This is a genomic window from Enterobacter cloacae complex sp. IR5401, from assembly GCF_049238425.1.
Classification (GTDB): domain Bacteria; phylum Pseudomonadota; class Gammaproteobacteria; order Enterobacterales; family Enterobacteriaceae; genus Enterobacter; species Enterobacter hormaechei_C.
The window spans coordinates 1-57,671 of sequence record NZ_JBMKHN010000001.1 but is presented as its reverse complement, the minus strand read 5'-3'; the positions used below and the strand labels follow the sequence as shown (position 1 = coordinate 57,671).

Genomic DNA, 57,671 nt, shown 5'->3' with positions numbered 1-57,671 from the left:
ACCACGCCGGAAGTAGAGAGCGTAACGCGGCGCTTGGACAGGCCAAAACCGAAATCGTCGAGCATAATTTCCATCGCCGGAACGACGTTGGTCAGGTTGAGCAGCGGTTCACCCATCCCCATCATCACCACGTTGGTGATTGGACGTGTACCGGTGACTTTCGCCGCGCCCACGATTTTCGCGGCACGCCAGACCTGGCCGATGATTTCCGACACGCGCAGGTTACGGTTAAAGCCCTGCTGCGCCGTAGAGCAGAATTTGCACTCCAGCGCACAGCCCACCTGAGAAGAGACGCACAGCGTGGCGCGATCGTCTTCCGGGATATACACGGTTTCAACGCGCTGATCGCCAACGGCAATGGCCCACTTGATGGTGCCATCTGAAGAGCGCTGCTCTTCCACCACTTCCGGTGCGCGGATTTCAGCCACTTCTTTAAGCTTATTGCGCAGCACTTTGTTGATGTCCGTCATGTCATCAAAGTTGTCGCTGCAATAGTGGTACATCCATTTCATGACCTGATCGGCACGAAACGGCTTCTCGCCCATCTCTTTAAAGAACTCGCGCATCTGCTGACGGTTCAGGTCCAGCAGGTTAATTTTTCCATTTTTATTAGGAACCGCAGGAATGGCGACTTCGGAGGTATTCACTAATTCAGACATAATTTTTTCCGGCCTCGTTGTTACACGTTGTGGCCCTTGGTGGGTTGAAAAGAAACGCCCCGGTAAGCAGTCTGCTCGTCCGGGGCGTTGCATTGTACAAAGTCTGGCGCAGGGATGCCACGTTTGCACGCGGCATTTACGAAATTATTAGCGAGTGCGCGGGCACACTTCGCCTTCAGCGAAGAAGAACGCGATTTCGCGCGCAGCAGATTCAACAGAGTCGGAACCGTGGGTGCCGTTCTCGGTGAAGCTGTCTGCGTAGTCGGCGCGCAGAGTACCTGCCAGTGCGTTGTCCGGGTTGGTTGCACCCAGCAGATCGCGGTGACGCTGTACCGCGTTTTCGCCTTCCAGTACGGATACCACGATTGGGCCAGAAGTCATGAACTCGACCAGACCGTCAAAGAATGGGCGACCTTCGTGCTCAGCGTAGAAGCCGCGAGCCTGCTCAACGGTCAGGTGCAGCATTTTGGTACCAACAATTTTGAACCCTGCAGATTCAAAGCGAGCGAAGATGCTGCCAATAACGTTTTTTGCCACCGCGTTTGGTTTGATGATGGAAAAAGTACGTTCAATAGCCATGATAACCTCTGTCAATGTTCTGTTGTTTTGCATACCTGAGTATGGTGTGGCGCGGATTATAAAGAGCTATAGCGCTATTGCCTATGGTTCTGCATAACATTTTTTTAAAATGAGACGAAGATTAGCAACAGTCCGGGTTTCGCATATCGTGTTGATGGTGAAAACAGAGCGGACACTGCTTTTCATCAGGCGTAAATGACCAGAAATGACGGTGGCACGTCAGGCAAACGGCTTCATATGCCAGTATGGCCACGTTTTTCGCTGTTCCTTCTGTTCGCGTCACTTTTATCGCCGCATGCTGGCATACCGCTTCGCAGCCACCGCAACCGGTACAACGTCCGGTTTCGACGACCAGTTCAGCGTTCTCAAACCGAATCGCGTTTTCCGTACAACTCCGCCAGCACGCGCCGCACAATACGCACGTTCCGGCGTCGAGAGCTATCTCTGCCTCACTAACCCCAGAAAACGCTCTGCGCAGCTCACGCTGACCGGGCACGACGCTACAGGTCCGGACATCCTCACGGGGAACGTGCATCAGCGCACGGCGGGCGATATTAACCTCGTTGACGGGTAAAAGTTTAAACGCCCATGCCGCTTCACCGCGTCGACGAAGCACAAGATTAAGCCGGGCAATCGCCAGCAGCCAGTCAGGATACTGCTCCACGTCGATACTGATAAAACGAACATGGTGCTGTGCATGCCAGAGCAGCAGTTCATTTACATCCGGCGCACGTTCAGTAAAAGGCCCGACAAGCGTATCGCCACACAAAAAGCGTTTTCGCGGCGTGATGCCGGTGATGGCCTCAGTGGGGCAAACAAACAGGCAGTCACCGCATTCAATACAGCGGTTCTCATCAACCGAGACGCCTGAGTCGGTAAAAGAAAAAGCCTGCACAGGACAGACGTCCGCGCAGGCGAGGCAGGAAGAGTGGCGAAAACGGCGACGGACGCACGCATGCGTCACGTCCATCGCCGGGGCAAAGGTCAATCCGCCCATCAGCCAATACTGAAGAAAACAAAGCGCAGCATCAGCTCACCGACAATCAGCAACGCGCCTCCCAGCAGTATGGGAGATCGCGCCGCTTTCAGACCGCCCGCAGCAAAGCACAGCATACCCGCAACGGATACGCACCAGCTCAGCAGATGAACGGTTCGCAGTTGCTCCAGCATCTGTAGCGGTGCATGAGGGAACGTCACCACGGTGTGGTCCATAGCCGTAATATCTGCCAGCCAGACGGGCTGCATCACCAGACGCACAAGCACCAGCAGCGTGATAATGACAATCGCCGCACGCACGGTTGACTGGGAACGCGTCCCAACGGCCATGCAGGCTGAGCCGATAATCCCCACCGAACCGATAAACAGCACCAGAGTGTTAACATGCTGCCATGTCACCACGGATGCGTGCATGTAGATCTGCGCCATGCAGAACACATCGACTAAACCAACCAGACCTGCCACAACCAACAGTGGCTTCCAGCCTGGCTTTTTGACAAACATCAGCAGCGTTGCGAAGCCAAGCGCCGCAAGATAAAGACTGGCAAAGATAATCTCACGGCTCAGCCAGGAGCTGGATACGTGGCGCAGCGCGTTAAAAGCATTAAGCGGATAGCCCATGTGCAGCGCGGAGGCGAGCAGCCCCAGGCTCGCCAGCACAAACGCTCCGGCAGCCGGCAGCAGCGCGCTACGTTGCGTGCTTCCGAACGCCAGCCACAGCGTAACGCCAACCGATCCTTGCAGGAACAGCGTAAAAATCAGTAGCGGTAACTCATGCATGACATTTCCCCTCTTTCTCTGCGCCCTGATGCGCTTTGATCACCAGGTTTGGTTTGGTGATGGAGGAATCAGGCAAGCCTTTCACATCACAGACCGCACCATACTTCGCCCGCAGTTCATCAATCGGCCCGAATTTAATCGCTTCGAGTGGACAGGTTGCCACACAGACGGGCTGCTCTCCCTTCGCCTGGAGATCCACGCAGAAATCACATTTGGACATCTGCCCGGTCTGCTCGTTGAGCTGTGGCGCGCCGTAAGGGCAAGACCACGCGCAGTAGCCGCAGCCGACGCACTTATCAGTATCAACGCGCACAATGCCGTCTCCCGGACGCTTGTGCATCGCCGTGGTCGGACAGTTTTTAGTGCAGATTGGGTCTGCACAGTGGTTACAGGAAATAGAGAGCGTGTAGGCAAACACATTGTTGCTGACGCCGCCCTGCCCGGTTGGGATGAAATTCCCGCCATTGACTTCATAAACGCGACGGAAACGACGTCCGACCTCAAGGTTGTTTTTATCTTTGCACGCCACCTGGCATGCCTTGCAGCCCGAGCAGCGAGAAGAGTCGATATAAAAACCCAGCTGTTTGTCGCTCACCGGTGCGTAATGTTTAAACTGACTCATGCTTTAGCTACCTCCACCAGCATGGTTTGATGGGAATTCCCTTTCGCAAGCGCGGTAATACGGGCGGAACTGAGCACGTTCGCGCAGCCGCCTTTATCGATACCCTGCTCGTCCGGCTGCCACCAGGCGCCTGCCTGCATGGCCACCACGCCTGGAATGATGCGCGGCGTGACCTCCGCCGGGATCTCGCAAATGCCGCGCGCGTTATGAATACGCACGGTATCCCCCTGCGCAATGCCGCGCTTTTGCGCATCCTGCGGGTTGATCCACAGCTTTTGCTGCTGCGCCTCAATTAACCACGGGTTGGCGTACTGGGTGGAGTTAGCGCGGTTTTTCCCTTTCCAGGTGATCAGCTGGAGCGGGAAGGTTTTCGCCAGCTCGTCTTCCGGCCCTTCATGGGCAGGCACGTAGTGCGACAGCGCCGGAATTTCCGGGTGATGCATGTCGTACAGACGCTTCGAGAAGATCTCAATTTTTCCGGACGGCGTCGGGAACGGATGATTCTGCGGATCGCGAATGTTGTCTTCAAAGGCAACGTACGGCGCGCTTTTGAAAAGATGCTGACGCGTCTTCTGTAGCGTCGCGAAGTCCGGCAGGTTTTCATCCGGCATGGACAGCCGCGTCTGCTCCCAGATGTGCTCAATCCACGCTTTTTCGTCACGGCCCTCGCTGAACGCTGGCTCGACGCCAAGCTTAGCAGCGACCTCCCGCAGCCAGTCGTAGTCTGAACGGCGTTCGAATTCAGGTTCAATGAGCTTTTCTGACAGGATCAGATAGCTTGCCGTGCCCCAGGTTTCGCCGATATTCCAGCGTTCCATAAAGCTGGTTTCCGGCAAAAGCAGGTCGGCGTATCTGGCGCTAGGCGTCATAAACAGATCGCTTGCGACGATAAACTCGATTTTCGACTCGTCTTCCAGGACACGGGTTGCCTGATGAAGATCCGGGTTCTGGTTAGCCAGATAATTGCCCGCCAGCGAGAACAGGATGCGGATATTGCTGTCCAGCTTCTCAGCATCCTTCAGGCCATCTTCCGCGGTTACCTTAGAAGCATCATCAGCAGCCTGCACCCAGGTCATGACCGAAATTTTGGCTTTGACCGGGTTGTCCGGCATCTCTGGCCCGGCCGCAAATTTGCGGTTTGCGCAGCCTCCATAGCCTGCTGCCCAGCCGCCTTTCACCCCAACGTTACCCGTCAGCGTGGCCAGTATCGTCGAGCCGCGCGCGGTGCGCTCGCCGCAGTTGTGACGCTGCGGTCCCCAGCCCTGGATCAGCGCGGCGGGTTTGGTGGTTGCGTAGTCGCGCGCCAGCTGACGAATAGTTTGTGCAGGCACGTGAGTGATTTTCTCTGCCCACTCGGGCGTTTTCGCCACGCCATCCTTTGCACCGCTCAGGTAAGCCATCAGGGATTCATTGGCCGGAACGCCTTCTGGCATGGCGTCTTCGTCAAAGCCCAGGGTGTAGCGTTGAATAAAGTCGCGATCGTGCAGATTCTCCGTGACGATCACATACATCATCGCGTCCATCAGGGCGTTGTCCGTGGCAGGAAGCAATGGGATCCACTGATCGGCAAGGGAGGAAACCGTATCGGAATAGCGTGGGTCAACAACGATAAAGCGCGTGCCGTTTTGCTTCATCTTCTGGTAGAAGTGGTTGCTGTGCCCGAAGATGGTTTCCGTCGGGTTATGCCCCCAGAGAATGACCAGTTTGGTGTCCAGCAGCGTGTCCAGAGAGCTGCCGCTGGCGGCGGTGCCATAGGTATACGGCGTTGCCGCCGCCGTGTTACCCATACTGACCGAGTGATAGCTTTCGAGATAGCCGCCGGTTAAGTTGAGCAGACGACGAACCATTTTATCGCCGGAAAAGGTCCCGCCGGACACCGCGGTGCCCACATGAACATAGCGTGACGCAGCACCGTATTTTTGCGTAATAGTTTTTAATTGATTCGCAATAAGGGTGGTGGCTTCATCCCAGGTAATACGTTCGAATTTTCCTTCGCCACGTTTACCCACGCGTTTCATTGGATATTTAAGCCGATCGGGATGATAAACAAATTTCCGATAAGCCCGACCACGAACGCAGGCGCGCATCACTGGCATCTGCGGATCCAGCGCGTTATCCGGTCGCGTTGAAATTCGGGTCACAACGCCATCACTGACGTGAGCACGAATATCACACTTGCCGCCGCAGTCAAACGTACTACAGGTTTGCACCACTTTTTCTTCAGGCGTAGCGTCTGAAACCGCCGCGTCCTGTGCCTGTACTTTGCCGGTTTTGACGACAAACGGCAGGGCGGCGAGCGCCGACCCTGCCTGAATAAAATGACGCCGGGATATGGCGGGAATAAGCCCTTCTCCCTGATGTTTATTTTTTTTCATTGCTCGTTCCTTCAAATAAAAACGCATTCTCGTTTTTTTTCAGGAACGAATATTGATAATTATCAAGCTAACTCTTGAGGAGTAACACTTAGCGATCTAATTCAAAATTCACCGTCACCGTTTGTCCTGTTTCATCTAATACAATTAATTGATATTTACCAGGCAAATATAATTGCAGTGAATAATTCTTCTGATGCCCGTCCAGCGGTTCGCCATTCAAAAACCACCATCGTTGCCCCTCCCCGCCGCTGGTTGAAACGTTGAGGGTAATATTTTTCTCACCTGGAAGACGTTTAATTACCGCCCCTTCTCTGACGCCTGACAACATCAGCGGCGCCGCATTATGGTTATCCAGCGGAGGGCAAATCGCTGAACGGGCGGGGAGACGAGCAGCCCGTTTTTCGGCAGCAGGCAGCCAGGGCTCCAGCGGCAGCGGCCAGACATCCAGCACTTTTTCTGTCGCATCAGGACAATCCGCCGCAACGCGTTTGCCTTCTTTATCCAGCCAGACCGGGAAACGGATCCCGCGAATACCTTCCTGTTCCGGCAGCAGCAGCGTAGGCGGTTCACTGCCTTCCAGCAGCCAGGTTGACAGCCGACGCCGACAGTTTTCGCTCCCTTCAGGCAGGGACTGGCCCCCCGGCCAGCAAATCACGCCCCGTCCTACGCTTGCGGGACGCGGATCGCGCGGCAGGCGCGCTTCATCCACCATCGAGCGGGACTGAAGCATGTTATTGACCTGATTCAGGAGCGGTACCGCGCTGGCGAAACCAAACTGCCCGGCAACGGGCGTGCCGTCCGGGCGTCCGGTCCAGATTCCGATGACATAGCGGGCATTCAGGCCGATGGCCCAGGCATCCCGGTAGCCATAGCTGGTGCCCGTTTTCCACGCCAGCGGCGCAACCTGGGGCAGCGCACTGTCCGGCAGGGGCTGTGCTTCATTAGCGAGAATGCGACGAATAATCCACGCCGCCCCCTGCGATAACAGCGGACGTTCGATCAGCGGATCGCCCGGCTGTAAACGCAGCCGGCCCGCCTTACCCTGACGCGCAAAGGCGCTATAGGCGGCAGCGATATCAGCCAGGCGTGCGCCTGCGCCCCCCAGGATCAGAGAGAGGTTGGGCTGTGCCCCCGCAGGCAGAATGAGCGGTAATCCCGCGTTGCTCAGCATTCCGGCAAAACGTTTTGGGCCGTACGCTTCCAGAACCTGCACCGCAGGCAGGTTGAGGGAACGCACCAGGGCTTCGCTCATACTGACCGGCCCATGGAAGCCGCTGTCAAAGTTGCCGGGACGATAATCCCCCGTTTTTCTTGGAACATCCTGTAATAACGAAGCGGGATGGATCAGACCATCGTCCAGCGCCATGCCATAGATGAATGGTTTGAGAACCGATCCCGGCGATCGGATCGCATTGACCATATCTACGTGGCTGAAACGGCTGTCATCATTGATATCTACCGAGCCTACCCAGCCACGCACTTTCATGGATGTATGATCCACGACGATCATCGCCAGCGAACTGCGGGCGGGCAGGCGTGATTTCCAGTTCATTGCCAGCTCTTCAAGCTGTCGTTGCAATGCTGCATCCAGCGTGGTGACTATTTTTGTGTCACGACTTTTACTCAGCATCATGCGGGAAAAGAGCGGCGCCAGCTGCGGCATCTGCCGGGGGGCCAGCCAGACCGGCTCTTCACGGGACTCTTTCACCTGCTTCTCAGACCAGACGCCCTGAGTCAGCATGCGGTCGAGTACTTTGTTCCGCGCCGCTTCGGCACGTTCCGGCCAGCGGTCCGGGCGCAGACGGCTGGGTGCTTGTGGTAGTACAGCCAGCAGCGCCGCGTCGGAATAGCTCAGCTGAGACGGCGGTTTGCCAAGGTAAGTCCAGCTTGCCGCGCCCACGCCCTGCAACGTGCCGCCAAACGGGGCACGGTTCAGATACAGCGTCAGGATTTCACGCTTGGAGAGATGCCACTCCAGCTGCATCGCCCGCCACAGCTGACGAATTTTACCGCCAAAGGTTCGCGAATGCGGATCCAGAAGGCGTGCCACCTGCATGGTAAGCGTGCTCCCGCCAGAAACCACTCTCCCGGAGGTGAGATCCTGCCAGGCGGCACGCACTACAGAAAGCGGATTGACGCCCGGGTGATCCCAGAACCAGCGATCTTCATACTGGATCAGCGCCTCGAGATAGCGTGGGGAAACCTCTTTAATGGTAACCGGATAGCGCCAGATGCCTTCGCTGTCGGCAAAACGCCACAACGGAACACCCTGCTCATCCACCACCACTCGCGCAGGGTTGACCTCTTTCAGGGGCAACGGCCACACGCGGTCAGCGACGACAATCAGCCCCCCTGAAACGAGAAGCGCTCCCGCCAGCCACAGCCAGCGGGAGCGAATCAGGCGTGCTATCCGCATCTTACGGAACAACGATCAGCGGGCCACTGGCCGCTCCCGTTGCCCGCCACTGCGGAACGTACATGGACTCGACCATCGGAACAGGCACCTGGTAGGTTCCCGGCGTAACGGCACGGGCCAGGTAAACCAGCGTGACCGGCTGACCTTCATTGACCGGCACCGCGGCCACAAAGCGATCGTCGCGGAATTCCATGTGCTGAATATCAGACTGTTGCATCTGATTCAGCAGGTTTTGCACTTCACTGCCGCTGTCTTGCAAGCTGGCGCTGCTGCTCGCCAGATTCTGGTTTTCCAGCTCCAGACCTGCCGGGAGCAGATCCACCACCAGCGCATCCGGCACGTTCTGGCTGGCCTTCACTTCCAGCCATACCAGAACCAGTTCACCGCTCTTCAGAGAAGAGAGCGACTTGCTGCTGCCATCTGTCGCCAGGATATGACGTTCAATCTGCAAGACATTCGAGGATGGCTGAGGCGCATACTCCGGATAGCCAGTAGTGTCCAGTCGTACCCACAGCGGCGTAGTGCCGGTATTCGTCATCTGCAACGCACCAATCTGATCGCCGTTCAGGTTTTCTACCTGCGCTTTATCACTGCTCTGGGTCTGTTCAGAGAGGGAGGTCGTTGCCTGCCACGCACCTGACAAGGTTTGCAGTGATCGTCCGGCCAGGAACAGCGCATTGCTCTCCTGGGTAGACAGCCAGCGCTGGCTGAACGCGTCTTCAGATAACGCGTTCAGCAGCCTGTTTTGCGCATCCGGCAGCAGCTTGTACTCTTCCAGCAGGGAGAGCATCAGGGCATTATCACGCAGCTGGCTGCCGTAATCCGCCATCCAGTTTCGGCTGTCGTTACGGGGTGTTTTGAGAGCCAGATCCAGCGCCTGCTGGCTGCGCGGTGCATCCCCCATCAGTTTGAGTGCCATGCCCAGCTGCATCAACGGAAGCCCGGAAGCAGCCTGACCGTGGCGCTCCCAGATTTCACGCAGCGCACCGAGCGGCGCTTTTTGCTGACGCGCCAGCACCAGCGAAGCATACGCCTGGACAGCAAATTTGCTGGCCTGGGTGTCGTCGCTGTAGCGGATGGACATCATGCCCGGATCCTGTAAATAGCGCAGCAGTCGGCTGTTGGCGTTATTCACCGCCTCGGCAGGCACGCTGTAACCCTGCTCCCCTGCCCGCACCAGGAAGTCCGTGACATAGGCGGTCAGCCAGTACTCTTCCGGGCCGTTTTTATCCCACAAGGCAAAACCGCCATCGTCACGCTGCATTTGCAGCAGACGGGAGATCCCGATATCAATGGCCGCACGGCGTTTATCGTCGGTATCGCCTTTAATGCCCAGTGCCTTCAGCTGTGCCGCGTTGGTGTAGAGGGACGGGAACAGGCCGCTGGTGGTCTGCTCAAGACATCCATACGGATAGGCCTGAAGTTCACGTATGTAGCGCGCCAGGTTCAAAGGTGGTTTACCGCTGAGCAACAGCTGCCCCTGTAGCGTGGCAGGCGAGAAACCGTCGATATGCTGTGCTGGCGCACTCCAGGATTCGCCAGGATTCAGCATCGTGCCCGTATTCACGGTTTGCGCCGGGAATGCGGGACGCACGCCAATTTTCCAGCTCTTCTGCTGCGGCGCAAACGTCTCACCTGGGAGCTGAAGGCCCGTCACCTGAACAGTCACTTCCCCATCGCCATAGCCCTCCAGGGCACGCACCGGTATAAACAGGGTGCTACGTGCGCCTGGCGGCAGCTTAACCGGCTCTGGCTGAGCACCTTCGAGCGACAACTTACCGGCTGCGGTTAACGCAATGCTCAGCGTTTGCGGCTGGTCAGTCAGGTTAGTCAGGTCCAGCGTCAGGCGGAAGGTATCGCCACTTGCGAGGAACCGCGGCGTGTTAAGCTCGGTGATAATCGGAGCCGCCACAATGATTTTGCTTTCGCTGCTGCCGAAATCGTCTTCCGTCCAGGCCTGCGCCATCAGACGCAGTTCACCGTTGAAATCGCCAATCGGCAGCGTGATGGTGCCTTCGCCGTTGGCATCAAGCGTAACCGGCTGCGCCTGCTGGGCAATAATGGTGACATGGTTCACCGGTGGCTTACCGCCGCGTTTCAGTTCATCGCCGTCTCCGCCAAAGCGCAGTGCGGCCAGACGTCCCTGACCTTCAATCACCTGGCCGTAAACATCATAGATGTCCGCGCCATAGCGCTTCTGACCGAAGAAAGCTTGCCACGGATCCGGCGTGACGTAGTCGGTAATGTTCAGCACGCCGCTATCGACAGCCGAGACCAGCACGTTCACCTTCTGTGGCACAGCCCCCTCTTTTACGCTGGCTTTCACTTTCACAGAAAGCGTCTGGTTCGGACGCATTTTTTGCGGGTCATCCAGTGCGATGTTCAGGCGACGATTTTCGTCCCCCATTGGCAGATGCAGCAGGCCAACCGCCCGTTTTGGCGTGGCGGATTTTGATTTATCGCCAGGACGAACCACCAGCGTGCTGAGATAGAGATCGTGACGTTTCCAGGCCTTGTCGACCGGGATAGCGAGATCCAGACCGTTAGCCGGTACGTCGATCTCTTTCCACCACAGCGGCCCTTCACTGGACTCGATCATCGCATAGCCCTTGCCTGCGGCCGGCGCGGCGATGTGCAGTTGGATGGTATCGCCTGGCTGATAGGATGGCTTATCCAGTTTCAGCGTCACGCGGTCAGGGCGCGCGGCCCCGGTGCCGTCGCTGTTATCCTGCCAGCTGTAGCCTGCCCAGAAGCGCACGCTGCTGACCATGTCATCAGGGGCTTTCACTTCCAGACGGTATGAGCCCCACTCCACCGGGAAGGTGACTTTACCGGTTTCATCGGCCTTGAGGTTTAGCTCCTGCTCGCCCTCAACCAGATCTTTTTGATCAAACTGAGACTGCCAGCCCTCACTCTCGGACCAGTTCCAGAAGTAGTCACGACGCTCGCGAATCAGTCGTACCTGTAATCCGGAAACGGCCTTTTTGGCTCCGCTGGCATCGGCATAGACGATGTCGAAGCTGGCGTTGCCGTTCTCGTCGACGATCGGCTGGTTGATGGTAGTATCGGTGCGGTAGTCGTAAACCGCCTTGCTGGCGAACTGAGGGCGAATACCCGGCAGCTCAGCCGCCGGCCAGATGGACTGCTCAGCACGACGCGTCACCGGACGCCCACCTGATTCCAGCAGGCTGGCCTGCAAAATCAGTTGCAGCGGCGAGTGCACCTCTTTCCACTGGCTTTCGGTGGTAACCTGTCCGCGCCCCTGTTCGTCCAGCGTAAGCTGTACTTCATCCAGGCTGCGGCTCAGGTTCTCCTCGGCAATATCACCGAACTGGAAGCCAGGCAGCCCAGGCACCGCGTCACGTAGCGGACGCAGGAAAAGCTGGCCTTGCAGAGAATTGCCGTTAGCTGGCGCGCCGTACAGGTAATAGCCCACAACGTTAAAGTCCACATCCTCCTGCGGGGAAACCGGCGTTTTTTGCCCGGTCAGATTCAGCGCCATACGCTCAGGCATAAAATCTTCGACGTGGAAATCCCACATGCGCTGTTGGTTATCCCCCGTATTCGCGCGAATATGCCACATGCCGGTCTGGGCGCCGCTATCAAGCGAATAGTTGAAGCGATAAAGGCCGTTCTCAGGTTGCACAACGACCGTACGCGCTACCTGGCCGTCCGGACGCAGCACGTCAAGTTTTACCGGCTGCTCGGGAAGCGGTTTGCCATCGCTGTCGCGAAGCAGGCCGTTCAGGATCACCGTTTCACCCGGACGATAGAGATCGCGCGGGCCAAACATAAAGAACTGTTTGCTGTAACCCGGGTTACCGGCGATATCAAACTCCGCCAGATCCAGCGCCGGAAGTTTGAGATCAAGAAGCGTGGTCTGGCCATCTTTACTGGCCAGGATCAGCGCGGCTTCTTTATCGGTTTCCAGTTTCGCATGACCATCGGCGTCGCTGTTCGCCTCGGCCAGAGTCTGCCCTTTATCGTTCAGAAGGGTAATGGTCACGCCTGACTGCGCCGCACCGTTTTCAAGACTCTGGGTGAAGATGTCCAGGCGGTTATGATAACGGTGAGCGGACAGCCCAATATCACTTAAGGTAAAGAGCGTCGCGGCGTTACTGTAGTTATAGTGACCAGCCTGATTCATCACGGCGATATAGACGCCAGACTGCTGGAGCGGCTTAATATCTTTGAGCGGCAGGAGCAGTTTTTCACGCGTGTTGCGCGCCGGGTTGAGGTCGAAACGGCCGGTGTAGACCAGTTCCGCCATCTTCAGCAGATTGTCAGATTCCCAGTTGGTCAGCGAGTTACGGTACTCCCACTGGCTGACAAACGAGGCCAGCGACTCCGGCTTAACGCGGTAGAAGTTCACGTCCACATTGTTGACGTTGAGCGCCATCACCGGCAACCCTTCCACCACTTTACCCGGCAGCAGCGATCCGCGGCTGGCGAATCCGACCGTCGGTTCAACATCCCGGGTGGTGATCGCTTTTTCATAGTCAATGCCGAATGTCGCTTTGTTCAGCGCCAGCAAATCACGTTCGACGGTGACAACCAGATTACGATTCGGCTCCAGATGGCGCAGGCGCAGCTCTTTCAGATTGGGGGCCAGTTCCCAGGCGCCGTCCACTTTGCCGCTTTTTTTATCCACCACATGTACCGTTTTCGCAAAATCCTGGCTGGGATCCAGCGGTACAGAGAAGGTCAGAACCAGCGTCGCGGCGCCGTCGAGTTGCACTTCAGAGGCATCCAGCAGCGTCAACGCCTTACCCTGACTCTGCGCGGCCAGCTTAGCCAGCTTTTCAGGATCCGGTGTTGCCGGGGTTTTCTTTTCTGATGCAGTAGACGCTGCGGGGGCAGCGGCCTGAGGTTTGTCGTCGCTGTTATCACAGCCGACAAGCGTAAAGGTGGTGAGCAGCGCGAGAGAGATCGCAGCTAAGCGAAACGGTTTCATCCTGTATCCCTGGCCTGAGGGGCCTGTTGGTCATCGTCCGGATAAGTATTATCCGCAAGTTTCGTTAATACAAAAAGTCCAATTTTATAATCTGGAAAGCACCTCGCAGAATGGCATCACGCCGCTACGCCGTGATGGAACCGCGATCACAGCGCATAACGTCACATGTTACCTTTCACGTCATTTGTTTTTAAAACAAGAAGATAGCTGGATAAGCTCGCATCAGGCCTGCTAGTTTTATGACCATGACGCACCCTGAGTGCGCGGTTCAATAAGAGAGAAAGCCATGAAACGAGCCGTGAACGCCCTACAAAATTTCGGAAAATCACTTTACGGACCTGTACTTATCTTACCCATCGTAGGCCTGTTTATCGCCTTTGGGAATGTGCTGGGTAACGGCAATCTGGCCGAGTACCTGCCGTTTCTTGGCCACCCGCTGATCCAGAGTGTCGGCCAGCTGATCGCCAAGTCTGCCGTGTCGGTGCTGGTCAACCTGGCGCTGGTGTTTGCCGTTGGTATCCCCATTGGACTGGCAACCCGAGACAAAGGCTACGCGGCGCTGATTGGGCTGGTAACTTTTATCGTGTTTATCAATGCCATGAACGTGACGTTACAGCTTCAGGGGGAACTGGCCCCTGCGGAACAGATGAAAGCCGCCGGACAAAGCATGGTGCTGGGCGTCCAGGTGCTGGAAATGGGCGTTTTCGCCGGGATCCTGACCGGGGCGCTCTCCGGTTATCTGTACAACAAATATTCCGGTGTCCAGTTTAACGGCGCGATGGCGATTTACTCCGGCCACTGCTTTGTCGCGATTGTAATGCTGCCTGTCTCTATGCTGCTTGGCGTGATCATGAGCGAACTCTGGCCGTACGCACAGCATGGAATAAGCGCCCTGGCGCTGGCGATCAAAGGGTCCGGTCCGTTTGGCGTGGCGATCTACGGTTTCCTTGAACGCATTCTGGTGCCGACGGGCCTGCATCATCTGGTCTATACGCCGTTCCTGTATACCGAACTGGGCGGTACGCAGGAGGTGTGCGGTACGGCTTACCAGGGCGCGCGCAATATCTACTTCGCCGAGATGGCCTGCCCGGACGTGAAGCAGCTCAGCAGTACCGTGGTGTGGGATGCGCGCGGCATCAGCAAAATGTTTGGCCTGCCTGCCGCGGCGCTGGCGATGTATATGACCGCCAGGCCAGAGCGTAAAGCGGCGGCGAAAGCGATTCTGATCCCGGCGGCGCTGACCTCGCTGCTGGTCGGCGTAACCGAGCCGATTGAGTTCTCCTTCCTGTTTGTCGCCCCGCTGCTGTTCGTGGTGCATGCGGTGCTGACCGGTATCGGCATGATGCTGTTCTCGCTGTTTGGCGTTCACGCCATCGGCGCCAACGGGATTATCGATTTCATCCTCTACAACCTGCCGCTCGGCACGGAGAAGTCCAACTGGCCCATGTACATCGTGGTCGGGCTGATCATGTTCACTCTTTATTTCGTGGTATTCCGCTTCCTGATCCTGCGCTTCAACATGAAAACGCCGGGGCGTGAAGATGAGGACCAGGAGACACGCCTTTACAGCAAGCAGGAGTACCAGGCGAAGGGCAATAACGACGGGCTGGGCGAATCGATCGTTGTGGGTCTGGGCGGTCGGGAAAACATAGAGGTGGTGGATAACTGCTACACCCGCTTACGCGTCACGGTGAAGGACGTCGCCATCATCGACGAACCGCGCCTGAAAGCGACCGGCGCGAAAGGGATTATCAAACAAGGTAACAACGTTCAGGTGGTCTACGGGCTGCATGTCAAAAAAATGCGAGAAGCCGTTGAGACGTTTCTCTGAAAGGAGCTAAAGATGTTTACACCCCCATTTATTCTGTCGATTGCCGGCGGCGGTAGCACTTACACGCCAGGTATTGTGAAAAGCCTCATGGTGCGTCTGCACGATTTCCCTCTGGCAGAGATCCGCCTGTATGACATTGACGAGGCGCGCCAGAACACCATCGCGCCCGTGGTGGAGAAGGTTATTCGCGACCACAGCCAGAGCATCAAATTTACCGTCACCAGTGACCCGGAAGTGGCCTTTAGCGGCGCGCATTTTGTCTTCGCCCAGATGCGCGTCGGCCAGTACAAAATGCGTGAGCAGGATGAGAAGATCCCGCTGCGTCACGGCGTGGTGGGCCAGGAGACCTGCGGGCCCGGCGGGCTGGCATATGGCCTGCGCACGATCCTGCCGATGGTGGAGCTTATCGATCTGGTCGATCGCTACGCGCACGAGAAAGCCTGGATCGTGAACTACTCCAACCCGGCGGCGATCGTCGCGGAAGGCGTGCGCCGCCTGCGTCCGAACGCGAGGGTGCTGAACATCTGCGATATGCCGGTTGCCGCGATGCGCAATATGGGCGCCATTCTGGGCGTGGATCGTCATAAACTGGAAGTGGACTACTTCGGCCTGAACCACTTCGGCTGGTTTACCCGCGTGCTGGTGGACGGCGAAGACAAGCTCCCGGAGTTGCGTAAGCATATCGCGAAGTTTGGCCTGCTGACGGAAGATGCGGCTAAAACCGATCCGCAGCATTCCGATCCGTCGTGGGTGAAAACCTGGCGCAATATCAAGCCGATTATGGATAACTTCCCGGAGTACCTGCCGAACCCGTATCTACAGTACTACCTGATGCCGAACCAGATTGTGGAGCATCAAAACCCGGACTATACCCGCGCCAACGAAGTGATGAACGGGCGCGAGAAAAAGCTGTTCGCCGCCGCCGAAGAATATCAACGCACCGGAATTTTACCGGATGCCTTCCACGTGGGCGTCCACGGTGAATTTATCGTTGACGTCGCCTGTTCGCTGGCGTTCAACCTGCGAAGCCGCCATCTGGTGATGGTGGAAAACCGCGGGGCGATTACCAACCTGCCGTACGATGCGGTGGTGGAAGTGCCTGCTTATATCACCTCCGAAGGGCCGGAGCCCGTCCGCGTGGGTCAGGTGCCGCTGTTCCACCAGACGCTCCTGCAACAGCAGCTGGCCTCTGAACAGCTGCTGGTTGAGGCAACCATCGAAGGCAGCTACGAGAAAGCGTTGCAGGCGTTCACTCTGAACCGCACCGTGCCGACCATGGAGCACGCGAAAGCGATTCTGGATGAGATGATCGAAGCCAACCGCGACTACTGGCCTGCGCTGCAAAAGGCCTGGCAGGACGGTGAAGCGGTGAAAAAATAGGGGCTTGCTCGCGAGTTGAACGTGGTGAGCTTGTCGGTGTCAGAAAAAACACCGACAATCCTTTTTTACGGAAAAGAATGGAGGCAACCATGTCCACCTCATATTTTGTCGCTGCCGACTGGCTGATTGAGCACGGCGACGACCCGGAAGTTCAGATTATCGACGCGCGCATGGCCCCTCCGGGCCAGGAGCATCGTGACGTTCCCGCTGAATACCGGGCAGGGCACCTGCCTGGCGCGGTATTTTTTGATATCGAAGCCCTCTCCGATCACACCTCTTCCCTGCCGCACATGCTACCTCGCCCGGAAGCGTTTTCCGTGGCGATGCGCGAGCTGGGCATCAGCAAAGATAAACATCTTGTTGTTTACGATGAAGGTAATCTGTTTTCCGCGCCGCGAGCGTGGTGGATGCTGAAAAACTTCGGCGTGGAAAAGGTATCGATTCTGGCGGGCGGACTTGCAGGCTGGAAGCGCGACGAACTACCGCTTCAGCAGGGTGACGTCACGCTGCCGGAAGGGGAATTTGATGCCACGTTTGACGCTAATGTGGTCAAGCGCCTGACCGACGTGCTGGTCGTGAGCCACGAAAACACGGCGCAAATCGTCGATGCGCGTCCCGCTCCACGTTTCAACGCAGAAGCGGACGAGCCGCGACCGGGACTGAAACGCGGCCATATCCCGGGGGCGCTGAACGTGCCGTGGGGCGATCTGGTGTTTGAAGGCGAGCTGAAAACCACCGATGAATTGCGTGCCATTTTTGAACGTCAGGGCGTGGATTTGCATCGTCCGGTTATTGCCAGCTGCGGCTCCGGCGTAACGGCCTGCGTGGTGATCCTGGCGCTGGCAACCCTTGACGCAAATGACGTGACCCTGTACGACGGCGCCTGGAGTGAATGGGGTGCACGAGACGATCTGCCGGTTGAACCGGCGAAATAATGGATAACCGCCTGGCAACGCTGTTAACGCGCGGGTCGTCGCTGACCCGCGCGGAGTATCGCGTCCTCGCCCACCTCACTGAGCATCCATTGCTGGTGGGCAACATCACGGTGCGCGAGCTGGCGCAGGCGACATTTGTCTCTACCGCGACGATTATGCGGCTGTGCCAGAAGCTGGGGTTTAGCGGCTTTAGCGAGTTTATCTGGCACTGCAAGCAGCTGCTTTCTGACACGCCGCATATCACCGTACAGCCTGAGCAACATGCGGAAATGCCCGCGCTTTTTACCCGGTTCGTTGCCAACTATCAGCAGACCTTCCAGTGGGTCACTCAGGACAAACGCCAGCAGTTTGCCAGCCTGCTGCGCCAGAAAGAGAGCTTCTTTCTCTACGGTGCCGGGTTTTCGTACCTTTTTGCCGAGTACCTGACCAAGAAGTTGCAGGTGCTGGGAAAAACGGCCTTCATCTCCGGGGCGGGAGACAGCCGGAATATTTTTCTCAGCAACGCCGCGCGCTATCAGGTGTTTATTGCCGTTTCACGCAGCGGCGAAACGGAGCAGGTACTGGATAAAGCGCGGATCGCCAAAAACGTCGGCATGACGATCGTCGCGTTTACCCGCGCGTCGGCCAATACGCTGGCGGGTATGGCGGACGTGCATTTTGCTCTCTATGACGAAGCGGTACATTTCGCCGCCGAAGCCGCAGGTGTGACGTCGTTTGAGTCGAATCTGGTGCTGCTGATGGATTTACTGCTGCTGGAAGCAACGGGGTGAAGATCACCCCGCCGTAATCAGATAATGCGGTTGGTCTTGAGATCGCGCAGGAAGCCACCCCAGCGACGCTCGTAGAACGGAGTGATGTGCTCGGTAATAAAGTGGCTGATCCCCTTCTCACCTTTCTTCACCTGACAGATATCAATCGGCTCATCGCCCGGCAGGGTGTCGGTTGCCACGCTTCCCGCCGCCTGGATGATCTCCTCAACATCGCCGTCAGCCTCGATCCCTATCAGCAGAACAGGCTTTTCGTCAGCGCTCTCTTTGATGGAGCAGAGGAACGCGCGTTTCACCGGCTTGATGGTTTTAAACAGCGTGGTCAGGGAGTCAATCATCTGCGCGGGCGGCTCGGCCACTTCAGACAGCAGCAGCGTTTCGCCCCCTTCCAGCACCTCCTGAGTGCTGAGCGGGTTGCCCTCGTCACCAATCAGGTGGCTGATTTCGCGCGGAGTAAACTCTTTCCCGGTCGGCAGTTTGGCGTTGAGGAACAGCGTCTGCCCCAGGGTCATTTCGAACAACGTGCGCACCGGCATCACCACGAACGCCTGTTCGTCTTCTACCGCTTCCTGCAAGGCCTCGAGCGAAGTAAAGAACGGGATCACCGACGTGCCGTCGTCTTTCTCCCAGTGCAGCAGATCCAGCGCGCTGTCTTCGACAACCTGCTCCCCTTCCGCTGCGGTGCCCGGCACCCAGACGGTGGATTCCAGCAGCGTGCGGAAAAAGGCCGGACGGTGGGCGGGCTCGGTCGCCGCCTGCTCCAACAGGTTTTCTAATTCGTTTTTGGTTTCTGACATAACAATTCCAGATGTCGAATTTCCCCCTCACCCCTGCCCTCTCCCATGGGGAGAGGGTTAGGGTGAGGGCAAAGAGCATTACTCAGCCGTCAGCAGGTTCGCTACGGTACGCACGCCCAGACCGGTCGCACCCGCAGACCACTGCTCAACCGCCGCTTTACGGTAGGTTGCGGAGCAGTCAATGTGCAGCCAGCCTTCATGGTAGTTCTCAACGAAGTGAGACAGGAAGCCTGCTGCGGTGCTTGCCCCCGCCGGGTACGCTGCGCTCGCGGTGTTGTTCAGCTCGGCGAAGTTAGACGGCAGCTGGCTGCGGTGGAACTCGGCCAGCGGCAGACGCCAGAACGGTTCGTTTTCCGCCGCCGCGCTGGCCAGCAGGCGAGCGGCCAGCTTGTCGTCGAAGCTGAACAGGGCGTGATAGTCGTTACCCAGGGCAGTTTTCGCCGCGCCGGTCAGGGTCGCCATGTCGATAATCAGCTCCGGCTTCTGCGCAGAGGCGTCGATCAGACCATCGGCCAGCACCAGACGGCCTTCGGCGTCGGTGTTCATCACCTCAACGTTTTTACCGTTGCGGTAGCGAATGATGTCGCCCAGCTTGAAGGCGTTGCCGCTCACCATGTTGTCCGCGCAGCACAGGTAGAGCTTCACGCGCTTGTTCAGGCCGCGGGTGATGGCGAAGGCCAGCGCGCCGGTAATGGTCGCCGCGCCGCCCATGTCGGACTTCATGGAGTCCATGAATGCGCTCTGCTTCAGGCTGTAGCCGCCGGTGTCGAAGGTGATGCCTTTCCCGACCAGACAGGCAAAGACCGGGGCTTCTTTGTCGCCGGTTGGGTTGTAATCCAGCGCCAGCAGGACCGGAGGACGCTCTGAGCCACGGCCCACGGTGTGGATACCCATGTAGTTCTGCTCGCGCAGGTCTTCCCCTTTAGTGATGCGGTAGGACATCTTTTCGCCCGCCACACCGCACAGCAGGTCAACGGCGCGCTGCGCCAGCTGTTCCGGCCCCAGCTCTTCCGCCGGTGCGTTAATGGTGTCGCGCACCCAGTCGATAATGTTCAGGCGGCTTTCCAGCTCTTTCTGACCGGCTTCGTCGAGGTTCGCCCACTCAATTTTACGGGTGCCTTTCGGCCCTTTGTAGCCTGCCCAGAACGCCCAGCTGCGGTCGGTGTCCCAACCTTCCCCTTCCAGCGACACATGCTTAATGCCAAGGCCGTCAATCTTACGCGCGGCGCGCTGGATCAGGCCCAAATCATCGTTGCCCGTCAGGTGCAGGGTAATGCCGTCGTTATTAATGCTGTAGGTGGCTTTCTCGCCCCAGCGCGCGTCGGCAGGCTGATTCGAGAGCGTAATCTTCATCGCTTCGGTCATTTTATTTTTCCTTATTAGCAACTAGCAAACGGGCCGCCTGAAGGCAGCCCGTTTTGTTATTTATTCTGCTTCATCTAACCAGACTAACAGAATCGCCTCCAGAATTTTTTCATTGGATGCGTTGGGATCGTCGTCGAAATCCTCTAAATCGCAGATCCACTGATGCATGTCGGTGAATCGTACGGTCTTCGGATCGAGATCCGGGTTCGCGTCGTAGAGCGCTTCGCCGATTTCACGGCTGTCTGTCCACTTCAGTCCCATATTAATGCTCGCGTGCGTGGTTGATGGTGTAGCGTGGGAACTCCACGACCAGATCTTCATCGGTCACCGCGGCCTGGCAGCTTAAGCGGCTGTCTGGCTCCAGACCCCATGCTTTATCCAGCATGTCGTCTTCGTCTTCGGTGCTCTCGGCGAGAGAGTCGAAACCTTCACGCACGATGCAGTGGCAGGTGGTGCAGGCACAGGATTTTTCACAGGCGTGTTCCACTTCGATACCTGCACGCAGGGCTACATCGAGAATGGTTTCACCGGTCTTCGCTTCCAGAACAGCGCCATCCGGACAGAGGTCCGCATGAGGCAAAATTACAATCTTTGGCATATTAAACCTCGTCCACGGACTGGCCTTTCAGCGCGACGCGGACAGATTTGTCCATGCGGCGAGCAGCGAAGTCCTGGGTTTGTTTATCAACGTTTTTAATGGCTTCTTCTATCGCGTCAGCGTCATTGCCTTCGGCCACGGCGCTTAAGCGCGCGGCAGCGTCGTCAATCACCTGGCGCTCAGCGGCGCTTAACAGCGCGGCGTCGGCAGCGAGCGCGCCGTTCAGGCTTTCCAGCACGCGTGCGGCTTCAACTTTTTGTTCCGCCAGCATACGCGCCTTCACATCCTGCTCGGCGTAGCTCATTGAGTCCTGAATCATGGAGGCGATTTCGCCATCGGTCAGGCCGTAGGACGGCTTAACCTGAATAGACGACTCGATACCGGTCGATTTTTCCATCGCCGTGACGCTCAGCAGGCCGTCCGCATCCACCTGGAAGGTGACGCGAATATGCGCCCCGCCCGCAGGCAGCGCTGGAATTCCGCGCAGCGCAAAGCGCGCGAGAGAGCGGCAGTCCTGCACCAGCTCACGCTCGCCCTGCATCACGTGGATGGACATCGCGGTCTGGCCGTCTTTGAAGGTGGTGAACTCCTGCGCGCGCGCCACCGGAATGGTGGTGTTACGCGGAATGACTTTCTCCACCAGGCCGCCCATGGTTTCTAAACCCAGAGACAGCGGGATGACGTCCAGCAGCAGCATTTCGCTGTCCGGCTTGTTGCCGACCAGGATATCGGCCTGGATAGCGGCGCCGACGGCAACCACTTTGTCCGGGTCGATAGAGGTCAACGGCGTGCGGCCAAAGAATTCCCCCACGCGCTCGCGTACCAGCGGCACGCGGGTTGAGCCGCCAACCATGACCACTTCCAGCACCTCGTTAGCCTCAACGCCTGCATCCTTCAATGCGCGACGGCAGGCCAGCAGGGTACGCTTAACCAGAGGCGCAATCAGTTCGCTGAACCGATCGCGGGTAATCTCACCCTGCCAGCCTGCGACGTTCACGCTGACGGACTGTGCATCGCTCAGGGCGATTTTGGCGTCGATGGCCGCATCCAGCAGTTCACGCTGCACGTGCGCATCGCTGCGATCGCTGATGCCCGCCTGCTCGCGGATGTAATCTGCCAGCAGATGGTCGAAGTCATCGCCGCCGAGCGCGGAATCTCCGCCGGTCGCCAGCACTTCGAACACGCCGCGACTCAGGCGCAGGATAGAAATATCAAAGGTGCCGCCGCCCAGATCGTAGACCGCGATCACCCCTTCCTGACCGGAGTCGAGGCCGTAGGCAATCGCCGCCGCCGTCGGTTCGTTCAGCAGACGCAGCACGTGCAGGCCCGCCAGACGCGCGGCGTCTTTGGTGCCCTGACGCTGTGCATCGTCGAAATAGGCCGGAACGGTGATCACCACGCCGTCCAGATCGCCGCCGAGCGTCGCCGTGGCGCGTGCCGCCAGCGCTTTAAGGATGTCAGCAGAAACGCGAATCGGGTTCAGCAAACCGGCTGACGTCGCGATCATCGGCAGGCCGTTTTCGCTGGCCTGTAGCTGATACGGCAGATGCGGGTAACGGGTCTGGATATCAGCCAGCGAGCGGCCCATCATGCGCTTAACCGAGCTGATGGTATTGGCCGGATCGCGCGCGGCGTTAGCGCGGGCATCAACCCCGACCGCGTGACCCTGCTGTTGGTAGTGGACTACAGAAGGCAGCAGATGGCGCCCCTGCTCGTCAGCCAGCGTTTCCGCCTGGCCGCTGCGCACGGTCGCCACGAGGGAATTGGTGGTGCCCAGGTCAATACCGACCGCCAGACGACGCTGGTGCGGTGCGGCACTTAAGCCAGGCTCACTAATTTGTAATAAGGCCATAATTGCTTCCGAAATTAAAAATCGAGCAGCTTTTCTTCGAGTTGTTCAGCACTGCTTCGCAGTTTATCGAGAAAACGGAGTTTGCGCACAGTGTCTGCCGCCACGTCCCAGGTCTCGTTGTTCAGTTGCTCCACCATCTGCTGATGGCGGGTATCGAACATACCCTTTACGCGCGTGATAAAGCTTTCCAGGCGCGCTTCGTCTTTAGCCTGTTCAATTTCATCCAGCTCTTCGCGCAGCTCCAGTTGTTCCATCAGAAAGGCGGTGTCGCGCACGGTATGCTGTTCGCTCGCCAGATCGAAACCGTGAAGCGAGAGCAGATATTCTGCACGCGCCAGCGGATGACGCAGCGTTTGCCAGGCCTGGTTGATGGTGGCGGAGTGTGATACCGCAGCCAGTTGCTCTGCCTGCGTCCCGCTGGCGAATTTATCCGGATGGTACTGACGCTGGAGATCCTGAAAACGGACCGTCAGCGCCTGGAGATCGATCGGGTATTGAGCGGGTAGTCCGAAGAGAGTGAAGTAATCCATAACAATCTCAGGGGTAGCCTGTTAGAACAAACCCCACGCGTAGCAAAGCCACGGTGGGGTTTCGGATGACGCGCGGTTAAACGTGGAAGCTTTCGCCGCAACCACACTCGTCTTTGACGTTCGGGTTCGTGAATTTGAACCCTTCGTTCAGGCCTTCTTTTACGAAGTCCAGCTGAGTGCCGTTGAGGAATTGCAGGCTTTTGCCATCGACCACCACCTTCACGCCCTTGTCTTCAAACACGGTGTCATCAGACGCCGGTTCGTCAACAAACTCCAGTACGTAAGCCATACCAGAACAGCCGGAGGTACGTACGCCCAGTCGCAGGCCAAAGCCTTTACCACGGTTCGCCAGAAAAGAGCTTACTCGCGCGGCAGCGCTGTCGCTAAGGGTAATCGACATACTCAAACCTCAATTATTTTGCTTCACGTTTGCTTTTGTAATCCGCAATGGCGGCTTTGATCGCGTCTTCTGCCAGAATTGAGCAGTGAATTTTCACCGGCGGCAGTTCGAGTTCTTCAGCAATATCCGTGTTCTTGATTGCCTGTGCTTCGTCCAGAGACTTGCCCTTCACCCATTCGGTGACCAGGGAGCTGGACGCGATAGCAGAACCGCAGCCGTAGGTCTTGAAGCGCGCGTCTTCAATGATACCTTCATTGTTGACTTTGATCTGCAACTTCATCACGTCGCCACATGCTGGTGCACCGACCATGCCGCTACCAACAGATTCGTCGCTGTTGTCAAAAGAGCCAACGTTGCGCGGGTTTTCGTAATGATCGATGACTTTTTCGCTGTATGCCATGATTGAATTCTCCTTATGTACCGATTAGTGATGTGACCATTCAATGCTGTTCAGATCCACGCCCTGCTTGAACATTTCCCACAGTGGAGAAAGGTCGCGCAGACGGCCGATGGAGTTACGAACCAGCTTGATGGTGTAGTCAATCTCTTCTTCGGTAGTAAAACGACCTAAAGAGAAACGGATAGAGCTGTGTGCCAGCTCGTCAGTCATACCCAGCGCGCGCAGCACGTAGGATGGCTCCAGGCTTGCAGAGGTACAGGCAGAGCCGGAAGAAACGGCCAGGTCTTTCAGCGCCATGATCAGCGACTCGCCTTCAACATAGTTGAAGCTGACGTTGAGGATGTTCGGCGCGCCCTGCTCGAGATCGCCGTTCAGATACACTTCTTCCATATCTTTCACGCCGTCCCACAGACGGTTACGCAGCGTGCGCAGGCGTGCCATCTCGGTTTCCATCTCTTCTTTTGCAATGCGGTAGGCTTCGCCCATGCCCACGATCTGGTGAACAGGCAGCGTACCGGAACGCATGCCGCGCTCGTGACCGCCGCCGTGCATCTGTGCTTCGATGCGGATACGTGGCTTACGACGAACGTACAGCGCGCCGATACCTTTCGGACCATAGATTTTGTGACCGGAGAAGGACATCAGGTCCACTTTCAGCTGGCTCAGGTCGATAGGCAGTTTGCCCACGCTCTGGGTCGCGTCCACGTGGTAGATGATACCGCGCGCGCGGCACATTTCGCCGATGGTCGCGATGTCTTGTACCACGCCGATTTCGTTGTTGACGTGCATGATGGAGACCAGAATAGTGTCATCACGCATCGCCGCTTCGAGCTCTTTCAGATCGATAATGCCGTTGCTCTGTGGCGCCAGATAGGTGACTTCGAACCCTTCACGCTCCAGCTGACGGCAGGTGTCCAGCACGGCTTTGTGTTCGGTTTTGCTGGTGATGATGTGCTTGCCTTTTTTCTGATAAAAGTTGGCTGCACCCTTAATCGCCAGGTTGTCGGATTCGGTCGCACCGGAGGTGAAAACAATTTCACGCGGGTCGGCACCGACCAGGTCAGCAATCTGATTACGGGCGATATCAACCGCCTCTTCAGCATGCCAGCCAAAACGGTGTGAACGGGAAGCTGGGTTACCAAAGTTTCCGTCCAGGGTCAGACACTGCATCATTTTCTCGGCAACACGCGGGTCCACCGGCGTGGTTGCGGAGTAATCGAGATAAATCGGTAATTTCATTGCTCTATAAACTCCGTACATCGCTTCAATGCAAGGAATCAGGCAACCGGCTGGATGTACGACCGAGTACGCGGGGTGTGACCACCCCGGCCTGATTCTGAATACTTATCTTTTTAATTACGCGCGCAGTTTAACGTCGATGGCGTCCTGCGTGCGGGTGCTGCGCTGTGAATCCTGACTATGCTGACGACCAGAGACATCCAGAACTTCCTGGTTATTCACCAGCTCACCGAGGGTGATGTTGTTCAGGAAGCCGGTCAGACGGTCGCTCAGATCGCGCCACAGCGCGTGGGTCAGGCATTTATCGCCGCCCTGACAGCCGCCTTTACCCTGGCAACGGGTCGCGTCAACGGATTCGTCAACCGCGCTAATCACTTCACCAACCGCAATACTGCCCGCGTCTTTACCCAGCAGATAACCGCCGCCCGGGCCACGAACGCTGGACACCAGTCCATTTTTACGCAGTCTGGAGAACAGCTGTTCCAGGTAAGAGAGGGAGATCCCTTGTCGTTCAGAAATATCAGCCAACGGAACCGGGCCCGCTTCGGAGTTGAGCGCAACGTCCAGCATCGCGGTCACGGCATAACGCCCTTTAGATGTCAGTCTCATGTCTTACTTAACCTCAAACTCGCCCCTGCCCGGGGTTTTTTATTGTAAAATGGGGGTATTGCATAGCAGGGCCAAGTCTGACATTCCTGACTAAATTGGTCAACTATTTACTTGACTGTTTTAGTCAGGTATTTAACCTTCTGTGCCTTCATAATATAGGTGCGGCCTGATGCCCTCACCCCAGCCCTCTCCCACGGGGAGAGGGGGAAATCGACACTACGCTTTGTTCTTCTGCTCAATCGACGCCAGAATCCCGCGCAGAATGTTCAGCTCCTGGCTTTCCGGGCGGGCGCGGGTGAACATACGGCGCAGCTTGTTCATCACCTGACCCGGGTGGCCTTCACGGATAAAGCCGGTTGAGAGCAGCGTCTGCTCCAGATGACCGTAGAAGCGCTCCAGATCGTCCACCAGCGGGTAGGCCGTCTCTTCTTTAGGTTCGACCGGTTTCTCCTGCGTCGCCAGCCATGCCATGCGCACTTCGTAGGCAATGACCTGCACCGCCATCGCCAGGTTCAGCGAGCTGTATTCCGGATTGGCGTCAATCGCCACGTGGTAGTGACACTTCTGTAGTTCCTCGTTGGTCAGGCCAACGCGTTCACGACCAAACACCAGCGCAACCGGCGCCTGTTCCGCTTCTGAGATACTTTTCAGGCCGCATTCGCGCGGGTCCAGCATCGGCCAGGGCAGCGTACGGGAGCGCGCGCTGGTCCCCACCACCAGACTGCAACCGGCCAGGGCTTCGTCCAGGGTGTCCACGATCTGCGCATTCCCGATCACGTCGCTGGCGCCGGCCGCCAGAGCAATAGCCTGAGAGTCTGGTTTCACCAGCGGATTAACCAGCCACAGGTTCGTTAAGCCCATGGTTTTCATAGCGCGGGCCACAGAGCCCATGTTGCCGGTGTGCGATGTTTCGACCAGCACGATTCGAATGTTTTGCAGCATAATTTTTAGATGTCTGGACTCAGTGTCTGAAGAATATTCGGGCATATTATCATAAACGAGAGACATAATCCGATCCCGCTGCTATACTCTGCGCCGATTTTCCTGTTCTTTAACATCCAGTGAGAGAGACCGATGCATCCGATGCTGACCATCGCCGTGCGCGCAGCGCGCAAGGCGGGTAATGTAATTGCCAAACACTACGAAACCCCAGACTCCGTAGAAACCAGCCAGAAAGGCAGCAATGATTTCGTGACGAACGTCGATAAAGCCGCAGAAGCGATTATTATCGAAACGATCCGCAAATCTTACCCGCAGCACACCATCATCACCGAAGAAAGCGGTGAACATGAAGGTACCGATCAGGATGTTCAATGGGTTATCGATCCACTGGATGGCACCACCAACTTCGTCAAACGCCTGCCACACTTCTCTGTGTCTATCGCAGTACGCATCAAAGGCCGTACTGAAGTCGCCGTTGTTTACGATCCAATGCGTAACGAACTGTTCACCGCGACCCGCGGTCAGGGCGCGCAGCTGAACGGCTACCGTCTGCGTTGCAGCAATGCACGCGATCTGGACGGCACGATTCTGGCGACCGGCTTCCCGTTCAAGGCGAAGCAGCACGCAACCACCTATATGAATATCCTGGGCAAGCTGTTCACCGAATGCGCGGACTTCCGTCGCACCGGCTCTGCTGCACTGGATCTGGCCTACGTGGCGACCGGCCGCGTTGACGGTTACTTTGAGCTGTCACTGAAACCGTGGGACTTTGCGGCGGGCGAGCTGATCGCACGTGAAGCTGGCGCGATTGTTTGCGACTTCACCGGCGGCCATAACTATATGTCTACCGGCAACATCGTTGCTGGTAACCCGCGCGTTGTTAAAGCCATGCTGGCAAACATGCGTGATGAACTGAGCGATGCGCTGAAGCGTTAATTCAGTCTGTTAAGCCCGGTGGCGCTACGTTTACCGGGCTTACAACACGCCTCAGGTACGGCTAGAAAGGCCGCAACCCCCTTCCCACCGGCACCGCGCTCATCCACATCGTGACCGCAGCCACCAGCAGAATCACCCCGCCCGCCAGCGCCAGCGTCGTCCAGCCAACCTGTCGCCACAATACCGGCGTTTTATTGCCGCTGAGTTTTACCGCCAGCTGACGGAAGCTGTGCACCAGCAGGGCTAACGAAGAGATCGTCAGAGACGTTCCCGCCGCCATCGCCAGCGCCGAGAGCATGCCCCAGCCAAATACGCCTGTCACTTTGCTGAACAACAGCACCATGATTGCGCCCGAGCACGGACGCATCCCCATTGAGAGCACAATCATCAGACGCGCACGCCAGTCGTCACCATTCTGTAATTGTTCCTGCGTCGGCAGATGCTGATGCCCGCACCCGCAGTTTTCATGGTGAACGTGATGCGGCGTAAAGGCTTTGAATTTTGGTTTTTGCAGCAACGCGCGCAATTTTTTCAGCGCCCGCCAGCAGAGGATCAACCCCAGCACGCCTACCAGCGCGTAACTCCCCTTCTCCAGCCAGAAGCTGCTCATATGCAGCTGGCGAGCCGGCAGCTGTAGCAGCGAGAGGACGACCACGACCAGCGCAATCGCCACACCGCCCTGAAGTAAAGAAGAAGCCAGCGTCAGGCCGATACTCGATTTCAGCTTCGACGGATGCGTGGCAAGCCAGGTCGTGATGACAATTTTGCCGTGCCCCGGCCCCAGGGCATGCAGCACGCCATAGATAAAGCTGAACGCCAGAAGAGCGCCGCCCGCTTTGGTCGGATTTTCCGCCACGGCTTTCAGCAGCACGCTCATCTGCTGATTAACTTCCCGCTGCCAGAGGACGCTTTTCACCATCACCTGCGGCCATGCCTGCCACAGCCAGAGCGCGCCGCCAACCGCTAACAACAAAAAGAGCGCCAGAGGCCAGAGGTGCAGCCAGCGACGCGGCTTACTGACGGGAGAGGAGATCACTGACATTGTAACGTCACCTCCTGCGCGAACTGTTTACCCAGCTCCATGTCCTCAGGCGGGGCATCTGCTTTATCCAGCGAGATCGCAAAGTTCAGCGTCTCTTCGCTGGGTTTAGGGGTGTGCACGCCAATTTTGCAGCTTTTTTGCAGCGCGTCCGGCAGCCGTACGTCGCTGTCTTTGTCATAGCGCATATCGACATAGTAGGTAGGGTCAAACGTGGAAAACGTGTACTTCTGCCCGGCCAGCGGCTGAGGATGCGCCAGCGGAAGCACGAACGTCAGCACCGCCTGATGACCTTCGCGGGTCATGCCGTACTCCGTGGGACGGTTAAGAAATTTCACCTTTTGTCCGTTGTGCCAGAACTCGGTGAAGTAGTGCTGACCCAGCACGTTGGCCATCACCTCCGCCGCCAGCTTTTTCCAGATCTCATCGCCGGGCTTTGCGTTTCCGGCATCGTACAGCAGGTCGGCGGAGGTGATTTCATCCATCGTCCAGTGCATCTTCAGGCCACTGAGCTGCGTGCCGTCCGTCACCAGTTCGGTTTTCAGGCTGATAAAACTATGAGGATGTGCGCCGGCGGCGAAAGTGAAAACCGCCAAAAATAACGCTACCGCGCTTTGTTTAACTATTTGCATCTGTTCCTCACGTCAAAAATTCTGTGATGTTCGCCAGCAATCCTGAGTGAAAGGCCTGCCGGTGCGCTTTTCAGCGCCCATCCTTTAGCTATTCTTATCAAACATTCACACTGGATACCCGACAGATGATGACGACGCTTGAAATTCCATCTGTGCTTTCCAGTTCGCAGCGCCGCTGCCAGGTGCTTTTGATGCTTTACCTGCCCGATGCTGCCGTCACCGCACAGAGCATAATCGCTGCCAACGGCGTGGACGACGTCATGGCACGGCAAGATATAGCCGAGACGCGCGATGAAATCCAGCGCTATCATCGGCTTGATATCGTCACGCACCATGATGGCTGCTACCGAATTGAGGGTTCCGCCCTTAATCAACGTTTGTGCCTGCTGCACTGGCTGCGCAGGGCGCTTCGGCTCTGTCCACATTTTGTCGCCCAACAGTTTACCCCTGCCTTAAAAACCGCGCTCAAACAGCACGGCATTGCCCGCCCGCTTTATGACGATGCGAACCTTCGGGCGCTTATCAACTTTTGTGCGCGCAAGCTTCAGCGCCAGTTTGAGTCCCGCGACGTACAATTTTTACAGCTCTATCTGCAATATTGTCTGATTCAGCATCATCTGGGCAATACGCCGGAGTTTTCGCCCGTTCAGCGCAGCTGGACGCAGTCCCGAGGGGAATACTTTACGGCGCAGGAAATTGTCCGCCACTGGAAACGGCGCGTCCCGCAGGGAACGCACAGCGATGAACAGCTGTTCCTGGCGCTGCTGTTTATGATGCTTCGCACACCCGACCCGGTGATGGATAAACACCAGCAGGATCAGCGCCTGCGTCGCGCCATCGTGCGTATGATTGCCCGTTTCCGGGCACAAACCGGGATGAACTTCAGCGATGAGCAAGGTCTGACCGATCAGCTTTATATCCATCTGGCTCAGGCGCTAGACCGCTCCTTGTTTGACATCGGCATCGACAACAGTCTGCCGGAAGAGATCCACCGTTTATACCCCCGGCTGCTGCGCACCACTAAAGAGGCGCTGTCTGAGCTGGAAGCCGAATTTGGTCTGCGATTCTCCGGTGAAGAGATGGCTCTGGTGGCGGTGATTTTTGGTGCCTGGCTGATGCAGGAGACCGATCTGCATGAAAAACAGGTGGTCCTGTTAACGGGGGAAAATAAAGCCTGTGAAGAGTTAATTGAGCAGCAGCTTCGCGAGCTGACGCTGCTGCCGCTCAATATTCGTTATCTTAGCCTGGAGGCGTTTAAGAAGGAGGGCGCGCCCCGCGAGGCGGCGCTGGTTATTACGCCTTATCCAACCGCCCTGCCGCTGTTCTCGCCGCCGCTCATTCATGCCGTTGAGACCCTGAACACGCAGCAGCAGGAACACATTCGCGTAATGCTCGAATCGTAGTTACGTGCGAGCAGCGACTTTAGGGCGAATAACGATGGCCGGTAAAGCGACCAGCGCCATCACCCAGAACACACCGTGCCCCAGGTGCTGATAGAGGAAACCGGCAAATACGGTCATCACCGCAATACTGCCGCCCATCGCCACCGCTGAATAGACCGCCTGAAGACGAATAACGTCCCCACCCTCTCGCGCCGCGATGTAGCGCATCGCCGCCAGATGGCAGACGGTGAAGGTTCCGCAGTGCAGAATTTGCGCCACAATCAGCCACGGCAGCTCCGTCGTCCAGCCCATGATGCCCCAGCGTGCCACGCCGCACACGGCGCAAAGCAGCAGCAGGTCACGCGCCCCGAAACGACGGAACAGTTTTTGGCTCAGCGCGAAGATAATAACCTCCGCCACCACGCCGAGCGACCACAGGTAGCCTACCGCAGAAGCCGAGTAACCCGCCCCCTGCCAGTAGATGGCGCTGAAGCCATAATATGCCGCATGCGCCCCCTGAAGCAGACAGACGCAGGCCAGGAAACGCCAGCTTTGCGCCACCAGCGAGCGCCAGGCGGGCCAGCCGGCGCTCTCCTGATGGCGGCTTTCGCCCTGCGGCATCACCGACGGACGCAGCAACATACCGAGCAGCATTGAGGCGATGCCGAGCGTTAGCAGCGCCAGAATGGCACGATAGTCATAGAGGCTGACCAGTTTCCCGACCAGCGCAGAGCCGATCACGAAGGCAATCGATCCCCACAGGCGCACGCGGCCATAGTCCATGGTGATCTGCTTTTGCCAGGTGTTCGCCAGGGCATCCGTCAGCGGCACCAGCGGGGAGAAGAACAGATTAAAGCCAACCATTACCACCATCAGCCAGGCAAACTGGTGGCTAACCCAGAAGCAGGCGGCAAAGACCAGCGTCAACAGGGCCAGAATTCGCACCGCTTTAATCAGTAAGGAGGGATCGCTGACGCGGGGCGCAATCAGCAGACTACCCAGGAAGCGTGCCACCAGCCCCGCGCCCAGCAGGATGCCAATGGTCTCAGGCGTCAGACCAATTCCCTTGAGCCAGACGCTCCAGAAAGGCAGAAAAATACCGTAACTAAAGAAATAGGTGAAATAGCTGAGCGCCAGCCAGCGCGTGGAATGCAAGACCATGAATCCCTCCCGAAATGGAGGCGATAGTCTGGCGTTAATCCCTGACTTTAGCAAGTCGTTAGCGCGCTATAAATTAACTAAAAATTAACATCATCACCAGCCGGACAGCGTATGGCGAGAGCGGTAAAACTGTATTACGTTTATAAGACATCGCCTGAAGAGGTCGTTTGCCATGAACAGCTTACGTTATTTCGATTTCGGCTCCTCTCGTTCTCTCCTGCTTTTAATTGCCCGCATTGCTATCGTGGTCCTGTTTATTATTTTCGGTTATCCCAAGCTGACGGGGTTTAGCGGTACCGTTCAGTATATGACGTCGCTCGGCGCCCCCATGCCCATGCTGGCCGCGATTATTGCGGTGGTGATGGAAGTCCCCGCCGCGATTCTAATCGTGCTGGGCTTTTTCACCCGCCCTCTCGCGGTGATCTTTGTCTTCTATACGCTGGGAACGGCGGTGATTGGTCACCACTACTGGGATATGACGGGCGATGCGGTCCTGCCAAATATGATTAACTTCTACAAAAATGTGAGTATCGCTGGCGCATTTATTTTGCTGGCGATTACCGGGCCGGGGGCCATCTCCCTCGATCGACGTTAGCCCATAAAAAAGGCCGCATGAGCGGCCTTTTTCAGTTCTGCAACGCAGAGAATTATGCGTACACCGGGAAGCGTGCGCAGATGTCCAGCACTTTACCTTTAACGCGCTCGATAACCGCGTCGTCATTGATGTTGTCCAGAACGTCACACATCCAGCCCGCCAGCTCTTTTACTTCCGCTTCTTTAAAGCCACGACGAGTTACGGCCGGAGAACCGATACGGATACCGGAGGTCACGAACGGGCTCTTCGGATCGTTTGGCACGCTGTTTTTGTTCACGGTGATGTTGGCGCGGCCGAGGGCTGCGTCAGCTTCTTTACCGGTCAGGTTCTTATCAACCAGGTCCAGCAGGAACAGGTGGTTTTCAGTCCCGCCGGAGACCACTTTGTAGCCACGATTCAGGAACACTTCCACCATCGCTTTGGCATTTTTAGCAACCTGCTGCTGATAAACCTTGAACTCTGGCTCCATCGCTTCTTTCAGCGCGACGGCTTTCGCGGCGATAACGTGCATCAGCGGGCCGCCCTGGGCGCTTGGGAATACGGCGGAGTTCAGCTTTTTGTACAGCTCTTCGTCACCGCCTTTCGCCAGGATCAGCCCACCGCGTGGACCCGCCAGGGTTTTGTGGGTGGTGGTGGTCACAACGTGCGCATGTGGAACCGGGTTCGGGTAAACGCCAGCGGCAATCAGACCGGCAACGTGCGCCATGTCGACGAACAGGTACGCGCCGATGCTGTCAGCGATTTCACGCATTTTTGCCCAGTCAACGATGCCGGAGTAAGCAGAGAAGCCACCGATGATCATCTTCGGCTTGTGCTCTTTGGCCTGCTTCGCCATGTCTTCGTAGTCAATTTTACCGGACTCATCAATACCGTAAGGGATGATGTTGTACAGTTTGCCAGAGAAGTTAACCGGGGAGCCGTGAGTCAGGTGGCCGCCCTGCGCCAGGTTCATACCCAGAACGGTATCGCCCGGCTGCAACAGCGCGGTATAAACAGCGAAGTTAGCCTGAGAGCCAGAGTGCGGCTGGACGTTAGCGTAGTCAGCGCCAAAGAGTTCTTTCGCACGGTCAATAGCCAGCTGCTCAACGATATCAACGTATTCGCAACCGCCGTAGTAGCGCTTGCCCGGATAACCTTCAGCATATTTGTTGGTCAGCTGAGAACCCTGCGCCTGCATCACGCGCGGGCTGGTGTAGTTTTCGGAGGCGATCAGTTCGATGTGCTCTTCCTGACGTACTTTTTCCTGCTCCATAGCCTGCCACAGTTCGGCATCATAATCGGCAATGTTCATTTCACGCTTTAACATCCGCATCTCCTGACTCAGCTAACAAGTAAATTTTTGGCCTGAAAAGGCAGTCCTGTTGGACGACGGGCAACAGTATAACTGAATAGTTCTGCGATAACAGGTCTTGACAAACGATTTTACGCAAACGTTTACCTCCACGCCACGCAAGGGTTTGAGCAATAAAGCTCTCACCATTTTCAACGGATTTCTTTTCAGCTTTGTGATGCATATTTTTCACGATGCAAAGAACCATTTACATTGCAGGGGTATTTTTATAAGATGCATATAAAATACATCATTAAAGTAACATCAGAAGGAAGCTGCTATGCTCGACGCCCAAACCATCGCTACCGTGAAAGCCACAATCCCCCTGCTGGTTGAAACGGGTCCTAAACTGACCGCCCATTTCTACGATCGCATGTTCGCGCATAACCCGGAGCTCAAAGAGATTTTCAACATGAGCAACCAGCGTAACGGCGATCAGCGCGAAGCGCTGTTTAATGCTATTGCCGCCTATGCCAGCAACATCGAAAACCTGCCGGCTCTGCTGCCTGCGGTGGAAAAAATCGCGCAGAAGCACACCAGCTTCCAGATCAAACCTGAGCAGTACAACATCGTCGGCAGTCACCTGCTGGCGACCCTGGACGAAATGTTCAGCCCGGGCCAGGAAGTACTGGATGCCTGGGGGAAGGCCTATGGCGTACTTGCAAACGTATTCATCAACCGTGAAGCACAGATCTACAGCGAAAACGCCAGCAAGAATGGCGGCTGGGAAGGCACGCGCGCCTTCCGCATCGTTGAGAAAACCCCGCGCAGCGCACTGATCACCAGCTTTGAGTTTGAGCCAGTTGATGGTCAGCCAGTTGCCGATTACCAGCCGGGCCAGTATCTGGGCGTCTGGCTGAAGCCTGAAGGCTTCCCGCATCAGGAGATTCGCCAGTACTCCCTGACCCGCAAGCCAGACGGCAAAGGCTATCGCATTGCGGTTAAACGTGAGGAAGGTGGTCAGGTATCCAACTGGCTCCATAACGAAGCCAGCGTGGGCGACGTGGTCCATCTGGCGGCACCGGCGGGCGATTTCTTTATGGCCGTTGAAACGAATACCCCGGTGACGCTTATCTCCGCAGGCGTGGGTCAGACGCCAATGCTGGCGATGCTGGATACGCTGGCGAAAGCAAACCACAGCGCGCAGGTTAACTGGTTCCACGCGGCGGAGAACGGTGATGTTCACGCCTTTGCGGACGAAGTGAAAGCGCTGGGAGCGGGTCTGCCACACTTTACCGCGCATACCTGGTATCGTTCACCCACGGAAGCCGACCGCGCAGCGGCTCGTTTCGACAGCGAAGGCCTGATGAATTTAGGGCAGCATGAAGGGGCGTTCAGCGCACCGGGGATGCAGTTCTACGTTTGTGGGCCGGTAGCGTTTATGCAGTATGCCGCGAAGCAGCTGGTCGACCTGGGCGTGAATAAAGACAACATTCATTACGAATGTTTCGGCCCGCATAAAGTGCTGTAATGCAAAAAGCCCCTCAACGAGGGGCTTTTTTTTCGCCGGGTGGCAGCTGCGCCTTACCCGGCCTACCAAATCTTTTTTAAATCGCCGCGTCGTCTTCTTCGCCGGTACGGATACGGATCACGCGCGCCACGTCAAAGACGAAGATTTTCCCGTCGCCAATTTTACCGGTCTGCGCCGTGCGGATGATGGTATCCACACAGGTATCGACGATATCATCGCTTACCACGATCTCGATTTTCACTTTCGGCAGAAAGTCCACCATGTACTCTGCGCCACGGTATAGCTCGGTGTGGCCCTTCTGACGACCAAAACCTTTCACTTCAGTTACGGTCATCCCGGTGATGCCTACTTCTGCCAGCGCTTCACGTACATCATCCAGTTTGAAAGGTTTAATAATCGCATCAATCTTTTTCATGGTGGGTCCTTAAACTCTTGCCAGTAAGCAGCCTCGTAATCGGTTGCTCACAGTATCATATTCAGGCGAATTTTGCGGTATTACTCTTTAAAATCGTTCGCTTCCAGCTCGTGGCGTGAGAGCAATTTATAAAACTCGGTACGGTTACGCCCGGCCATGCGCGCCGCATGGGTTACGTTGCCTTTGGTGATTTGCAGCAGCTTGCGCAGATAGTTCAGCTCGAACTGGTTTCGCGCTTCCGCAAACGTCGGTAAGGCCGTGTTTTCCCCCTCGAGCGCCTGCTCCACCAGCGCATCGCTGATCACCGGCGATGACGTCAGCGCCACGCACTGCTCAATCACGTTCACCAGCTGGCGTACGTTGCCCGGCCAGCTTGCTGTCATCAGGCGTTTCATCGCATCGGTGGAGAACGCGCGCACGAATGGTTTGTGGCGGTCAGCGGCCTGGCGCAAAAGGTGATTTGCCAGCAGCGGGATATCTTCCGCACGCTCGGCCAGCGCCGGGATTTTCAGGTTGACGACATTCAGTCGATAGTAGAGATCTTCGCGGAACTCGTTGCGCGCCATCACCTTGGGTAAATCGCGATGGGTAGCGGAAATAATGCGCACGTTGATATCGATATCGCGGTTGCTGCCAAGCGGACGCACTTTCCGCTCCTGCAACACGCGCAGCAGTTTGACCTGCAACGGCGCGGGCATATCGCCAATTTCATCAAGGAACAGCGTGCCCCCCTCTGCCGCCTGGAACAGCCCTTCACGGCTGCTCACCGCGCCGGTAAAGGCGCCGCGGGCATGGCCGAAGAGCTCAGACTCAAGCAGTTGTTCCGGCAGCGCGCCACAGTTGATGGCAATAAAGGCATTTTTACTGCGTGGGCTGGCGTTGTGGATCGCCTGGGCCAGGATCTCTTTCCCGGTCCCGCTCTGGCCGTTGATCAGCACGCTAACGTCGGATTGCGCTACCATCCGCGCCTGTTCCAGCAGGCGCAGCATCACAGGGCTACGCGTCACGATGGATTCACGCCAGCCGTCGTCGCCGGATGGCGCCGCGTGCTCAAGAGCGCTGTCGATCGCTTTATAGAGGGCGTCTTTATCCACCGGTTTGGTGAGGAAGCTGAATACCCCCTGCTGCGTCGCGGCCACCGCATCAGGAATAGATCCGTGAGCGGTGAGGATAATCACCGGCATCCCGGGCTGCTGCTTCTGGATCTCCGTGAACAGTTGCAGGCCATCCATTTCATCCATGCGCAAATCGCTGATCACCAGATCGATTTTCTCGCGGCTGAGCACTTTCAGCCCCTCCTGCCCGCTTTCAGCGGTGACCACGCTGTAGCCTTCGCTGACCAGACGCATCCCCAGCAGCTTTAACAGCCCGGGATCGTCATCCACCAGTAACAGATGGGCAGGTTTACGGCTTGTCATGGCTTCACATCCTCTTGTTTCGGCGTCTCACTGTCTGGCGTCGTGGCAGAGTTGCCTTTCGACCCATCGGGCAGATAGCTGCCTGCCGGCTTACGCGTCGAGAGCTGTCTTTCGATATCGGTCAGATTTTCGAGCTTGCGGGTGGTGGTTTCCAGCTGCTCGCGCAGCGACTCCTGCTGCTGGCGAAGCGCATCAAGCTCGCTGTCGCTTGACTGCTGCAATTTGCTGTAGCGGAAACGCTCTTCGGACAGCTGTAATTGCAGGGTTTGTCCGTCCCGCCAGAGCTGATAAACCGGGCGCACCTGGAGGGGAATATTGATCACGTAAGTATCCAGCCGCGTCACGTTGGCGCGGCGTTCGACAGGCGTGATTCTGGCATCCGCCATCACGATCCCGCGTTTAAACGCGTCCTGCCAGGTATCGTCCATCAGCATCGCCGCCTGGGCACGGGCCTCGGCGGGCGCCAGTCGCTGGGCGCAGTCTATTCCGCGCAGCCAGAACAGCGGATTGGATTCAACATCACGCCCCGACAGGCTCCAGATATCATCGCAACGTGTTGAAAGGAAATCGGCCAGCTGTTTTTGCGGCCATTTATCTTCCTGTTTGTGGCTAATCGCACTTTTTGGTGCATGGGTTACACAGCCGGCCAGCAGTAAGCAGGGCAGGCTGAGGCGCACATTTTTGCTGGAAAACACCGCGCGCAGTGCGCGGTAAAAGACGTGTGACATACTCACCAGGTTGTTATTCATTTCATTGATTTTTCCGGCTCAAGAGGCAGTTCGATACGAAAACAGACATCGGCGCGTTCATCACTCACGATGTTAAGCTCACCCTGCATGCGTCGTATGCAGTCGCGGGCAATACTCAGCCCCAGACCACTTCCTTTTACCGCACCTTTTCGCTGATGACTCCCCTGGAAGAAGGGCTCAAAGATCATCGTTTTTTCATCATCCGGAATCGGGCTTCCCGTATTCGCTACGTCAATAAATACCCGCGAACCGTTGTTATTGCTTCTGATATAAATGGTACCGGATTCAGTACCATAGTGCACCGCATTGGAATAAAGATTATCCAGTACGCTCATTAGGAGCATCGGCTCTGCCAGGCATGATGGCGCATTGAGATCCACCTGGGTATGCATCATTTTAGCTCTTGCTGGCAGGCTATGGGCGGAGATCACCATGTCCACCAGCGGTTCAATCTCAACGCTTTCAAGCACCACAGCACCATCCGCCAGCTTGCGGTTATAGTCCAGCAGTTGTTCAATAAGTTTTTGTAAATTGCGGCTACTGGCATCCAGAATCGCCACGATCTCTTTTTGCTCAGGGGTTAACGGCCCCGCTACTTCGTCTGCCAGCAGCTCCGTGCCTTCACGCATACTGGCCAGCGGTGTTTTGAGTTCGTGTGAGATATGGCGCAGGAACTGGTGACGCTGCGATTCCAGCCACGCCAGGCGTTCAGAAAGCCAGATGATGCGCTGACCGACCGAGCGCAGCTCGCGCGGGCCTTTAAAAACAACCGTATCCCCGAGAGATTTGCCCTCCCCCAGGCGGTTAATCATCCGCTGGATCCCCTTTACCGGGCCGATGATCATGCGGGTAAAGAGCAGTACCAGCCCCAGGCTGACGAGGAACAGCACCAGCGCCTGCCAGCCGAAGAACTGGCCGCGCTCGGCAATCTCCTGCTGGAGTTGTTGACCACGGGAAAAGATAACCGTACGGGTGGACTGCACCATCTCCGTATTGGCGTTCGCGAAGGCTTCAAGTCGGGCGGCGGCGGCGGCATCAGGACCGCTGTTTTTGCACTGGAGCTGCGCCAGATCGTTCAGATCCTGACGCAGCGCCTGATAGAGTTTGTCATCCGGCAAGACCCCGGCATGGGCATCCAGCATTTCGCTGTAGCGTTTACGCTGGTTCTGATAGACCCTCTCCAGCGTACGGTCGTCCAGCACGCAGTACTGGCGATAGCTACGCTCCATCTCCAGCGCGGCGTTGGTCATTGCCTCGCTACGGCGGGCATCAATAAGCGTGGTGCGGTTAGTCAGGGCCGCCTGGGCACTTAACGCATTCAGGCTTTGCCATGCCTGCCACGCCAGAACCAGCAAAGGTAGCAGGATCAGCAGGAAGGCCATCATAACGAGCTGTCGCAGGGAGCGAGGGAAAGCGGGCCAGCGTTTCAACACATTACTCTCATCATCCGGGTTTGAGGAGAGCGTAACTGAGTCTGCCCTTCAGATACAACAAAGCCGGGTAAAAACCCGGCTTTGTCATGGAATAAGGCGGTGCCTAACTCGACGTTTCGCCCTGGCCTGATAAAGCATTGCAATAATCAGTAGTTGGACGGCAGGCACCTTTTTGTGCGTCATTCGAAGTTTATGTAGCACGTCCCGAAGGGGCTGACATAAGAAGGTGAATGAGCCACTGGTTACTATTATGCAACGCGCGTGCCAGATTGCAAAAATTGATACTATCCTTATGATTAATAATCGTTTTATTATTAAAATGCATTGATTGTCAGGTGAATGATTTCCAGGCTAAGTGTCGCTATTAAGCAACACCTTAACGGGAACCCGTCCTGACATATATAAATCAACAGGTTAAATGTCTCTTATTGGAGACACTCAATCCAGAGGATTGTCGCAATTTTGCGACAGGTACAAAAAAGCCCGGTGGCGCTCGCGCTTACCGGGCCTACAGTCAGGGCGTTGAAACTTAACCCAGTTGTTTACGCGCGTTGCGGAAAATGCGCATCCACGGGCTGTCCTCGCCCCAGTTTTCCGGGTGCCAGGAGTTGCTCACGGTGCGGAAGACACGCTCCGGGTGCGGCATCATGATGGTCACCCGACCGCTTTCGCTGGTGACCGCGGTAATGCCATTTGCCGAACCGTTCGGGTTAGCCGGATAGGTTTCGGTGACCTTGCCGAAGTTATCAACAAAGCGCAGCGCTACCAGTCCTTTGCTTTCAAGCTGAGCCAGGTGCGCCGCATCACGCATTTCAACCTGACCTTCGCCGTGCGAAACCGCGATTGGCATCTGCGAACCCACCATTCCCTGCAACAGCAGAGACGGGCTTTGGGTTACTTCTACCAGGCTGAAGCGCGCTTCGAAGCGGTCAGACTGGTTACGCACAAAGCGCGGCCAGGCTTCGCTGCCCGGGATCAGCTCGCGCAGGTTAGACATCATCTGACAGCCGTTACACACACCCAGCGCCAGCGTCTGCGGACGATGGAAGAAGGTTTCGAACTCGTCACGCACGCGGCTGTTGAACAGAATAGACTTCGCCCAGCCTTCGCCCGCGCCCAGCACGTCACCGTAGGAGAACCCTCCGCAGGCAACCAGCGCCTGGAAATCATCCAGCCCGGTACGCCCGGCCAGCAGGTCGCTCATGTGGACGTCGATGGCGTCAAAGCCCGCCCGGTGGAAGGCCGCCGCCATCTCAACGTGGGAGTTAACGCCCTGCTCGCGCAGCACGGCCACTTTCGGACGCGCACCGGTCGCAATGTACGGCGCGGCAATGTCTTCGTTTATGTCGAAGCTGAGCTTCACGTTCAGGCCAGGATCGTTGTCGTTCGCCTTCGCGTTGTGTTCCTGATCGGCGCATTCCGGGTTGTCACGCAGGCGCTGCATCTGCCAGGTGGTTTCCGCCCACCACATACGCAGCGTGGTGCGGCTTTCGCTGAACACCGCGTGGCCGTCGGCTTCAATCACGAAACGGTCGCCCTGCACCGCTTTACCGAGATAGTGTACGCAGTCTGCCAGACCGTGCTGCGCCAGAATCGCTTCTACCGCGTCGCGATCTGCGGCGCGTACCTGAATGACCGCGCCAAGCTCTTCGTTAAACAGCGCCGCCAGGCGGTCTTCGCCAAGCGTAGCAATGTTTGCTTCAACGCCGCAGTGACCGGTGAAGGCCATCTCTGCCAGCGTCACCAGCAGGCCACCATCGGAACGGTCGTGGTAGGCCAGCAGCTTACGCTGCGCCACCAGCGCCTGAATTGCGTCGTAGAAGCCTTTCAGCTGGGCGACGTCGCGCACGTCGGCTGGCTTATCGCCGAGCTGGCGGTAAACCTGCGCCAGCGCGGTGGCGCCCAGGGCGTTATGGCCTTTGCCGAGGTCAATCAACAGCAGGGCGTTATCTTCAGTGGAAAGCTGCGGCGTAACGGTATGACGTACGTCTTCCACGCGCGCAAACGCGGTGATCACCAGCGACAGCGGAGAGGTCATCTCGCGCTGCTCGTTACCTTCCTGCCAGCGGGTTTTCATCGACATGGAGTCTTTACCCACCGGAATGGTCAGGCCGAGCGCAGGACACAGTTCCTCACCCACCGCTTTCACGGCTTCATACAGGCCGGCGTCTTCACCAGGGTGACCGGCGGCGGCCATCCAGTTCGCGGAAAGTTTGATACGTTTGATGTCGCCAATCTGCGTCGCCGCGATGTTGGTCAGCGCTTCACCAACCGCCAGTCGTGCAGAGGCGGCGAAGTCCAGCAGCGCCACTGGGGTGCGTTCGCCCAGCGCCATCGCTTCGCCGTAGTAGCTGTCGAGGCTCGCGGTGGTCACGGCGCAGTTAGCGACCGGGATCTGCCACGGGCCAACCATCTGATCGCGGGATACCATACCGGTCACGGTGCGGTCGCCGATGGTCACCAGGAAGGTTTTCTCTGCCACAGCAGGCAGGTGCAGCACGCGGTTGACCGCTTGTGCCACGGTGATGCCCTGGCGATCCAGCGCTTTGCCTGCCGCTTTACGGGTTGTTACGTCCCGGGTCATCTTCGGCGTTTTACCGAGCAGCACGTCGAGCGGCAGATCGATAGGCTGGTTGTCGAAATGGGTGTCGCTCAGAGTCAGGTGCTGCTCTTCGGTTGCTTCACCGATGACGGCATACGGCGCGCGCTCGCGGCGGCACAGCTCGTCAAACAGCGGCAGCTGGTCGGCCGCAACCGCCAGCACGTAGCGCTCCTGGGATTCGTTACACCAGATTTCCAGCGGGCTCATGCCAGGCTCATCGCTCAGGATATCGCGCAGGTTGAAACGACCACCGCGGCCGCCGTCGCTCACCAGCTCCGGCATGGCGTTGGACAGACCGCCCGCTCCCACGTCGTGGATAAAGAGAATCGGGTTAGCATCGCCCAGCTGCCAGCAGCGGTCGATTACTTCCTGACAGCGACGCTCCATCTCAGGGTTGTCACGCTGCACGGAGGCGAAATCGAGATCCGCATCAGACTGGCCGGAGGCCATCGAAGAGGCCGCACCGCCGCCCAGACCGATGTTCATCGCCGGGCCGCCGAGCACGATCAGCTTCGCGCCGACGACGATCTCGCCTTTTTGCACGTGATCGGCACGGATGTTGCCGATCCCGCCCGCCAGCATGATCGGTTTGTGATAGCCGCGCAGCTCTTCGCCGTTGTGGCTGTCCACTTTCTCTTCATAGGTACGGAAGTAACCGTTCAGCGCCGGACGACCAAATTCGTTGTTAAACGCCGCGCCGCCCAGCGGGCCTTCGGTCATGATATCCAGCGCGGTCACGATGCGCTCTGGCTTGCCGAAATCTTCTTCCCACGGCTGTTCAAAGCCCGGGATACGCAGGTTGGAGACGGAGAAACCGACCAGACCCGCTTTTGGTTTTGCACCACGACCGGTCGCCCCTTCGTCACGGATTTCACCGCCGGAGCCGGTCGCCGCACCCGGCCATGGGGAGATCGCCGTCGGGTGGTTGTGGGTTTCCACTTTCATCAGGATATGCGCAGGCTCCTGATGGAAGTCATAGCGCCCTGCTTCGCGATCGGCGAAGAAGCGGCCCACCTCGGAACCTTCCATCACCGCGGCGTTGTCTTTATAGGCAGACAGCACGTGGTCAGGGGTTTGCTCCATGGTGTTTTTGATCATTTTGAACAGCGACTTCGGCTGCTGTTCGCCGTCGATAATCCAGTCGGCGTTGAAAATCTTGTGGCGGCAGTGCTCGGAGTTGGCCTGCGCGAACATATACAGTTCGATGTCGTTCGGGTTGCGATTCAGCTTAACGAATGCATCCTGAAGGTAGTCGATTTCATCCTCTGCGAGTGCCAGACCAAGACGCAGGTTTGCGTCGATCAGCGCCTGACGCCCCTGCCCCAGCAGATCCACGCTCTGTACCGGCGCAGGCTGATGGTGGGAGAACAGTTTCTGCGCATCATCCAGAGAGTCAAACACACTCTCCATCATGCGGTCGTGCAGTTCAGCCGCAACCGCCTGCCACTGCGCGTCGCTCAGGGTAGAGGCTTCCACGTAGTACGCCACACCGCGCTCCAGACGGTTAATCTGGTTCAGACCGCAGTTGTGAGCGATGTCTGTTGCTTTGGAAGACCAGGGGGAGATGGTGCCAGGGCGTGGCGTGGCGAGGATTAATTTGCCGGTCGGCGTATGGCTGCTCAGGCTTGGGCCATATTTAAGCAGACGTTCCAGCTGTACGCGCTCCTCTGCATTCAGGGGGGCATTCAGGTCAGCAAAATGGACATACTCAGCGTAAATATTGCTTACCGGAAGGTCGGCCGCCTGAAAACGTGCCAGCAGTTTGTTAATACGGAAGGCAGACAGTGCAGGCGAACCACGCAGAATTTCCATCATAAGTCTCTCGTCTTCGAAGCGCCGGGGCGCTTACAGTGTGCGCAAGGGGGGAAAACGGGCGTCATTATAGAGAATCCTGAGCGCCGACGAAACCGTTTGCGTCGAAATAAAATCAACCTTTATGTTTAACAATAGATGTGACCTGTCTCTCTAATTGGTTGCCAACTGGCGCTACTTTGCGCAAAATGCCGCTCAATCAATGGCAAACTCTACTCTTAACATGACTACAGCACACTGAGGCAACCGGCGTCGCAGAGAATTAACTAATTGAAAAAATTAAAGATTAATTATCTGCTCATCGGCATTGTTACGTTGCTGCTGGCAGTGGCCCTCTGGCCGTCTATCCCCTGGTTCGGCAAGGCCGAAAACCGTATCGCCGCCATTCAGGAGCGGGGGGAGTTGCGCGTCAGTACCCTCTCCTCCCCGCTTATTTACGACGATATCAACGGTAAAACCATCGGTCTTGATTACGAACTGGCACAGCTGTTTGCGGACTATCTGGGCGTGAAGCTGAAAGTTACCGTGCGGCAGAACATCAACCAGCTGTTTGATGATTTGGACCATGACCGTGCCGATATTCTCGCCGCAGGTCTGGTGTACAACAGCGAACGCAGCAAAAACTATCAGCCGGGCCCGACCTACTACTCCGTGTCGCAGCAGGTGGTTTATCGTGTGGGTAGCCTGCGCCCGCGCTCACTGGCCGACATCACCGACCAGCAATTGACCATTGCGCCAGGCCATGTGGTGATTGACGATCTGCGGGCGTTGAAAGAGAAAAAATACCCTAACCTCAGCTGGACGGTCGATCCTAAACTCGGCACGACCGAATTGCTGGAGCAGGTAAAAGATAAAAAGCTGGCCTATACCATTGCTGATTCGGTGGCGATCAGTCTTTTCCAGCGCGTTCATCCTGAAATCGCCGTGGCGCTGGATGTGACCGACGAACAGCCGGTGACCTGGTTTACCCAGCTGGACGACGATCAAACCGTCTCTGCGGCCATGCTCGATTTCTTTAATTCCATCAATGAAGACGGCACCCTGGCGCGTCTGGAAGAGAAATATCTCGGTCACGGGGACGATTTTGATTACGTTGACACCCGCACCTTCCTGCGCGCGGTGGACAGCGTGCTGCCGGACCTGCAACCGCTGTTTGAGAAGTACGCCCAGGAGATTGACTGGAAGCTGCTGGCGGCAATTTCCTACCAGGAATCGCACTGGGATGCTCAGGCCACCTCCCCCACGGGCGTGCGCGGGTTGATGATGCTGACCAAAAATACCGCCCAGAGCCTCGGCATCAGCGACCGGACCGATGCGGAACAGAGCATCAGCGGCGGCGCGCAGTATTTACAGGATATGATGGCGAAAGTGCCGGAGACGGTCCCGGAAGGGGAGCGGATCTGGTTTGCGCTGGCCGCCTATAACATGGGGTATGCGCATATGCTCGACGCGCGGGCGCTGACGGCGAAAACCAAAGGTAACCCGGACAGTTGGTCAGATGTAAAACAGCGCCTGCCGCTGCTTAGCCAGAAACAGTGGTACCAGAAGCTGTCGTATGGCTATGCGCGCGGCCATGAAGCGTATGCCTACGTGGAAAATATTCGTAAGTATCAGATAAGCCTGGTGGGATATCTGCTGGAGAAAGAAAAAGAGGCGGCCGAGGCGCAACAGCTGGCTGAAAGCTATCCGGTGGTCGCACCGGAAGAGCTTAATCACCCTGCGGTTTCAATTCTGCCTTTTGTTGCTTTTTCTGCTGCCGACGCATTCGAAAAAAGTCACTTAACAGACCCGAACATTCTGGTGCAAGTACCCCGCCGATAGTTTTCACCTGGTGGTTCATCCCCGGATGCCCAAGTACGTCCATCAGTGAACCAGCAGCGCCCGTCTTTTCATCCCGCGCGCCAAACACCAGCGTACCGATTCGGCTGTGCACCATCGCCCCGGAGCACATCACGCACGGCTCAAGGGTGACATACAGGGTGGTATCAAGCAGACGATAGTTTTGCAGCACCAGTCCGCCCTGACGCAGCGCCATAATTTCAGCATGCGCGGTAGGATCGTGACGGCCAATCGGACGGTTCCACCCTTCCCCAATCACCTGATTGTTATGGACCAGTACCGCGCCCACGGGCACTTCGCCCTCTTCCCAGGCGCGCTGAGCCAGCGCCAGCGCATGGCGCATCCAGTATTCATGATTGTGTTCAGGGTTGGACAAGGGCTGATACTCCAGTCGAAAAGCGGGCGGCATTATACACAGCCGGTACAGATAAGACTATTCGAGTTGCTGAAGTTCGCCCAGAGGCGTGACGCGCCAGCGGTGCTGGCAAAAATAGAGCAGCGGGTTGTCCTGCTTGCTGTCGCTGTAGCCGCTGTACAGACGCAGCGGCGTACCGATGCGTTTCTCCAGCTGCACCACTTTTTCATGTCCGAGGCAGCGCAGGGTGAGCACCCAGCCGCCGTAGCCGCGCGCGATCTGCGTGGCGATAAGATTTACGCGCGGCAGCCAGGGCGTATCAAAATAGACTTGCTCCACCAGCGTCTGCGGGGAGCCAGTAATCAGCCAGATATCGGCATCATTGGCGTCGAGATAGCTGGTCAGGCGCGCCTGTACCACGGGAAACGCGGCGACGTGCCCGCGAAACCAGTGCGCAAAATCCTGTTCGAGCTGCTTGAGGCGCGCTTCGCTATGACCAAACGTGCATCCCCAGAGCAGCAGGCTCATCGGCCAGCGCGCTGCACGGCCTTTCACCAGCAGCGCGATGCCAATAACGGGTAACAGGGGTAATACCAGCAACGCGTTAAGGGGCTGGCGCCGTAGCAGGTAGCGCATAAAGGTGCCGAACATATCCTGCTGATGCAGCGTTCCATCCAGATCAAAAAAGACAACGCGACGCTCGTGACTGGCCAAACCTTACTCCTCTGGGTCGTTGAATCCTAACAGCCAGGTAAACAGGAACCCGGCGATCACCGCTACCAGATAGCCTAACAGATAGAGCATCACTTTTCCGGTCACGATGGTTAATGCCAGCGGTAACCCGGAGATCCCGAAGGTAATGACGGTCGCCACTTTCCAGTAGCTGATTAACGCCCCGCCCACCGCCCCACCGAGACAAGCGGCCAGGAACGGCTTACCCAGCGGCAAGGTCACGCCGAAAATCAGCGGCTCGCCGATACCGAGCAACCCGACCGGCAGCGCCCCTTTAATGACCTTTTTTAAACGCGCGTTGCGGGTTTTCATCAGCACCGCGATGGCCGCGCCGACCTGCCCAACGCCAGCCATCGACAGGATCGGCAGCAGGGCGTTATAGCCGTGCGCCTGTACCAGTTCGACGTGAATCGGCACCAGCCCCTGATGCAGACCGGTCAGCACTAACGGCAGGAAGGTCCCGGACAGCACGGCCCCCACCAGCAGCCCGCCGCGATCGATCGCCAGAGACGCGCCGTGGGCGATGGCTTCAGAGATCGCGCCGCCTAACGGTTGCAGCGCCACAATCGCCACGCTCCCGGTAATCAATGTGGTCAGCAGCGGGTTGAGGATCAGTTCAATCGAGCCTGGCAGCAACGCGCGTAGCTTTTTCTCAATCCAGCACATCAGAATGACCACCAGCAGCACGGCAATCACCCCACCGCGGCCAGGCTGAAGCGCCTCGCCAAACAGCGTAATCTGCGCCAGCTGCGGGCTGGAGAGGATACCCGCCATTACGCCGCCCATCGCCAGCGAGCCGCCGAACACTTTGGCCGTGTTCACCCCCACCAGAATGTTCATGATGGCAAACACCGCGCTGCCGAAAATCGCCAGAATACCCAGCAGGTTCGGATACTGGGTGGCGAAATTCCCGACAATATCCGGACGCTTGAGGATATTGATAATCCCGGTGATCAGCCCCGACGCGATAAACGCCGGGATAAGAGGAATAAAGACGTTTGCCAGCTGGCGCAGCGCATCGCTCATGGGGGCTTTGTATTTTGCTTTCGCCTGCGCTTTGGTGCGTTCGGCGTCGTCAAAGGCGGGAGCCGTTTCACCGCCCGTCATCAGGGCGCGCATGGCATCAACCACCTGCGCCGCTTTGCCCGGACCGACAATCAGCTGGTGCTGTTGCCCCTGTTTAACGTACCCGCTCACGCCGGGGAGCTGCTTCAGGCGCGTTAAATCAAGCTTTTCGTCGTTGTACACCTCGACGCGTACACGCGTCATGCAGTTTTCCAGACGCTGAATATTTTTTTCCCCACCGATCCCAAGCAGGATGTCGCTGGCGAGCGCTGCTGTTTTGTCCATAAACGCCTCTTATTGATGTTCTAATGCCGCCCGTAAAAAACCGTGATGGGCTTCAAGCCTGGCTCTGGCCGCGGCTGCATCCAGCCCGGTTAATATCATCAGAATGGCGGGTTTTACATCGTGATCGGTCTGCTGAAGCACCTTTTCCGCCTCTTCACGACTGGCGCCTGTCGCTTCCATCACCATGCGGCAGGCTCTGTCCACCAGCTTGACGTTGGTGGCCTGCATATCCACCATCAGGTTTTGGTAGACCTTGCCAAATTTCACCATCGCGCCGGTGGAGATCATATTGAGCACCAGCTTCTGTGCGGTTCCGGATTTCAGGCGCGTGGAGCCGGTGAGCGCTTCCGGCCCGACGACCGGAGAGATGGCAATGGCGGCCACCTGCGCAATCGGCGAACCCGGGTTACAGGAGATGGCCACCGTGGTACATCCCGTCCGTCTGGCGTATTCCAGCCCACCAATGACGTACGGCGTACGACCAGAAGCCGCCAGCCCGACGACCAGATCCTGCGCGGTCAGGTTCAGCGCCCTGAGATCGTCTTCCCCAAGCTGTTTATTGTCTTCTGCCCCTTCCACCGCTTTCAGCAGCGCGCCGGGGCCACCGGCAATCAGGCCAACGACCAGACCGTGCGGAACGCCAAACGTCGGGGGACATTCTGAGGCATCCAGCACACCGAGGCGCCCACTGGTACCCGCCCCCATATAAATAATGCGTCCTCCTGCTTTCAGAGCGTCGGCAGCGGCGTCTACGGCTTTCGCCACCTCGGGCAATGTCTCTTTGACTGCCAGCGCGACGAGGGTATCCTGTTGATTAAAGCGGTTTACCAGCTCCAGCGTGGACAGTGCATCAAGATCCATGGTTTGCGGGTTACGCGTTTCAGAAACAAGAGAGCCTAGATTCATGTTATTTACCTCTTGAATTTTTAATTCATAATAAACGCACTATAATGGAATATAAAATTCATTCAGGCGAGCATAATTCGTATTTGCGCGGGTAATCACATTTTCGCCAGGAGACCGTATGAACTGTTTAATTCGTATTCGCCAGCGCTACGCAGGGTTTGCCCAGAGTGACAAAAAGCTGGCGGATTATTTACTTTCCCAGCCCGATCGCGCGCGACACCTCAGCTCCCAGCAGCTGGCAGGCGAAGCCGGGGTGAGCCAGTCGAGCGTGGTGAAATTTGCCCAAAAGATAGGCTATAAAGGCTTTCCGGCGCTAAAACTGGCGATCAGTGAAGCACTGGTAAGCAACCCTAATCCGCAGTCAATGCCGGTGCATAACCAGATCCGCGGCGACGATCCGATGCGTCTGGTCGGCGAAAAGCTGATCAAGGAGAACGTGGCGGCAATGCATGCCACGCTGGATGTGAACACGGAAGAGAAGCTGCTGGAAAGCGTAGCCATGCTTCGCGACGCGCGGCGTATTGTGTTGACCGGGATCGGCGCCTCCGGACTGGTTGCGCGTAACTTTGGCTGGAAGCTGACAAAAATCGGCTATAACGCCATCGTTGAACAGGATATGCACGCGCTGCTGGCGACCGTGCAGGCCATGGATCCTGACGATTTACTGCTGGCCATCTCCTATTCCGGCGAGCGGCGTGAAATTAATATGGCTACCGACGAAGCCCTGCGCGTAGGGGGAAAAATTCTGGCGATTACCGGATTTAGCCCGAATGCGCTCCAGCAACGGGCAACCCGCTGCCTGTATACCATTGCCGAGGAACAGGCCACTCGCAGCGCGGCGATTTCGTCGACGAGTGCGCAGATGATGCTGACGGACCTGCTGTTTATGGCGCTGGTTCAACAGGATCTGGAGCGTGCGCCAGAGCGTATTCGGCATAGCGAAGAGCTGGTAAAAAAACTGGTTTGAACAACGAATGAGCGTATAATGCCCGCCCTGTTTGTGTTGTTTCTGAGAATTTCCTGATGGCGCTGTTAATCACCAAAAAATGCATCAACTGCGATATGTGCGAACCCGAATGCCCGAACGAGGCGATTTCGATGGGCGACAGCATTTATGAGATTAACAGCGACCGCTGCACCGAGTGCATTGGCCACTATGAGACGCCGACCTGCCAGAAGGTGTGCCCCATTCCCAATACGATCTTAAAAGATCCGGCACATGTCGAGAACGAAGAACAGCTGTGGGATAAGTTTGTCCTGATGCACCATGCGGACAAAATTTAACCTTCGATAATCACCGTCGCACAGGCGTAGTGGCGTTCATCTGCAAGCGTTACGTGCATGTGCGCCACGCCCAGCTTTTCCGCCAGCTTAAGCGCCTCGCCCCATAAACGCAGACGTGGCTTACCCAGCTCATCGTTAAACACTTCAAACTGGTTAAACGCCAGGCCGTTACGAATGCCCGTGCCGAACGCTTTCGCCGCCGCCTCTTTTACCGCGAAACGTTTTGCCAGAAAGCGCACCGGCTGCTGATGCGCCTCCCAGATAGCCCATTCGTTATCGCTCAGCACGCGTCTTGCGAGGCGATCGCCGCTCCGGGCGATCACCGCTTCAATGCGGGCTATTTCAACGATGTCGGTGCCTAAGCCCAGAATAGCCATTACTGACGCGCTTCCAGCATCAGGCGCTTCATCTCGGAAACCGCTTCTTTCAGGCCGCTCATCACCGCACGACCAATAATGGCGTGGCCGATGTTCAGCTCGTGCATTTCCGGCAGGGCAGCGATGGCTTTTACGTTGTGATAGGTCAGGCCGTGACCGGCGTTAACCTTCAGTCCCAGGCTCGCGGCGTAGGTTGCCGCTTTGGCGATCCGCTCCAGCTCTTTCGCCTGCGCTGCGTCGTTTTCAGCATCGGCATAGCAGCCGGTGTGAATTTCAATATACGGCGCGCCCACGCCGGCAGCGGCTTTAATCTGGGTGAAATCGGCGTCGATAAACAGTGAAACCAGGATACCGGCATCCGCCAGGCGTTTGCAGGCATCGCGCATTTTGTCGAGCTGCCCGGCCACATCCAGACCGCCTTCGGTGGTCACTTCCTGTCGTTTTTCCGGCACCAGGCAGCAGAAATGCGGCTTCGTATCGCAGGCAATCGTCAGCATCTCTTCCGTTACTGCCATCTCCAGATTCATGCGGGTATCCAGCGTCTGGCGCAGGATACGCACGTCGCGATCGGTGATGTGGCGACGGTCTTCACGCAGATGGACGGTAATGCCGTCCGCCCCAGCCTGCTCGGCGATAAACGCCGCCTGAACCGGATCCGGATACGCCGTGCCGCGCGCGTTGCGCAGGGTGGCAATGTGGTCGATGTTGACGCCTAACAGTAATTCAGCCATGACAATCCTCGGTATTTTTGTTCATTTACCTTCCTCCTCTCCCTCCGGGAGAGGGCTGGGGTGAGGGGTAAAACATTAGCGTTTCGGCATAAACTGCCTGAATAATTCGCGGCTCTTTAAAGGTTTGCCCCCAAGATACGGCTTGAGCGCAATTCGGGTAAAGCGTTTTGCCGCACGCAGGGTGTCGGCGTCCGGGAACTCGCGTTCATACAGTGCTCTGAGCTGGCGCCCGGTAAAGGTGCTGTTATCGACGACGACACTGGCAATAAAGCCCTTTTCCTCACGATAGCGATAGGTCATGGTATCTTCTACCTCGTCCCCACTCCCCGCGCAGTGCAGAAAATCAACACCGTATCCAAGGTGACCAAGCAGCGCCAGCTCGAAACGACGCAGCACAGGTTCAGGAGTGCCGGTTGCGCCAGCGAGCGACTGGATACAGTGCAGGTAATCAAAGAAAAGTTCAGAGAAGCGGGTCTCATGTTCAAGCACCCGTGAGATGAGTTCGTTGACGTACAAACCGCTGTAGAGCGTGATACCAGAAAGAGGAAGCGCGAGGGAAACGGCTTCAGCACTGCGCAGGGTTTTGACTTCCCCTCGCCCGCCAAAGCGGACCAGCAGTGGGGTGAAAGGCTGCAAGGCACCTTTGAGATTAGAACGTCTGGAACGTGCGCCTTTGGCAACAAGGCGCACGCGACCGGACTCTTCCGTGAAGACGTCCAGCATCAGGCTGGTTTCGCTCCAGGGACGACTATGCAGGACAAAGGCGCGCTGCCATCCATCCATATGCTCGTCGTCTTAGGTTACTGATCTTCGCCGTAACCGAGGCTGCGCAGCGCACGCTCATCATCGGCCCAGCCAGATTTCACTTTCACCCACAGTTCCAGGTGAACCGGTGCTTCAAACATGTCCTGCATGTCTTTACGGGCTTCGATTCCGATAGTTTTGATCTTGGCGCCTTTATTACCGATCACCATCTTCTTCTGCCCTTCACGCTCAACGAGGATCAGACCGTTAATATCGTAACCGCCGCGCTCGTTGCTCTGGAAACGCTCGATCTCCACCGTCACAGAGTACGGCAGTTCAGCGCCCAGGAAACGCATCAGCTTCTCACGGATGATTTCAGACGCCATAAAACGCTGAGAGCGATCGGTGATGTAGTCCTCAGGGAAGTGATGAGTCGCTTCCGGCAGATGCTTGCGCACGATGCCCGCGATGGTATCAACGTTCAGACCCGTCTCCGCAGACAGCGGGACGATGTCCAGGAAGTTCATCTGGCTGCCCAGCCATTGCAGGTGCGGCAGCAGATCGGCTTTTTCCTGCACATTGTCCACTTTATTGACCGCAAGGATCACCGGCGTTTTGCCGTCGCGCAGCTTGTTCAGGACCATTTCGTCGTCCGGCGTCCAGCGGGTGCCTTCCACAACGAAAATCACCAGCTCTACGTCGCCAATGGAGCTGCTCGCCGCCTTGTTCATCAGACGGTTGATGGCGCGCTTCTCTTCCATGTGCAGGCCCGGGGTATCGACGTAAATCGCCTGATACGCGCCTTCAGTATGGATACCGACGATGCGGTGACGCGTGGTCTGCGCCTTACGCGAGGTGATAGAAATCTTCTGCCCAAGCAGATTATTCAGCAGGGTGGATTTGCCAACGTTCGGACGTCCGACGATGGCAATAAATCCGCAATAGGTTTTGTCGATGCTCATTCCAGCTCCAGCATTTTTAACGCCTGTTCGGCGGCAGCCTGTTCAGCCTTACGACGGCTTGAACCCGTGCCGACCACCGGTTCACTCAGGCCACTGACCTGGCAATGGATGGTAAATTCCTGATCGTGCGCTTCGCCACGTACCTGCACCACCAGATAGGATGGCAGCGGCAGATGACGACCCTGCAAATATTCTTGCAGACGCGTTTTAGGATCTTTTTGTTTATCGCCCGGGCTGATTTCGTCCAGGCGGGTCTGATACCAGTTCAGGATCAGCTTTTCTACGGTCTGGATATCGCTGTCCAGGAACACGCCACCGATCAATGCCTCGACCGTATCGGCAAGGATGGATTCACGACGGAAACCACCACTTTTCAGCTCACCTGGCCCCAGACGCAGACATTCACCCAGCTCAAACTCGCGTGCGATTTCAGCGAGGGTATTGCCGCGCACCAGCGTGGCGCGCATGCGGCTCATATCACCTTCGTCCACACGCGGAAAACGATGATAAAGCGCATTTGCAATTACGAAACTTAAAATAGAGTCGCCTAAAAACTCGAGACGCTCATTATGTTTGCTGCTGGCACTGCGATGGGTTAATGCCTGTTGCAACAACTCCTGATGATGAAAAGTGTAGCCCAGCTTCCGTTGAAGCCGATTAATTACGATGGGGTTCATGCGATACCAATAAATGAATGCGTCAAAAATGCAGCACACGAAACCGACCTGAGAAAACCAACGCGGTTTCGTGTGCCGTGGCACCCTTGCAGGGCCAACCTTAAACTTCGGGGGAATATTCTATACACAACGACAGGGGATGTCGTTAGTTCAAAGAGATTTATCGCTGAAATAATTCACGTAGCGGCGAATTAAAGCCGCTACGTGTTATTTTTGACGAAAATTAATGAATTCCGCCAATACGATTCAGGCGAACGCCGGTCGGCCACTCGCCTTCCTGCTTCTCAAAACTCATCCAGATAGCGGTTGCTTTACCGACCAGATTCGCTTCCGGCACAAAGCCCCAGTAACGGCTGTCCGCAGAGTTATCGCGGTTGTCACCCATCATGAAGTAGTGTCCCGGTGGCACAATCCAGGTCGCCAGCTGTTGGCCTGGCTGCTGGTAGTACATTGCCAGTTGATCCTGTGCGATTGGCACGGTCAGAATGCGGTGAGTGACATCGCCCAGCGTCTCTTTCCGTTCAACCAGACGAATACCGTTCTCTTTGGTTTCACCTTTTGGCACCTGGAAGAATCCGCTGGTCGCTTCACCGCCGTTACGGCGGGCAAAGGTCTGCACAAAATCACTTGGCTCAACGTTGGAGTAAGTGACTGGCAGCGCATTTTCACATGCAGTTCCAGAGCTACAGCCTGGCTGAATGGTCACCTCTTTCGCCACCGGATCGTAGGTTACTTTATCGCCCGGCAGACCTACCGCGCGTTTAATATAATCCAGCCGTGGATCTTCCGGATATTTAAACACCACGATGTCGCCACGTTTCGGATGACCCGTTTCGATCAGCGTTTTCTGGTAGATCGGATCTTTGATGCCATAGGCAAACTTCTCAACCAGAATGAAATCACCGATCAGCAGCGTTGGCATCATCGATCCTGACGGGATCTGGAACGGTTCATAGATAAATGAACGCACCACCAGCACAATCGCCAGCACCGGGAATACCGATGCCCCTGTTTCCAGCCAGCCCGGTTTTGGGCCGACTTTTTTCAGGGTTTTCGCGTCCAGCGCATCGCCCGTGGCTGCCTGCGCGGCAGCCTGACGTTCACGGCGTTTTGGGGCGAAGATAAACTTATCCAGGCACCACAACAGACCTGTCACCAGGGTAGCGATGACCAGGATCAGGGCAAACATGTTCGCCATGCCAACTCCTTAAGGTTATTTACCGTTACCGTCTTTACCAACATGAAGGATGGCAAGGAATGCTTCCTGCGGCAGCTCAACGTTACCGACCTGCTTCATACGCTTCTTACCTTCTTTCTGCTTCTGCAACAGCTTTTTCTTACGGCTGACGTCGCCGCCATAGCACTTAGCCAGAACGTTTTTACGCAGCTGCTTCACGGTTGAACGGGCAATGATGTGGTTACCAATGGCCGCCTGAATCGCAATGTCAAACTGCTGACGCGGGATGAGATCTTTCATCTTCTCAACCAGCTCACGACCACGGTACGGTGCGTTATCGTTGTGGGTGATCAGCGCCAGGGCATCAACACGCTCGCCGTTGATCAGTACATCCACGCGAACCATGTTCGAGGCCTGGAAGCGTTTGAAGTTGTAGTCCAGCGACGCATAGCCACGGGAGGTAGACTTCAGACGGTCGAAGAAGTCGAGCACTACTTCCGCCATCGGAATTTCATAGGTCAGCGCCACCTGGTTACCGTGGTAAACCATGTTGGTCTGCACGCCACGCTTCTCAATACACAGGGTGATCACGTTGCCGAGGAACTCCTGCGGCAGCAGCATGTGACACTCTGCGATAGGCTCGCGCAGTTCCTGAATATTATTCAGTGGCGGGAGCTTGGACGGGCTGTCGACGTAGATCACCTCTTTCGACGTGGTTTCTACTTCGTAGACAACCGTCGGGGCGGTGGTGATCAGATCCAGATCGTATTCACGCTCCAGACGTTCCTGAATGATCTCCATGTGCAGCAGACCGAGGAAGCCACAGCGGAAGCCGAAGCCCAGCGCCGTTGAGCTTTCTGGCTCGTAGAACAGGGAGGCATCGTTGAGGCTCAGCTTTCCGAGCGCATCGCGGAAGTTTTCGTAATCGTCAGAGCTGACCGGGAACAGACCCGCATAAACCTGCGGTTTCACCTTTTTGAAGCCTGGCAGCGCTTTATCTGCCGGGTTACGTGCACCGGTCAGGGTATCACCCACCGGCGCGCCGAGGATGTCTTTAATGGCACAGACCAGCCAGCCCACTTCGCCGCATTTCAGCTCGGTACGGTCAACCTGTTTTGGCGTGAAGATGCCCAGACGGTCAGCGTTGTAGACCTGGCCGGTGCTCATGACCTTGATTTTGTCGCCTTTACGCATGGTGCCGTTTTTAATACGCACCAGCGAAACAACGCCGAGGTAGTTATCAAACCAGGAGTCGATGATCAGCGCCTGTAGCGGCGCATCCGGGTCACCTTCCGGCGGCGGAATATCACGCACCAGACGTTCCAGTACATCCGGAACGCCGACGCCGGTTTTCGCCGAGCAGCGCACAGCATCGGTCGCATCAATACCGACGATGTCTTCAATCTCTTCCGCTACGCGCTCAGGATCGGCGGCTGGCAGGTCGATTTTATTCAGAACCGGCACCACTTCGAGATCCATTTCCATGGCGGTGTAGCAGTTTGCCAGCGTCTGGGCCTCTACGCCCTGTCCGGCATCCACCACCAGCAGCGCGCCTTCGCAGGCCGCCAGCGAGCGTGACACTTCATAAGAGAAGTCAACGTGCCCTGGGGTGTCGATAAAGTTCAGTTGATAGGTTTCACCATCGGAAGCTTTATAGTCGAGCGTCACGCTCTGCGCTTTGATGGTAATACCGCGTTCGCGTTCCAGGTCCATGGAGTCCAGAACCTGGGCTGCCATTTCACGATCAGACAGGCCACCGCAAATCTGGATAATACGGTCAGACAGCGTCGACTTACCGTGGTCAATGTGAGCAATGATGGAGAAATTTCTTATGTTTTTCATATGTATGGATTTATTTACTCGCTATGCGGATTAAATCTTCTTGATGGACACAGCGGTGGACACTCCACAGTAACTACCCCATCAACGACTGGCATGCATATTACACTGTAGCGCCCAAATCGTCAGCATACGATCTCCTGTTCATTGAGTGATAACGAGTGCCTACAGTTAAGCAATGTAAATTAAATTGTTGGGCAGTCATCATCACCCAGCGCGCGGTTGATGAAGAACGTCACTCTACCAAGAACCTCCCCCCTTCCAGAGCAGCACCTTCGATCGCTTCGCCATCATCTGTCATGAGTGACAGCCCCATCAGATTGGCAAACTGTGTGTGGCAGTCGCACAGAATCAACAACACATCACCTGGCGTCTTCTTCATTACAGGTTCGATTACCGCAAAGCCTGTATCAGTTTCGAAGCTCGCTCTGCAACTCTTACTATCGCCCCATCACCGGCCAGTCGCCGCCCGTTTTGCATACGACAGGCGGCAGTTTACTTTACTCGTTCTATTGAGAATAATGCGTGTATTACTCAGCTTTTTTTATCTTCTTTTTCTGCCTCGTAAATTGCTCTTATACTTCAATTTCTGACCTGCTCCCCACGATTAGATACAACACTCAGTTAGTAACGCCGGAATCTTCATTCTCAGAATGACCCTTTCTCCAGCCCGCTGCAAATTCAGACGGTGTCTGAT

51 protein-coding genes (1 of these 51 running past the window's edge) are annotated in these 57,671 nt (G+C 56.7%); 11 read left to right on the top strand and 40 right to left on the bottom strand.

The features are described 5' to 3' along the window. The 8 genes from ACOTX1_RS00255 to ACOTX1_RS00220 all read right to left on the bottom strand — a co-directional run. Positions 1-659, bottom strand: the 5' portion of a protein-coding gene (locus ACOTX1_RS00255) for a bifunctional tRNA (adenosine(37)-C2)-methyltransferase TrmG/ribosomal RNA large subunit methyltransferase RlmN (protein ID WP_003860623.1). 508 nt of this gene lie to the left of the window's left edge; only the first 659 of its 1,167 coding nucleotides appear in the window; the start codon lies at positions 657-659; its stop codon lies beyond the left edge, outside the window. Between the two features lie 147 nt (positions 660-806). After that, on the bottom strand, positions 807-1,238 hold the full coding sequence (gene ndk, locus ACOTX1_RS00250; RefSeq protein WP_003860625.1) for a nucleoside-diphosphate kinase: 432 nt from the start codon (positions 1,236-1,238) through the stop codon (positions 807-809). Positions 1,239-1,359: 121 nt separating this feature from the next. After that, complete coding sequence (locus tag ACOTX1_RS00245) at positions 1,360-2,235, bottom strand: 4Fe-4S binding protein (RefSeq protein ID WP_023314647.1); 876 nt, start codon at positions 2,233-2,235, stop codon at positions 1,360-1,362. Continuing rightward, the gene (locus tag ACOTX1_RS00240) at positions 2,235-3,014 is read right to left on the bottom strand and encodes a dimethyl sulfoxide reductase anchor subunit family protein (RefSeq protein ID WP_023314648.1); all 780 of its coding nucleotides are present in this window, start codon (positions 3,012-3,014) and stop codon (positions 2,235-2,237) included. The genes ACOTX1_RS00245 and ACOTX1_RS00240 overlap by 1 nt, the downstream gene beginning before the upstream one ends. Then, positions 3,007-3,636, bottom strand: coding sequence for a DMSO/selenate family reductase complex B subunit (locus ACOTX1_RS00235; protein WP_023314649.1), 630 nt, complete (start codon positions 3,634-3,636; stop codon positions 3,007-3,009). Before ACOTX1_RS00235 ends, ACOTX1_RS00240 begins: the two co-directional genes overlap by 8 nt. Continuing rightward, complete coding sequence (locus ACOTX1_RS00230; RefSeq protein WP_023314650.1) at positions 3,633-6,011, bottom strand: DMSO/selenate family reductase complex A subunit; 2,379 nt, start codon at positions 6,009-6,011, stop codon at positions 3,633-3,635. Before ACOTX1_RS00230 ends, ACOTX1_RS00235 begins: the two co-directional genes overlap by 4 nt. Positions 6,012-6,099: 88 nt before the next feature. Beyond that, positions 6,100-8,427, bottom strand: coding sequence for a peptidoglycan glycosyltransferase PbpC (gene pbpC, locus ACOTX1_RS00225; protein WP_023314651.1), 2,328 nt, complete (start codon positions 8,425-8,427; stop codon positions 6,100-6,102). A gap of 1 nt (position 8,428) precedes the next feature. Then, complete coding sequence (locus ACOTX1_RS00220; protein WP_023314652.1) at positions 8,429-13,381, bottom strand: alpha-2-macroglobulin family protein; 4,953 nt, start codon at positions 13,379-13,381, stop codon at positions 8,429-8,431. Positions 13,382-13,667: 286 nt separating this feature from the next. Between ACOTX1_RS00220 and ACOTX1_RS00215 the strand changes: the two genes are divergently transcribed. The 4 genes from ACOTX1_RS00215 (at position 13,668) to ACOTX1_RS00200 (ending at position 18,297) form a co-directional block, all read left to right on the top strand. Further along, the gene (locus ACOTX1_RS00215) at positions 13,668-15,212 is read left to right on the top strand and encodes a PTS transporter subunit EIIC (protein ID WP_003860637.1); all 1,545 of its coding nucleotides are present in this window, start codon (positions 13,668-13,670) and stop codon (positions 15,210-15,212) included. Between the two features lie 12 nt (positions 15,213-15,224). Further along, positions 15,225-16,592: a 6-phospho-alpha-glucosidase gene (locus ACOTX1_RS00210; RefSeq protein WP_003860640.1), complete on the top strand. Its 1,368-nt coding sequence runs from the start codon at positions 15,225-15,227 to the stop codon at positions 16,590-16,592. Between the two features lie 89 nt (positions 16,593-16,681). After that, positions 16,682-17,527, top strand: coding sequence for a 3-mercaptopyruvate sulfurtransferase (gene sseA, locus ACOTX1_RS00205; protein WP_003860641.1), 846 nt, complete (start codon positions 16,682-16,684; stop codon positions 17,525-17,527). Continuing rightward, positions 17,527-18,297 (top strand): MurR/RpiR family transcriptional regulator, encoded by a 771-nt coding sequence (locus ACOTX1_RS00200; RefSeq protein ID WP_003860643.1) that lies wholly within the window; start codon positions 17,527-17,529, stop codon positions 18,295-18,297. Before sseA ends, ACOTX1_RS00200 begins: the two co-directional genes overlap by 1 nt. A 17-nt stretch (positions 18,298-18,314) precedes the next feature. On the opposite strand, the gene sseB is transcribed toward ACOTX1_RS00200, so the two are convergent. The 11 genes from sseB to trmJ all read right to left on the bottom strand — a co-directional run bounded on the left by sseB (position 18,315) and on the right by trmJ (position 27,026). Further along, a complete protein-coding gene (gene sseB / locus ACOTX1_RS00195; RefSeq protein WP_023314653.1) occupies positions 18,315-19,091 on the bottom strand; it encodes an enhanced serine sensitivity protein SseB in 777 nt (258 codons plus the stop codon). 78 nt (positions 19,092-19,169) lie between these two features. After that, the gene (pepB, locus tag ACOTX1_RS00190; RefSeq protein WP_003860647.1) at positions 19,170-20,456 is read right to left on the bottom strand and encodes an aminopeptidase PepB; all 1,287 of its coding nucleotides are present in this window, start codon (positions 20,454-20,456) and stop codon (positions 19,170-19,172) included. Between the two features lie 60 nt (positions 20,457-20,516). Then, positions 20,517-20,717: a Fe-S cluster assembly protein IscX gene (gene iscX, locus ACOTX1_RS00185; protein WP_003860650.1), complete on the bottom strand. Its 201-nt coding sequence runs from the start codon at positions 20,715-20,717 to the stop codon at positions 20,517-20,519. 1 nt (position 20,718) lies between these two features. Continuing rightward, positions 20,719-21,054, bottom strand: a complete 336-nt coding sequence (fdx, locus tag ACOTX1_RS00180; protein ID WP_003860652.1) for an ISC system 2Fe-2S type ferredoxin — start codon at positions 21,052-21,054, stop codon at positions 20,719-20,721. Between the two features lies 1 nt (position 21,055). Then, the gene (gene hscA, locus ACOTX1_RS00175) at positions 21,056-22,906 is read right to left on the bottom strand and encodes a Fe-S protein assembly chaperone HscA (protein ID WP_003860654.1); all 1,851 of its coding nucleotides are present in this window, start codon (positions 22,904-22,906) and stop codon (positions 21,056-21,058) included. 14 nt (positions 22,907-22,920) lie between these two features. Next, positions 22,921-23,436 carry a co-chaperone HscB gene (gene hscB, locus ACOTX1_RS00170; RefSeq protein ID WP_003860657.1) on the bottom strand — a complete coding sequence of 172 codons (516 nt, stop codon included), beginning with the start codon at positions 23,434-23,436 and terminating at the stop codon, positions 22,921-22,923. Between the two features lie 76 nt (positions 23,437-23,512). Continuing rightward, positions 23,513-23,836, bottom strand: a complete 324-nt coding sequence (iscA, locus tag ACOTX1_RS00165; protein WP_003860659.1) for an iron-sulfur cluster assembly protein IscA — start codon at positions 23,834-23,836, stop codon at positions 23,513-23,515. 13 nt (positions 23,837-23,849) lie between these two features. Then, positions 23,850-24,236 carry a Fe-S cluster assembly scaffold IscU gene (gene iscU, locus ACOTX1_RS00160; RefSeq protein WP_003860661.1) on the bottom strand — a complete coding sequence of 129 codons (387 nt, stop codon included), beginning with the start codon at positions 24,234-24,236 and terminating at the stop codon, positions 23,850-23,852. Between the two features lie 24 nt (positions 24,237-24,260). Next, positions 24,261-25,475 (bottom strand): cysteine desulfurase, encoded by a 1,215-nt coding sequence (iscS, locus tag ACOTX1_RS00155; RefSeq protein ID WP_003860663.1) that lies wholly within the window; start codon positions 25,473-25,475, stop codon positions 24,261-24,263. A gap of 117 nt (positions 25,476-25,592) precedes the next feature. Beyond that, positions 25,593-26,084, bottom strand: coding sequence for a Fe-S cluster assembly transcriptional regulator IscR (iscR, locus tag ACOTX1_RS00150; RefSeq protein ID WP_003860665.1), 492 nt, complete (start codon positions 26,082-26,084; stop codon positions 25,593-25,595). A 216-nt stretch (positions 26,085-26,300) separates the two neighbouring features. Then, on the bottom strand, positions 26,301-27,026 hold the full coding sequence (gene trmJ / locus ACOTX1_RS00145) for a tRNA (cytosine(32)/uridine(32)-2'-O)-methyltransferase TrmJ (RefSeq protein WP_032634585.1): 726 nt from the start codon (positions 27,024-27,026) through the stop codon (positions 26,301-26,303). A gap of 132 nt (positions 27,027-27,158) precedes the next feature. Between trmJ and suhB the strand changes: the two genes are divergently transcribed. Further along, positions 27,159-27,962, top strand: coding sequence for an inositol-1-monophosphatase (gene suhB, locus ACOTX1_RS00140; protein ID WP_003860668.1), 804 nt, complete (start codon positions 27,159-27,161; stop codon positions 27,960-27,962). A gap of 61 nt (positions 27,963-28,023) precedes the next feature. Here suhB and ACOTX1_RS00135 read toward each other — a convergent pair whose 3' ends face one another. After that, a complete protein-coding gene (locus ACOTX1_RS00135; protein WP_023314655.1) occupies positions 28,024-29,004 on the bottom strand; it encodes a nickel/cobalt transporter in 981 nt (326 codons plus the stop codon). After that, on the bottom strand, positions 28,995-29,633 hold the full coding sequence (locus tag ACOTX1_RS00130) for a DUF1007 family protein (protein WP_023314656.1): 639 nt from the start codon (positions 29,631-29,633) through the stop codon (positions 28,995-28,997). Before ACOTX1_RS00130 ends, ACOTX1_RS00135 begins: the two co-directional genes overlap by 10 nt. A 125-nt stretch (positions 29,634-29,758) precedes the next feature. Between ACOTX1_RS00130 and csiE the strand changes: the two genes are divergently transcribed. After that, a complete protein-coding gene (gene csiE, locus ACOTX1_RS00125) occupies positions 29,759-31,036 on the top strand; it encodes a stationary phase inducible protein CsiE (RefSeq protein ID WP_023314657.1) in 1,278 nt (425 codons plus the stop codon). On the opposite strand, the gene ACOTX1_RS00120 is transcribed toward csiE, so the two are convergent. After that, positions 31,037-32,176 (bottom strand): 3-phenylpropionate MFS transporter, encoded by a 1,140-nt coding sequence (locus tag ACOTX1_RS00120; protein WP_023314658.1) that lies wholly within the window; start codon positions 32,174-32,176, stop codon positions 31,037-31,039. Between the two features lie 172 nt (positions 32,177-32,348). Here ACOTX1_RS00120 and ACOTX1_RS00115 point away from each other — a divergent pair, with 172 nt between their 5' ends. Then, positions 32,349-32,771, top strand: coding sequence for a DoxX family protein (locus ACOTX1_RS00115; RefSeq protein WP_003860675.1), 423 nt, complete (start codon positions 32,349-32,351; stop codon positions 32,769-32,771). A 52-nt stretch (positions 32,772-32,823) separates the two neighbouring features. Here ACOTX1_RS00115 and glyA read toward each other — a convergent pair whose 3' ends face one another. After that, positions 32,824-34,077, bottom strand: coding sequence for a serine hydroxymethyltransferase (gene glyA / locus ACOTX1_RS00110; RefSeq protein ID WP_003860678.1), 1,254 nt, complete (start codon positions 34,075-34,077; stop codon positions 32,824-32,826). Positions 34,078-34,381: 304 nt separating this feature from the next. Between glyA and hmpA the strand changes: the two genes are divergently transcribed. After that, positions 34,382-35,572 carry an NO-inducible flavohemoprotein gene (gene hmpA / locus ACOTX1_RS00105; RefSeq protein ID WP_003860681.1) on the top strand — a complete coding sequence of 397 codons (1,191 nt, stop codon included), beginning with the start codon at positions 34,382-34,384 and terminating at the stop codon, positions 35,570-35,572. Positions 35,573-35,648: 76 nt separating this feature from the next. On the opposite strand, the gene glnB is transcribed toward hmpA, so the two are convergent. The 5 genes from glnB to purL all read right to left on the bottom strand — a co-directional run bounded on the left by glnB (position 35,649) and on the right by purL (position 44,004). Further along, a complete protein-coding gene (gene glnB / locus ACOTX1_RS00100) occupies positions 35,649-35,987 on the bottom strand; it encodes a nitrogen regulatory protein P-II (RefSeq protein ID WP_003860685.1) in 339 nt (112 codons plus the stop codon). Positions 35,988-36,067: 80 nt separating this feature from the next. Then, a complete protein-coding gene (gene glrR, locus ACOTX1_RS00095) occupies positions 36,068-37,405 on the bottom strand; it encodes a two-component system response regulator GlrR (protein WP_003860687.1) in 1,338 nt (445 codons plus the stop codon). Beyond that, positions 37,402-38,154 carry a two-component system QseEF-associated lipoprotein QseG gene (gene qseG, locus ACOTX1_RS00090; RefSeq protein WP_022651603.1) on the bottom strand — a complete coding sequence of 251 codons (753 nt, stop codon included), beginning with the start codon at positions 38,152-38,154 and terminating at the stop codon, positions 37,402-37,404. Before qseG ends, glrR begins: the two co-directional genes overlap by 4 nt. Beyond that, entirely contained in the window at positions 38,151-39,584 is a 1,434-nt protein-coding gene (gene qseE, locus ACOTX1_RS00085; protein ID WP_003860691.1) for a two component system sensor histidine kinase QseE/GlrK, read from the bottom strand. The genes qseG and qseE overlap by 4 nt, the downstream gene beginning before the upstream one ends. A 532-nt stretch (positions 39,585-40,116) precedes the next feature. Further along, positions 40,117-44,004, bottom strand: a complete 3,888-nt coding sequence (gene purL, locus ACOTX1_RS00080) for a phosphoribosylformylglycinamidine synthase (protein ID WP_022651604.1) — start codon at positions 44,002-44,004, stop codon at positions 40,117-40,119. A gap of 267 nt (positions 44,005-44,271) precedes the next feature. On the opposite strand from purL, the gene mltF reads away from it, so the two are divergent. After that, positions 44,272-45,822, top strand: a complete 1,551-nt coding sequence (mltF, locus tag ACOTX1_RS00075; protein WP_023314659.1) for a membrane-bound lytic murein transglycosylase MltF — start codon at positions 44,272-44,274, stop codon at positions 45,820-45,822. Here the strand turns inward: mltF and tadA are convergent. The 4 genes from tadA to murQ are packed head-to-tail and all read right to left on the bottom strand — an operon-like array spanning position 45,710 to position 49,183. Then, entirely contained in the window at positions 45,710-46,249 is a 540-nt protein-coding gene (tadA, locus tag ACOTX1_RS00070) for a tRNA adenosine(34) deaminase TadA (RefSeq protein WP_022651606.1), read from the bottom strand. The genes mltF and tadA overlap by 113 nt on opposite strands. 24 nt (positions 46,250-46,273) lie before the next feature. Next, complete coding sequence (gene yfhb, locus ACOTX1_RS00065) at positions 46,274-46,909, bottom strand: phosphatidylglycerophosphatase C (RefSeq protein ID WP_003860696.1); 636 nt, start codon at positions 46,907-46,909, stop codon at positions 46,274-46,276. Between the two features lie 3 nt (positions 46,910-46,912). Then, positions 46,913-48,277: a PTS transporter subunit EIIC gene (locus ACOTX1_RS00060; RefSeq protein WP_023314660.1), complete on the bottom strand. Its 1,365-nt coding sequence runs from the start codon at positions 48,275-48,277 to the stop codon at positions 46,913-46,915. Positions 48,278-48,286: 9 nt separating this feature from the next. Continuing rightward, entirely contained in the window at positions 48,287-49,183 is an 897-nt protein-coding gene (gene murQ / locus ACOTX1_RS00055; protein WP_023314661.1) for an N-acetylmuramic acid 6-phosphate etherase, read from the bottom strand. Positions 49,184-49,301: 118 nt separating this feature from the next. Between murQ and ACOTX1_RS00050 the strand changes: the two genes are divergently transcribed. Beyond that, on the top strand, positions 49,302-50,150 hold the full coding sequence (locus ACOTX1_RS00050; protein WP_003860702.1) for a MurR/RpiR family transcriptional regulator: 849 nt from the start codon (positions 49,302-49,304) through the stop codon (positions 50,148-50,150). Between the two features lie 56 nt (positions 50,151-50,206). Continuing rightward, a complete protein-coding gene (locus ACOTX1_RS00045) occupies positions 50,207-50,467 on the top strand; it encodes a YfhL family 4Fe-4S dicluster ferredoxin (RefSeq protein ID WP_003860704.1) in 261 nt (86 codons plus the stop codon). Here ACOTX1_RS00045 and acpS read toward each other — a convergent pair. The 8 genes from acpS to ACOTX1_RS00005 form a co-directional block, all read right to left on the bottom strand. After that, positions 50,464-50,844 carry a holo-ACP synthase gene (acpS, locus tag ACOTX1_RS00040; protein ID WP_003860706.1) on the bottom strand — a complete coding sequence of 127 codons (381 nt, stop codon included), beginning with the start codon at positions 50,842-50,844 and terminating at the stop codon, positions 50,464-50,466. The two genes, ACOTX1_RS00045 and acpS, sit on opposite strands and share 4 nt — an antisense overlap. After that, on the bottom strand, positions 50,844-51,575 hold the full coding sequence (gene pdxJ, locus ACOTX1_RS00035) for a pyridoxine 5'-phosphate synthase (protein ID WP_023314662.1): 732 nt from the start codon (positions 51,573-51,575) through the stop codon (positions 50,844-50,846). The genes acpS and pdxJ overlap by 1 nt, the downstream gene beginning before the upstream one ends. 75 nt (positions 51,576-51,650) lie before the next feature. Beyond that, the gene (gene recO, locus ACOTX1_RS00030) at positions 51,651-52,358 is read right to left on the bottom strand and encodes a DNA repair protein RecO (RefSeq protein ID WP_003860708.1); all 708 of its coding nucleotides are present in this window, start codon (positions 52,356-52,358) and stop codon (positions 51,651-51,653) included. 17 nt (positions 52,359-52,375) lie between these two features. After that, the gene (gene era, locus ACOTX1_RS00025; protein ID WP_003860709.1) at positions 52,376-53,281 is read right to left on the bottom strand and encodes a GTPase Era; all 906 of its coding nucleotides are present in this window, start codon (positions 53,279-53,281) and stop codon (positions 52,376-52,378) included. Next, on the bottom strand, positions 53,278-53,958 hold the full coding sequence (rnc, locus tag ACOTX1_RS00020; RefSeq protein WP_003860711.1) for a ribonuclease III: 681 nt from the start codon (positions 53,956-53,958) through the stop codon (positions 53,278-53,280). The genes era and rnc overlap by 4 nt, the downstream gene beginning before the upstream one ends. A gap of 223 nt (positions 53,959-54,181) precedes the next feature. Further along, the gene (gene lepB, locus ACOTX1_RS00015; protein ID WP_003860712.1) at positions 54,182-55,156 is read right to left on the bottom strand and encodes a signal peptidase I; all 975 of its coding nucleotides are present in this window, start codon (positions 55,154-55,156) and stop codon (positions 54,182-54,184) included. Between the two features lie 15 nt (positions 55,157-55,171). Beyond that, positions 55,172-56,977 (bottom strand): translation elongation factor 4, encoded by a 1,806-nt coding sequence (gene lepA, locus ACOTX1_RS00010; RefSeq protein WP_003860714.1) that lies wholly within the window; start codon positions 56,975-56,977, stop codon positions 55,172-55,174. 232 nt (positions 56,978-57,209) lie between these two features. Continuing rightward, positions 57,210-57,356 carry a hypothetical protein gene (locus ACOTX1_RS00005; RefSeq protein WP_164076822.1) on the bottom strand — a complete coding sequence of 49 codons (147 nt, stop codon included), beginning with the start codon at positions 57,354-57,356 and terminating at the stop codon, positions 57,210-57,212. Between the last annotated feature and the right edge of the window lie 315 nt (positions 57,357-57,671).

Coding starts and splice junctions, on each gene's coding strand:
- ACOTX1_RS00005 (WP_164076822.1), bottom strand. CDS start 57,356: ATGAAGAAGACGCCAGGTGATGTGTTGTTGATTCTGTGCGACTGCCAC.
- rnc (WP_003860711.1), bottom strand. CDS start 53,958: ATGAACCCCATCGTAATTAATCGGCTTCAACGGAAGCTGGGCTACACT.
- lepB (WP_003860712.1), bottom strand. CDS start 55,156: ATGGCGAACATGTTTGCCCTGATCCTGGTCATCGCTACCCTGGTGACA.
- glnB (WP_003860685.1), bottom strand. CDS start 35,987: ATGAAAAAGATTGATGCGATTATTAAACCTTTCAAACTGGATGATGTA.
- era (WP_003860709.1), bottom strand. CDS start 53,281: ATGAGCATCGACAAAACCTATTGCGGATTTATTGCCATCGTCGGACGT.
- ndk (WP_003860625.1), bottom strand. CDS start 1,238: ATGGCTATTGAACGTACTTTTTCCATCATCAAACCAAACGCGGTGGCA.
- purL (WP_022651604.1), bottom strand. CDS start 44,004: ATGATGGAAATTCTGCGTGGTTCGCCTGCACTGTCTGCCTTCCGTATT.
- ACOTX1_RS00240 (WP_023314648.1), bottom strand. CDS start 3,014: ATGCATGAGTTACCGCTACTGATTTTTACGCTGTTCCTGCAAGGATCG.
- csiE (WP_023314657.1), top strand. CDS start 29,759: ATGATGACGACGCTTGAAATTCCATCTGTGCTTTCCAGTTCGCAGCGC.
- trmJ (WP_032634585.1), bottom strand. CDS start 27,026: ATGCTGCAAAACATTCGAATCGTGCTGGTCGAAACATCGCACACCGGC.
- ACOTX1_RS00120 (WP_023314658.1), bottom strand. CDS start 32,176: ATGGTCTTGCATTCCACGCGCTGGCTGGCGCTCAGCTATTTCACCTAT.
- iscS (WP_003860663.1), bottom strand. CDS start 25,475: ATGAAATTACCGATTTATCTCGATTACTCCGCAACCACGCCGGTGGAC.
- ACOTX1_RS00050 (WP_003860702.1), top strand. CDS start 49,302: ATGAACTGTTTAATTCGTATTCGCCAGCGCTACGCAGGGTTTGCCCAG.
- acpS (WP_003860706.1), bottom strand. CDS start 50,844: ATGGCTATTCTGGGCTTAGGCACCGACATCGTTGAAATAGCCCGCATT.
- suhB (WP_003860668.1), top strand. CDS start 27,159: ATGCATCCGATGCTGACCATCGCCGTGCGCGCAGCGCGCAAGGCGGGT.
- ACOTX1_RS00135 (WP_023314655.1), bottom strand. CDS start 29,004: ATGTCAGTGATCTCCTCTCCCGTCAGTAAGCCGCGTCGCTGGCTGCAC.
- pepB (WP_003860647.1), bottom strand. CDS start 20,456: ATGACCGAAGCGATGAAGATTACGCTCTCGAATCAGCCTGCCGACGCG.
- glrR (WP_003860687.1), bottom strand. CDS start 37,405: ATGACAAGCCGTAAACCTGCCCATCTGTTACTGGTGGATGACGATCCC.
- iscX (WP_003860650.1), bottom strand. CDS start 20,717: ATGGGACTGAAGTGGACAGACAGCCGTGAAATCGGCGAAGCGCTCTAC.
- glyA (WP_003860678.1), bottom strand. CDS start 34,077: ATGTTAAAGCGTGAAATGAACATTGCCGATTATGATGCCGAACTGTGG.
- iscR (WP_003860665.1), bottom strand. CDS start 26,084: ATGAGACTGACATCTAAAGGGCGTTATGCCGTGACCGCGATGCTGGAC.
- recO (WP_003860708.1), bottom strand. CDS start 52,358: ATGGATGGATGGCAGCGCGCCTTTGTCCTGCATAGTCGTCCCTGGAGC.
- ACOTX1_RS00200 (WP_003860643.1), top strand. CDS start 17,527: ATGGATAACCGCCTGGCAACGCTGTTAACGCGCGGGTCGTCGCTGACC.
- ACOTX1_RS00115 (WP_003860675.1), top strand. CDS start 32,349: ATGAACAGCTTACGTTATTTCGATTTCGGCTCCTCTCGTTCTCTCCTG.
- qseG (WP_022651603.1), bottom strand. CDS start 38,154: ATGAATAACAACCTGGTGAGTATGTCACACGTCTTTTACCGCGCACTG.
- ACOTX1_RS00060 (WP_023314660.1), bottom strand. CDS start 48,277: ATGGACAAAACAGCAGCGCTCGCCAGCGACATCCTGCTTGGGATCGGT.
- lepA (WP_003860714.1), bottom strand. CDS start 56,977: ATGAAAAACATAAGAAATTTCTCCATCATTGCTCACATTGACCACGGT.
- ACOTX1_RS00220 (WP_023314652.1), bottom strand. CDS start 13,381: ATGAAACCGTTTCGCTTAGCTGCGATCTCTCTCGCGCTGCTCACCACC.
- fdx (WP_003860652.1), bottom strand. CDS start 21,054: ATGCCAAAGATTGTAATTTTGCCTCATGCGGACCTCTGTCCGGATGGC.
- iscU (WP_003860661.1), bottom strand. CDS start 24,236: ATGGCATACAGCGAAAAAGTCATCGATCATTACGAAAACCCGCGCAAC.
- ACOTX1_RS00045 (WP_003860704.1), top strand. CDS start 50,207: ATGGCGCTGTTAATCACCAAAAAATGCATCAACTGCGATATGTGCGAA.
- hmpA (WP_003860681.1), top strand. CDS start 34,382: ATGCTCGACGCCCAAACCATCGCTACCGTGAAAGCCACAATCCCCCTG.
- sseB (WP_023314653.1), bottom strand. CDS start 19,091: ATGTCAGAAACCAAAAACGAATTAGAAAACCTGTTGGAGCAGGCGGCG.
- ACOTX1_RS00235 (WP_023314649.1), bottom strand. CDS start 3,636: ATGAGTCAGTTTAAACATTACGCACCGGTGAGCGACAAACAGCTGGGT.
- murQ (WP_023314661.1), bottom strand. CDS start 49,183: ATGAATCTAGGCTCTCTTGTTTCTGAAACGCGTAACCCGCAAACCATG.
- ACOTX1_RS00230 (WP_023314650.1), bottom strand. CDS start 6,011: ATGAAAAAAAATAAACATCAGGGAGAAGGGCTTATTCCCGCCATATCC.
- sseA (WP_003860641.1), top strand. CDS start 16,682: ATGTCCACCTCATATTTTGTCGCTGCCGACTGGCTGATTGAGCACGGC.
- iscA (WP_003860659.1), bottom strand. CDS start 23,836: ATGTCGATTACCCTTAGCGACAGCGCTGCCGCGCGAGTAAGCTCTTTT.
- ACOTX1_RS00245 (WP_023314647.1), bottom strand. CDS start 2,235: ATGGGCGGATTGACCTTTGCCCCGGCGATGGACGTGACGCATGCGTGC.
- ACOTX1_RS00130 (WP_023314656.1), bottom strand. CDS start 29,633: ATGCAAATAGTTAAACAAAGCGCGGTAGCGTTATTTTTGGCGGTTTTC.
- tadA (WP_022651606.1), bottom strand. CDS start 46,249: ATGCCGCCCGCTTTTCGACTGGAGTATCAGCCCTTGTCCAACCCTGAA.
- hscB (WP_003860657.1), bottom strand. CDS start 23,436: ATGGATTACTTCACTCTCTTCGGACTACCCGCTCAATACCCGATCGAT.
- ACOTX1_RS00210 (WP_003860640.1), top strand. CDS start 15,225: ATGTTTACACCCCCATTTATTCTGTCGATTGCCGGCGGCGGTAGCACT.
- pbpC (WP_023314651.1), bottom strand. CDS start 8,427: ATGCGGATAGCACGCCTGATTCGCTCCCGCTGGCTGTGGCTGGCGGGA.
- pdxJ (WP_023314662.1), bottom strand. CDS start 51,575: ATGGCTGAATTACTGTTAGGCGTCAACATCGACCACATTGCCACCCTG.
- ACOTX1_RS00215 (WP_003860637.1), top strand. CDS start 13,668: ATGAAACGAGCCGTGAACGCCCTACAAAATTTCGGAAAATCACTTTAC.
- hscA (WP_003860654.1), bottom strand. CDS start 22,906: ATGGCCTTATTACAAATTAGTGAGCCTGGCTTAAGTGCCGCACCGCAC.